Raw genomic sequence first — 43,235 nt, forward strand, 5'->3', positions numbered from 1 at the left:
CAGGTGCTCTTGGGAATGTCTATCGCCTCCGCCAGCTCCGTCAGCGACAGCGGCCGCTGGTTTGCCTGGAAGGCTTCAAGGATATCGATCACCCGCTCGATGGCGGTCACCGTGACGCCGGACATAGTCCCCTCCTTTCGCTTGCACCTGGCTGGAAGAAATTCGGCCGGCTGAACAAACGCCGGCGGCGTGGCCGTATTCCGCTGCATTGTACTCATTTGTTCGAGATACGGAACTAGCGTTCTTGTGCCGGAATAAGCCCCCGCCTAGCATCGATTCAAACCAGTCGGGAGGCAGAACAGCGTGTACGCAGCTAAGGACATCACCGTGGAGGAGCGCGCCGGCGGCGCGCTATGGATCACGATCGACCGGGCGCAGAAACACAATGCGCTGGCCCGCCACGTGCTGGCGGGATTGGCGCAGGTGGTGAGCGCCGCGGCGGCGCAGCCCGGGGTGCGCTGCATCGTGCTGACCGGCGCCGGCCAGCGCTTCTTTGCGGCAGGCGGCGATCTGGTCGAGCTGTCCGGCGTGCGCGACCGGGAGGCTACGCTGGCCATGAGCGAGCAGGCGCGCGGTGCCCTGGATGCGGTGCGCGACTGCCCGCTGCCGGTGCTGGCCTACCTGAACGGCGATGCCATCGGCGGCGGCGCCGAGCTGGCATTGGCCTGCGACATGCGGCTGCAGTCGGCGAGCGCGCGCATCGGCTTTATCCAGGCGCGGCTGGCCATCACCTCGGCCTGGGGCGGCGGCCCCGACCTGTGCCGGATCGTCGGCGCGGCGCGGGCCATGCGCATGATGAGCCGTTGCGAGCTTGTCGATGCGCAGCAGGCGCTGCAGTGGGGCTTGGCCGATGCGGTGGTCACGGACGGACCCGCCGGCAAGGACATCCACGCCTTCCTGCAACCGCTGCTGGGCTGCGCCCCGCAGGTGCTGCGCGGCATCAAGGCGCAGACCGCGGCCAGCCGGCGCGGCGAGTCGCATGACGCTGCCCGCACCATCGAGCAGCAGCAACTGTTGCATACCTGGCTCCATGCGGACCATTGGAACGCTGCCGAGGGCATCCTCTCCAGGAGGGCCCAATGAGCAACGCTGAGCTGTCCATGACGGATGCGGGCGCCGAGCCGGCCTTGCGGCCGGTCAGCCAGAGCGGCATCGAGGTTCCGGCGAGCGTGGATGCGGCGGCGGTCCATCCGGACAGGATCGGGGACCCCGGCAGCTACCCGTTCACGCGCGGCATCTTTCCCGATGGCTACCAGGGCCGGCTGTGGACCATCCGCCAGTACTCGGGATTCGGCACCGCGGAGGAGTCCAACGAGCGCTACAAGTTCCTGCTGGCGCAGGGCCAGACCGGCCTTTCAGTGGCGCTGGACCTGCCGACCCAATGCGGCTTCGATCCGACCCACCCGATGGCCCGGCCGGAAATCGGCAAGGTCGGCGTGTCGCTGTCGAACCTGAGCGAGGCCGAGATCCTGTTCGACGGCCTGGACCTGTCAAGGATCTCGACCTCGTTCACCATCAACGGCACGGCCGCGATCGTCTATGCCATGTACCTGGCCGTCGCAGACAAGCAGAACGTGCCGCGCAGCAAGCTGACCGGCACGATCCAGAACGACATCCTGAAGGAGTACGTCGCGCGCGGCACCTGGATCTTCCCGGTGCGGCCGTCGATGCGGCTGATCGCCGATTCGATCCTCTATTCGAACGAGGTCTCGCCACGCTTCAACCCCATCAGCATCGCCGGCGCCCATGTGCGCGACGCGGGGGCCACCGCGGCCGAGGAAATGGCGTACACCCTGGCCAACGGACTGGCCTATGTGGACGAGCTGCGTGCCCGGGGCGGCGACGTGGAGAAGTTTGCCAAGCGCCTGTCCTTCTTCTTCTACGTGCACATGGACTTCTTCGACGAGATCGCCAAGTTCCGGGCGGGCCGCCGGCTCTGGGCGCGCCTGATGAAGGAGCGCTATGGCGCCAGGGATGCGAAGGCCCAGCATTTCCGCTTCGGGGTCGTCTGCGGGGGATCGTCGCTGGTGGCGCCCCAGCCTTACAACAACGTGGTGCGGGTGGCGGTGGAGACCATGGCCGCGGTGCTGGGCGGGGCCCAGTCGATCTTCACCTGTGCCTTCGACGAGGCCTTCCAGATCCCGACCGAGTTCTCCGCCGAGCTGGCCGTGCGCACGCAGCAGATCATCGCCTATGAAAGCGGCATCGGCCGGACCGTCGATCCGCTGGGCGGCAGCTACTTCCTGGAGCAGCACACCGACCGGATGGAGGCGCAGATCGTCCACGTGATGGACGAGATCGAGGCGTACGGCGGCGTGATCCCTGCCATCGAGGATGGCTGGATCCAGATGCGGCTGGCCGAGCGGGGCCTGCAGCGCAAGCTGGACACCGATTCCGGCCAGACCGTCATCGTCGGCCAGAACCACTTCAGGAAGGAGGGGGAGGAGATCCGGGTCGGCGAGGTGTTCACGCTGGATCCGACCGTCGCGCAGCGGGCCCTGGAGAAGTTCCAGCGCGTGCTGGATACGCGCCAGCAGTCAGCCGTGGACGCATCGCTGGCCCGGCTGACGGCCGCGGCCGCCAGGGACAGCGAGAACGTCATGCCCTATCTGGTGGATTGCTGCCATGCCTATGCCACGGTCGGAGAGATGGTGGCTTGCCTGAAGCAGCAATGGGGCGAATTCAAGGAGCCGGTGAACCTATGAACACCTTGCAAGCCGCCGGCGCGTTGTCCGGCAAGCGGATACTGATTGGCAAGCCCGGCCTGGACGGCCACGATATCGGCGCGAAGATCATCGCGCTGACGTTGCGCAATGCCGGTGCCGAAGTCATCTACACCGGCCTGCGCCGCAGCCCATTGCAGATCGCGCAGGTCGCTGTCGACGAGGGCGTTGACGCAGTCGGCCTGAGCATCCTGTCTGGCAGCCACAAGGAGCTGGTGGGGGAGGTCATCGCCCAGCTGCGCGAACTCAATGCGCATGACATCAAGGTCTTTGTCGGCGGCACCATTCCCGCCGAGGACCAGCCCTTCCTGCGGACGCTGGGGGTCACCGCTGTGTTTACCGCCGACATGCCGCTGGAGACGGTGGTCAGCAATCTGGGCAGGAGCCTGGCGTGAGCGCGCCCCTTGCCGGCATCCGCATCATCGAAGTCGGCCACATGCTTGCCGGGCCCTACTGCGGGCTGATGATGACCGACCTGGGCGCCGAGGTGATCAAGATCGAGACCCCGGAAGGTGATATCGGCCGCACCATCAGCCCCCATTTCATCGGCCCGCACAATGCCTACTTTGCCAGCCTGAACCGCAACAAGAAAAGCGTGGTGCTCGACCTCGCCAGCGAGGCAGGGACGCTGGCACTCGGGCGGCTGTTGCGGCAATCCCATGCGCTGGTGACCAACCTGCGTCCGGCGGCGGTGCGCAAGCTCGGGCTCACCTACGAGGTGCTGCGCCAGTGGAATGAGCAGCTGGTCTGCGTGGCCGTCACCGGCTACGGCCTTGACGGCCCCTATTCGGACAGCCCGGCATACGACTATGTGATCCAGGCCATGACCGGGGTCATGGCCTTGACGGGAGATCCGGCGGCACCGCCCACCAAGGCCGGCTACTCGGCGGTGGACAACTCGGCTGGCCTGGTTGCCGCAGTGGGCTTGCTTGCGAAGATCGTGCAGGGGCGGGGTGGGCAGGTGGACGTGGCCATGTACGACGTGATGCTGTCACAGCTCAACTACCTTGCCGGGGCCGCCCTGAACGCGGGGGAGACCATCGAGCGGCTGGCCGACTCGTCGCATCCCTACCTGGTGCCCGCACAGATCTTCCCGACCGCCAAGGGCTGGCTGACGCTTTTCATCACCCATGACCGCTTCTGGAAGACCTTCTGCGAGGAGGTGGACCGGCCGGCGTGGACCACGGATCCGCGCTTTGCCACCATGGCGGGCCGCCGCGCGCACCGTGCCGAGGTGATACCCGAGATTGCCGAGGTGCTGCGCTCCGCCCCGGCGGCGCAATGGGTGCGGCGCCTGGGGCCACAGGGCGTGGTGGTGTCGGAGGTGGGCACATTGAATGAGGCGTTGGGCAGCGACATCACCGCTGCGCGCTCGCTGATCGTGGCGCTGGGGCAGGGCGAGTTGCCGCTGCGCGCGGTGGCAAGCCCGATCCGCTTCTCGGATTACGAGCCGAGCTATGGCCTGCCGCCGTTGCTTGACGAGCATCGCGATGAAGTCCTGGGCAAGGTGGCGCCATGAACCCGTCCTCGCTCGACCGGGGCGCGCTGGGCCGGACGCTGACCCGCATCGCCAACGCCACGCCCGCGGAGCTGGTGCAGCGAGCGCAGCGGGATACCCCGCTGCATCCGGCCAGGCGCATCGGCATGACCGGTGCGCCCGGCGCGGGCAAGAGCACCCTGTTGGGCCACCTCGCCATGGCGCGCGCGTCTAAGGGGCGCCTCGGCGTGCTCGCGGTGGATCCCAGCAGTCCCAGGAGCGGCGGCGCCATCCTCGGGGACCGGATCCGCATGGATGAGCTTGGCACCAGCCCGGAACTCTACATCCGCTCGCTGGGCTCGCGCGGCACCTCGGATGGCCTGGCTGACAACCTCCCGGAGATGCTGGATGCGATGGATGACTTCGGCTTTGCCGAGGTGCTGCTGGAAACGGTCGGTGTCGGCCAGACGGAATACGCGGCGCGCGCGCAGGTCGATACGCTGGTGCTGCTGTTGTTGCCGGACAGTGGGGACATGGTGCAGGCGATGAAGGCGGGAATCATGGAAATGGCCGATATCTTCGTCGTCAACAAGGCAGACCTGCCGGGCGCCCAGCGCATGGCCACGGATATCCGGCGCATCGGCGCCATCACGCGGCATGCGCAGGGCGCGTGGGTTCCGCCGGTGCTGCTGACCGCGGCATCGCGTCCCGCCTCGGTCAGTGCCCTGTCCGATGCCATCGACCGGCACCAGGCGTGGCTGGCTGCCGCCGGGCGGCAGGCGGCCTTGCGCAGGCAGCGGGCCCGCTACCGGCTGAAGCGCCTGCTCGAGGTCCAGGTCGCCGAGGTGGTCGCCAATCAGGACGATGAATTCCTGGCCCTGCCACTGCGGCAGCAGCTGTCCCAGGCCTGGACCCAGCTGGGCAAAGCCATTGGCGCGTAGCGCTGCCAGTCCGAACAACGCCGGAGCCGCAAGCACCATGTCGCGCGAAAGAATCAAGGCACTCAAGAAAACCATCCGCACCGCCGGCCGCGCCGAAACCCCGGCGCACCAGGTGCCAGATGTGCGGGCGGCCGCGCTGGCGCTGCTGCGGCACAGCGTCAGGATGCGGCACGAGCGGCTGGCGGTAATCCGCCTGCTGGACGCGATCAGGCTGCGTGCCGACATAGACGGGGAACTGTGGCGCTATTTCGAAACGGTGGAAAGCGTGCGGGCAAATCCGGGGCAGTTGCGCAGGCTCAGGAAAGCGCACCTGTCCGCATTGGCCAGCCCGGCCGGGGCAGAGGCAGCGCCACCAGGCGGGATGCGGGCGTGAACGGATGCAGTGCAATCTGTCGACAGGAGGGGAGATGCGGATAAATAGAAAACGAGTGCCTGAAGGCCGGGCAAGGCGGATCAGGTGGCCGGCTGCGTTGCTGGGCATGGCCGGCCTGGCCCTGGCCGGACCGGCTGCGGCCCAGTTCAGCGACGAGTCGGTGAAGATCGGCGTGCTGGCGGACATGTCAGGGCTTTACTCTGACATGGGCGGCAACGGCCTGGTCGAGGCAGTGCGGATGGCGATTGCGGATGCCGGCGGCGAGATCAACGGCAAGCGCATCGAGCTGGTCCACGCCAACCATGCCGGCAAGCCCGATACCGCGGCCACGCAGGCCCGCGAGTGGTTCGACCGGCAAGGGGTGGACATGATCATCAGCGGGCCCAGTTCCGGCACCAGCCTGGCGGTGGCCAAGGTCGCAGCGGAAAAGCAGCGCCCGGTCATGGTGACCGGCGGCGTGGCGGCGCAGCTGACCAATGAGGAGTGCTCGCCCTATACCATCCACTATCTCTATGACACCGTGGCCCTGGCCAGGGGCACCGGTGCCGCCATGACCAGGCAGGGCGGACGGTCGTGGTACTTCCTGACGGTGGACTATGCCTTTGGCGCCTCGCTGGAGAAGGAGACCGCGGCGGTGGTCACCGCCGGCGGCGGCAAGGTCCTGGGCAGCGTCCGGCATCCTTTGTCCGCCTCCGATTTTTCCTCCTTCCTGCTGCAGGCCAAGGCATCGCGGGCCCAGGTCCTGGGGCTGGCCAACGGCGGCGGCGACACCATCAATGCGATCAAGGCGGCCAACGAATTCGGCATCTCCAGGTCGATGAAGATCGCGGGGCTGATGCTGTTCATCACGGATGTGCACGCCCTCGGCCTGGGACTGACCCAGGGCATCACCCTGACCGAAGCCTGGTACTGGGACCAGAGCGATGACTCAAGGAAGTGGGCAGGGCGGTTCCAGGACAAGATGAAGAAGAAGCCCACCAGCATGCAGGCGGCCAGCTACTCGGCGACACAGCACTATCTGCGCGCGGTGAAGGCTGCCGGCACGGACGCCGCCGCGAAGGTGATCGCCGGCATGAAGGCCACCCGCATCAACGATATGTACGCCCAGAACGGCTATATCCGCGGAGACGGACGCATGGTGCACGATCTGCGCCTGATGGAAGTGAAGAGCCCGGCTGAATCACGCCAGCCGTGGGACTACTACAAGGAGGTGCAGCGGATTCCCGGGGAGCAGGCCTTTGCTTCCAGGGCGGAATCCCGATGCGCGTTCTGGAAGTGAGATGTGTGCAGTGGAAGTTTGATCAAGCCGATCCACCGTATCGGCGGGCAAGGCAGCACGTTCCCCGTATCAGTCAAACCATAGGAGACACCGATCATGACAGCAATGCCATCCCGGGCTGCGGCCCAGCCGTTGCAGGCCGCTCCCTCAGAGCAGGTGCGCGCAGCCATAGCGCGCGGGACCGACCTGCCCATTCTCGACCTGGGCCCCTACCTGGCTGGCGTGCCCGGCGCGCTTGAGCAACTGGCCGCCGACGTCAAGCTGATCCAGGAGGAGCTGGGGTTCTTCTCGGTGATCAATCACGGCATCCCGCACGCCCTGATCGACGAGTCGTTCCGCCAGACCGCCAAGCTCTTCGAGATCCCGATGGAAGAGAAGCTCAGGCACCGGGTCGGCTATCACCACCAGGGCTACCTGCCGCCGAAGGCATCCATCCTGAAGTCCGAGGCGATCCGGACCAAGATTGCGGAGAACACCAAGAAGGATACCAATTCGGCCTGGCTTTTCATGCGCAACCGCACCGAGGACGACCCCAAGGTGCGGGCCAATGTGCGTCATCGTGGCCTGAACCAGTGGCCGGAGAGCCTGCCGGAGTTCCGCCAGACGCTGTACGACTACCAGTTGTCGATGGAGCGCCTGGCGCTGAAGTTCCTGCCCATCTACGCCAGGGCGCTGGAGCTGCGCGCGGACTATTTCGACAGCATGTTCAAGGCGCCGGAATACTACCAGCGCTGCGCCTACTACCATCCTGAGGAACACCTCGACGAGGGCCAGTACGCGCTGGCGCCGCATTCCGACGGCAGCTTCCTGACCTTGCTGCCGATGACCCCGGTGCCCGGCCTGCAGGTCATGACCCCGTCGCGCGAGTGGCTGAGTGTCAGCTACGTCAAGGACGCGCTGATCGTCAACACCGGCCAGATCCTGAACCGCCTGTCCAACGACCGCTTCATCGCCACGCCGCACCGCGTGGTCAATCCGCCGATGAAGCGCTATGCGCTGACCTTCTTCTTCTACCCGGACGATGACGCCAATGTCGGGCCGATTCCGGAATGCGTCAGGCCCGGGGACGAGATCAGGTATGACTCGCGCTCGTTCTATGACTTCTTCGTGCCCTACCTGGACGATCTCTATCACTACAACGACGCGGAGTTCATGAAGGAGTCGGAGTCGCCGGGCTCGCTTGCGCGGAGCCAGTAGGGGAGCAGACCGATTTCCATGGGCTGAGGCGGTACCGCTGGCCTGCGCGAGGCGCACAGGCCGGGAGTGGCCGCGGTGACGATTGATGTGCTGTTCAGGAGCGGCGGGTGAAGACGTTACTCATCGGAGGGAAATGGCTCGGCGCCATCGATGGCGAGACCATCGACGTGATCGATCCCAGTGACGGCATGGCGTTTGCGAAGATCAGCCGCGGCCGCGCCGCGGATGTGCAGCAGGCGGTGAGCGCGGCGCAGGATGCCTTGCAGGGCGAGTGGGGCAGCAAGACCGCGACCGAACGCGGGCGCATCCTGCAGCGGCTGGGACAAGGCATTCTCGATCACGCGGAAGAGCTGGCGGCAATCGAGGCGCAGGACACCGGCAAGCCGATCTCGGCCGCGCGCGCCGATGCCAGGGCGGTGGCCAGGTACTTCGAGTTCTACGGTGGCGCCGCCGACAAGGTCCACGGTCAGACGATTCCGTACCTGGACGGATACAACGTGAGCGTGGTGCGCGTCCCGCATGGCGTGACCGCCCACATCATTCCCTGGAACTACCCGGCGCAGATGATGGGGCGCACGCTGGCGCCGGCACTGGCGATGGGCAATGCGGCGGTGCTGAAGCCATCGGAGGATGCGTGCCTGAGCGTGATCCGGATTGCCGAGCTTGCCATGGAAGCCGGGCTGCCGCCCGGAGCCCTCAACCTGGTGACCGGGTATGGCGCGGAGGCAGGCGCCGCGCTGACATCGAACCCCGGCATCCATTTCGCCACCTTTACCGGCTCGCCCGAGGCCGGCGCCCTGGTGCAGCAGGCAACCGCGGCCAACCACGTCCCCTGCGTGCTTGAGCTGGGCGGCAAGTCGCCGCAGATCGTCTTCGACGACGCGGACCTGGACAAGGCGGTGCCGGCCGTGGTCAAGGCCATTGTCCAGAACGCCGGGCAGACCTGCTCGGCGGGCAGCCGGCTGCTGGTGCAGCAAGGCATCTACGATCGCTTCGTCGGCATGGTGGCGCAGGCCTTCCGTGCCCTGCAGGCGGGCGTGCCGGCCGCCGATCTGGATTGCGGGCCGATCGTCAGCGAGCGGCAGTACCGGCGTGTGATGGGGCTGGTGGAGGCCGCGCGGGACAGCGGCGTGCCGGTTATCGCCGAAGGCGGGTTTGCGGCGGATTTGCCCCGGGGTGGGTACTTCGTCAGGCCGGTCCTGTTCGGTCCGGTGCCGCGCGACCACGCGCTGGCGAATATCGAGGTATTCGGGCCAGTGCTGTCGGTGATGCCGTTCACGGACGAAGAGGATGCCATCCGGCTGGCCAATGCCACCGACTACGGCCTGGTCGCCGGCGTGTGGACCGAGAACGGCAGCCGGCAGATGCGGGTCAGCCAGCGGCTGCAGAGCGGGCAGGTCTTTATCAATTGCTACGGTGCCGGCGGTGGGGTCGAACTGCCCTTCGGCGGCGTCAAGAAGAGCGGGTACGGCCGGGAAAAGGGCTTCCTTGCGCTGGAAGAGATGAGCACCACCAAGACCATCGTGCAGCACTACCAATAGGGAGACGACATGTCGGAGCTATCAGACCAGGTTGCCATTGTCACGGGCGCAGGCAGTGGCTTTGGCGCCGCGATTGCGCGGGCCTTTATCCAGGCGGGAGCGAAGGTCGTGCTGGCCGATATCGATCGCGATGCCGTGCAGAGACTGGCGGACGAGTTGGGGCCGAATGCCAGTGCGGCCGCGTGCGACGTCACCAGCCCGGCGCAGATCAACGCCGCGGTGCAGCACTGCTGCGACCATTTCGGCGAGCCGGACGTGGTCGTCAACAATGCCGGCACCACGCATCGGAATCAGTCGATGCTGGAAGTCGACGAAGCGGTCTTCGACCGCGTCTTCGCCGTCAACGTCAAGTCGATCTACCACATGGCACGCGCGGTCGTGCCGCTGATGAAGCAGCGCGGCAAAGGCGTGATCCTCAATATCGGCTCGGTCGGCAGCCACCGGCCGCGCCCGGGGCTGACCTGGTACAACAGCTCGAAGGGCGCGGTGAGCGTGATGTCGAAATCGATGGCTGTTGAACTGGCCGCGCACGGGATCCGGGTCAACCTGATCTCGCCCGTGATGGCGGCGACCGGGCTGCTGCAGGACTTCATGGGGGTTGCCGACACCGCCGAGAACCGCGCCCGCTTTGTTGCCACCATACCGCTGGGGCGAATGTGCGAGCCGGCCGACGTGGCCAATGCCGCGGTCTTCCTGGCAAGCCCGGGTGCCCGCTTCCTTACCGGCATCGACATGCCCGTTGACGGAGGCCGGGCCATCTGAGCGAAGCCGGCGGCGTTTCCGGCATCGCTCATGCCGTCTGGAAACTCATCCGCTTTGCCTGCGAGATCGACATGGCCGCCACTTGCACATGCGGGGCCAGCTTGGCCTGGGCGGTTTCCAGCGTCCAGCGCGTGGACGGGACTGAGATATTGATGGCCCCGACCGGCAGCCCGCGGTGGTCGGTGATTGCGGCTGCGACGGAGATGTCGCCGACCACGGTCTGGTTCATGGCCACGGCATAGCCGCGTTCACCGGCCTCGCGGATCGCCGTCATCAGCTTGTCGGGGTCGGTTTCAGTGAACGGCGTGATGGGGTTCAGTGCGGTCGCCCGCACCACCTCCAGGCGCTGCGCTTCGGGCAGCTTCGACAGGATCGCAATCCCGGACGCGGTGTACACGGCCGGGAGCCGGTACCCGACCCCGAAATCGACGTTGATCAGGTGCTGCCCGGGGAAGCGGGCCAGGAACACGATTTCGTGCCCGTCGAGTTCCTGCAGGTTGGCGGTTTCTCCCAGCGTGCGGCTGATATCGAGCAGGTAGGGCGATGCGCGCTCGACCAGGTCGTTGGAGCGCAGGTAGTTGTACGACAGGCCCAGTGCCTTCGGCGCAAGCCCATACATCGCCGAATCGGGCAGGCGCCGGATGTAGCCCAGCTGTTCCAGTGTGTGCACCAGCCGCTGGGTGGCGCTGCGGTCGAGATCGGCCGCCCGGGCGATTTCCGCCATCGACATCAGGCGGCGGTCCGGGCCGTGGAAGGCTTCCAGCACCTGGAAGGCCTTTTCCACCGAACCGACGAACAGGGACGAACGCTCGCGCCTTGTGCGCAGCCCGTTGCCTTCATTACCTGAATCCACACAACCTCCTGCTCGTCCTTGTCATTGTTTTCATGGCTTACAGTGCGGCCAGCCGCGCGGCATGGTCGTCCGAGAGCGCGGCAGCGTCCAGCCTGGCTGCCTGCGGAACGCCGAGCAGCCGCAGCGTGGTCTCGAATTCTCCACGCAGGATGGCCAGGACTTCCGCCACGCCGCGGGGACCGCGCGCCGCCAGCCCGTACAGCGGTGCGCGCCCCACCAGCACGCCGCGGGCGCCCATTGCCAGCGCCTTGGCGATGTCGGCGCCGCGGCGCACGCCGCCATCGACGAATACGTGCATCCCGCCCGCCGCCGCGACGATGGCGGGCAGCATCTCGACCGCGCTGGGCGCGCCTTCCAGCTGGCGGCCGCCGTGGTTGCTGACCACGATGCCATCCAGGCCCTGGCGGGCGGCGATTTCCGCGTCGGCCGGCGTAAGGATACCCTTGATGATGACGGGCCCGTGCCAGTGCCGGCGCAGCCAGGCGATGTCGTCCCAGCACAGCGACATGTCCATCTGCCGGCTCAATCCCGCCGCCTGCGCCTTCAGGTCGTTGGCCATCCCGCTGCTGCGGGCCAGGTTGACCAGCTGCGGCGAGCCGCCCTGGCGCAGCATGCGCAGGCACCACCGCGAATGTGCCGCGAGGTCGGCCAGCAGCCGCGGCGTCCACGGCACCGGCATGCGAAAGCCGTTGCGGATGTCATGGTCGCGCTTGCCGTGCACCATGGTGTCGACGGTCAGCATCAGCGTGCTGAAGCCGGCGGCGCGTGCGCGCGCCATCATGCTCTCGGCGATGGCGCGGTCGCGCTGCACGTAGAGCTGCAGCCACAGGTCGCCGTCGCTGGCTGCGCGCACGTCTTCGATCAGCGAGGTCGATGCAGTCGACATCACGAAGGGCAGTCCTTCAGCGTGTGCGGCCCGTGCCAGCGCCTCTTCTGCCTTCGGCCAGTACAGTCCGTTCAGCCCCGTGGGGCCCACCAGCAACGGCAGGCGGTACTTGCGGCCGAAGATCTCCATGCCGGGATCGATCTCCGTGACGTCGCGCAGCACGCGCGGCCGGAACAGCAGTGCCTGATATGCGGCCAGGTTGCGTGCCAGCGTGCGCCCGTCCTCCGCGCCTCCCTCCAGATAGTCGAAGGCGAAGCGCGACAGCCGGCGCCGCGCCAGGTCCCGATAGTCCTTGATGGCCGGCAGCATGATCGTCGGCGCCTCAGGCGAGGGCGGCCTCGGCTTGCAGCCGCTGCGTCAGTTCGGCACGCAGCTGTGCTTGCAGCCCGGGTGCCGGCGCTACCAGCGGTGCCAGTACCTTAGGCGCGGTCACGCCCACCAGGTCGAGCACGGATTTCAGCGGCCCAGGATTGGTTTCGGAGAAGGCCAGGTCCAGCAACGGAATCAGCTGGCGGTGCAGGCGTACCGCTTGCGCGGTATTGCCGGCCACGCCGAGCTCATAGATGGCGCGCCAGGTGCGCGGCAGCACGGAGGCGGTCACGACCACGCCACCCCTGGCACCCGCCGCCATGTGCAGCGGGAACAGGCTGTCCTCGCCGCTGAACACGCTGAAGCTGTCGTCGACACCCGCCACCACCTTGAGGAAGTGGTACATGTCGGTGTTGCAGGCTTTCATGCCGATGATGTTTTCGTGGCGCGACAGCTCGTGCAGCACCTCGGGCGCGATCGCGATCCGCGTGCGGTAGGGGATCTCGTAGATCATGACCGGCACCGGAGAGGCGTCGGCATAGCGCAGGAAGTAGTCGCGGATGCCTTGCTGGGTCGGCGAGGTGTAATAGGGCGTCAGCACCATCAGGGCAGAGGCGCCGACGCCGGCAAAGGCCTTGCCCGCATCCAGCGCATCGTGGAACCCCGGGTCGAGCACGCCGGGAATGACGGGAACCTGGCCAGCCGCTGCTTCGACACAAAGGGCTGCCATGCGGACGCGCTCCTCGCGCGACAGGGCACCGTATTCGCCGGTGCCGCCCAGCGGCACCACGCCGGCAACGCCGTTGGCCAGCAGGTAGGCCATCAGCTTGCGCGTGGCGTCCTGGTCGATCCTGTCGTCGGCCGTCACGGGCGTCGGGATGGCGGGGAAGATGCCGCGCAGGTCGGCGGCGGTAAGCTTGTTGTTCATGGATAAGGTTCTCAGCGCCCGGCGCTCTTGCGGCGCAAGCGCTCGGCGCAGGTGATCAGGAGGGTAACGAAGACGAACAGGCAGGTAGACACCGCAGCAATCACCGGTGAAAGCTGCAGCGTCACCTCGTCCCAGAACTGCTTGGGCAGGGTGGCGCTCAGTCCGCCAGAGGCAAACAGGGCGATCGTCAGCTCATCGAACGAGGTGGCGAAGGCGAACAGGAAGGACGAGAACAGGCCGGCGGCGAGGATCGGCAGCGTCACGTAGCGCAGCGTCTGCCAGGGCCTGGCGCCCAGGCTTTGCGCCGCCAGGTCGAGCCGCGTGTCGTAGTTGCGCAGCACCGCCATCATCGTCATGACGACGTAGGGCACGGCAATGACGGTGTGGCCGATCATCAGGCCGAGCGAGGTGCCGACCAGCCCGACCCTGGCGAAGAAGTAGAACATCCCCACCGCGATGATCATGCGCGGGATGATGATCGGCGACAGCACGAACGCCAGCAGCAGCGACTTGCCCCGCATCTGCGAGCGCGCCAGCAGGAACGCCACCGGCGTGCCGACCAGCAGCGCCAGCACCGCGGCGCCAAGGCCGACCAGCAGCGAGCGCAGCCCGGCCTGCATCCACAGCGGCGAGGCGAGCATGTCCTGGTAGTGCTGCAGCGTGAAGCCGCGCGGCGGCCAGTTCAGCCCCGACTTGTCGGCGAACGACAGCGGGATCATCAGCAGCGCCGGCACGCTCAGGAACAGCAGCACCATCAGCACGATCGTGCGCAGCGGCAGCGAGTCGCCCGGCTGCGGCTCGCGCCGGCCGCGCGGCACCAGTGCCAGCAGCTTGTCGCTGACCGCTCCCAGTGCGCCCAGCACGCTGTCACCGAGCCGATGCAGCACGCCATCGTGCGCGGCCGCGGAGCGGGTGCGTTGCTCCGCTCCGCCTGCCATCGACGAGAGCCCGAGCACCTTGTCATACAGGGCGAACACCGCCAGCACGACCAGCAGCAGCAACACCGAGATCGAGCCGGCGAAACCCCAGTTCATGGTCTGCTGCACCTGGTCGATGATCAGCTGGGCGACCATGATCTCTTTGCGTCCGCCCAGCAGCGCGGGCACGATAAAGAAGCCGACGGCGGTGACGAACACCATGATGGCGCCGGCCGCCACGCCCGGCATCGAGAGCGGGAAGTAGACGCGCCAGAACGCCGTGCCAGGCCGTGCCCCAAGCGTAAGCGCCGCGCGCGGGAGGTTGCGGTCGATGTTCTCCATCACCGACAGCATGGTCAGCACCGCCAGCGGCATCAGCGCGTGCACCATCGCCACCAGCACGGCACCGAGGCTGTACAGCAGGTTGGAAGGCGCATCCTGGATGCCGGCGGCGCTCAGCAACTGGTTGACCACGCCGTTGCGGCCCAGCATCACGATCCAGGCAAAGGCGCGCACCAGGAAGCTGGTCCAGAACGACAGCAGTACCCAGAACAGCCACTTTGCCTTCCTGTCCTTTGACAGCGAGGAGATCAGGTAGGCCACCGGATAACCGGCGACCACGGAGAGCAGCGTGGTCCAGAGCGAGATCTTCAGCGTGATCAGCATCACGTCGACGTAGACCGACGACGCAAACAGCTGGCGGTACTTGGCCAGCGTGAAGGCACCGTCGCTGTAGACGCTCAGCAGCAGCAGCTGGCCGACCGGGTAGACCAGCAGCACCACGAACAGGAGCACCAGCGGCGCGGCCAGCAAGGCGGGCCGCAGCCAGGGTAGGGGTCGGCGTTGCAGGGCGACGGCGGTCATAGCGAATCCGGGACGGCGACAGCGTCGCTGCGCTGCCAGGTAAGCGTGACTTGCTGCCCGACCGCATGCCGGGAAGCGCCCATCGAGGTGGGGTAGGACAGCACCACCGGGGCCTGGCCGGCGGCATCGGATTCCACGTACAGCTTGGTCAGGCTTCCGGTGATCATGCTGTCAAGCACTTTGCCGCTGACCGCATTGGCGGCGGTGACGCCGTTGGCCATGGCGATGTTCTGCGGCCGCACCATGACCCGCACCTTGCCCCCGGCGGCCACCGGCGCATTGGTGACCGCGTGGGCGACGGCGCCGCCCTGTGCCAGCGCCACCTCCACGTGGTCGCCGCGCACTTCCGTGACGGTGCCCTCGAACAGGTTCGATTCGCCCAGGAAGTCGGCCACGAACAGCGTGCGCGGGCGGAAGTACAGGTCCGACGGCGTGCCAAGCTGCTCGATCTTGCCGCCGTTCATCAGGCAGATGCGGTCAGACATCGTCATCGCCTCTTCCTGGTCGTGGGTGACATAGACGATGGTGGTGCCCAGCTCGCGGTGGATGCGCTTGATCTCCAGCTGCATGTGGTCGCGCAGCTTCTTGTCCAGGGCGCCCAGCGGTTCATCCATCAGGATGATCGATGGCTTGTAGACCAGGCAGCGGGCCAGCGCGATGCGCTGCTGCTGGCCGCCCGAGAGTTCCTTCGGGAAGCGCGCCGCGACGTGGGGCAGGCGGACCATTTCCAGTGCTTCCAGTGCCTGGCGCCTGGCCGTGGCCGCGTCGACCCGGCGCATCTTCAGCGGGAAGGCGATGTTCTCCGCGATCGTCATGTGCGGGAACAGCGCGTAGTTCTGGAACACCATGCCGATATCGCGCTCGTAGGGGGCGCCAAAGGTCACGTCCTTGCCATTGATCAGCAGCTGGCCGCCGTCCGGCACGGCCAGCCCGGCGATCAGGCTGAGCAGCGTGGTCTTGCCCGAGCCCGAAGGGCCCAGGAGGGTAAGGAATTCCCCCTCGGCCACTTCAAGGTCGGTCGGGGCCAGCGCGACGAAGTCGCCATAACGCTTGGTCAGCCCGGAAATCTTGAGTTTGAAATTCGGCATCGTGTCGTTGCTTGTGGTGTCTGGTGAAGAGGTTCAGATCACTTGAGGATCCAGCCGTTGAACTTCTCCATTACCGCGGCCTGGTTGTCGAGCCAGTACTTGGCGTTGATCTGCACGCCCGACTTGATGTTGTCGGGGTGGGTCGGGCAGTTCTTCGCAACCTCGGGCTTGATGTACTTGAAGGCATCCGGCTGGGTCACGCCTGCCGGGAAGTACTCCACCAGCGAGGCCATGCGCTTGGGGTCGGACGCGAACTTGATGAATTCGCGGCAGGCTTGCGCATTCGGCGTGCCGGCCAGGATGGACCAGTTGTCCACGCCCCACAGGTTCTGGTTCCAGACGATGCCGACCTGGGCACCGGAGGCGGCCGCGCTCTGTGCGCGCGACACCCAGGTGGCCACCATGTCGACCTCGCCGGACTTGAGCATCTGCTCTACCTGGGCGCCGGAGTTCCACCACACGTCAACGTTGGCCTTGATCTTCTCCAGGTTGGCGATGGCCTGGTCGACATTGAGCGGATAGAGCGCGGAGGTCGCCGTGCCGGCGGCCATCAGCGACTCTTCCAGCGTGTCGAACGGGTGCTTGCGCAGGGCGCGGCGGCCGGGGAAGTCCTTGACGTTCCAGAAGTCGGCCCACGACGACGGTGCCTTGCGGCCCTTGAAGGCGTCGGTGCGATAGGCCAGGACCGTGCTGTAGACGTTGGTGCCCACGCCGTAGGGCGACATGAAATGCGCCGGAATGGTCTTGATGGTGGCGTCGCCCTCCAGGCCGTGCTTCTCCAGGTAGACCTTGCCGCCCTGCGTCAGCAGCAGGATGGCCGGCTGGCTGATCTTGGCCATGTCCCAGGTGTAGTTCCTGGTCTCGACCATGCTGCGGATCTGCGCCACCGGTTCGGCGTTGGCCTGCACGCCCACGACCTCGATGCCGGTCTTCTCGGTGAACGGCTTGTAGTACACCGCGCTGTAGGCCTTGGTGTAGATGCCGCCGTCGTCGCGCACCACGATGCGCTTGGACTGCGCGCGCGCATATTGCAGCACTGCGGGCGCGGCAAGCGTGCCAAGGCCGGCAGCGGCGACCTTGAGGGCACGCCGGCGAGAAGAGTTGATGGGGCTGTGGTCGTTCATGCGAGCTCCTTGATTGCCGTTATTGCTGGGAAGGTGGGGACGGCAGCAGCCGGCCGGGGTTGAACAGGTCGCGCGGGTCGAGCATGCGCTTGATGCCGTGCATCATGGCGATCTCGACCGCCGGCTTGAACTGCGCCATTTCCTCGGTCAGGACCTGGCCGATGCCATGTTCCGCGCTGAAGGTGCCGCCCAGTTCGTAGGCCACCTGGTCGATGGCGTGCTTGATGCGGGCGGCCACGGCATCGCGCTCTGGCAGCGCTTGCCACTGCGGGAAAGGCACCAGCGGGATGAAGTGGACGTTGCCATCGCCCAGGTGGGCCACGACGATGATCGGCAAGTCCGGCAGGACCGCATGCGCCGCCGCGGTGGCGCGCTCAATGAACTGCGGCACCGCCGAGACCGGCACGGCGCAATCGGTGTTCAGGCCCAGGCCCGCCTTCTTGTTGCCTTCGGAGACGCTATGCCGCACCTGCCACATGGCTTCGCGCTGCGCGCCGCTGGCGGCCACCACGGCATCGTCGACCAGGCCTTCGGCTACGCCTTGCTCCAGCACTTCCTGCAGCACCTCGTCGAGCAGCTCGCGCCGGCCGGTGTCGGCAAGTTCCACCAGCACGTGCCAGGGATGGCTGGCAGGCAACGGCGCACGGCGGCCGGGCACGTGATCGAGCACGATCTGCAACTGCACGTCATTGAGCATTTCAAACGCGGACAGGGTGGCGCCACAGCGCTGCTGGAAGCGTCCCAGCATCTCCAGCGCCGCCTGCGGCGTGCTCACCGCCAGCCACGCCATGGCGTGCGCGGTGGGCAGCGGGTGCAGCTTGAGCGTGGCGGCGGTGATCACGCCCAGCGTGCCTTCGGAGCCGATAAACAGGTGCTTGAGATCGAGGCCGGTGTTGTTCTTGCGCAAGCGGTACAGGCCGTTCCAGACCTGGCCGTCGGGCAGGACCACTTCAAGGCCGAGCACGTTGTCGCGGGTGTTGCCATAGCGCAGCACGCCGGTGCCGCCCGCATTGGTGGCGATATTGCCGCCGATCTGGCAGGAGCCTTCGGCGCCCAGGCTCACGGGATAGAGGCGCCCCTGTTCCGCCGCCGCCTGCTGGATCGCGGCCAGCACGCAGCCTGCCTCGACTTCCATCGAGTTGTTGGCCGCATCGATGGCGCGGATGCGCCGCATGCGTGCCAGGCTGATGACGATGGGCGGCGTGCCGTCCGGGGCCGGCACCGCGCCGCCGCACAGGCTGGTATTGCCGCCTTGCGGCAGCACGGGCACGCTGGCCTGGACCGCGGCCTGCACCACCGCGGCGACTTGCGCGGTGGAGGCCGGCAGCACCACGCACAGCGCCGGGCCCTTATAACGGCCGCGCCAGTCCTCGATGTAGGCGGCTACGTCCGCGGGTTCGGTGAGAACCGCATCGGGTCCCAACAGGTCTTTCAGCTTCAATACAAGTGACATCGCTTTGTGCCCTCGTGCTCGATTGAAGCCATACTAGTCGATTGTCATGAGCATAGGTATAGGTGAAATCCACATACTAGTAATCGCAATGCGATTACTTTGTCGATCGACAGGCAATGGGCTGCAGACCAGATGTCGGGGTTCCTTGTGCGAACGGCCTTCCGTGACAGCGGCCCGGCGGCGTGCCGCCCTACAATCTGATCCTGTCCTGACAACGAGGCTCACCATGTTCACCGCCTGTCCCACAGAAAGAAGCCGTGTCATTGCCGATCGCGTCGAGCGCTTTGTCCGCGACGTCGTGGTGCCCTATGAGCGCGACGTGCGCTGCGAAGCCCATGGCCCGACGGCCGGGCTGGTCGCCGAGCTTCGCGACCTGGCGCGCGCGGCCGGCGTCATGACGCCACATATCCTGCCCGACGGCTCTCACCTGACCCAGCTCGAAACCGCGGCCGTGCTCAAGCGCTCGGGCTTGTCGCCCCTCGGGCCGGTCGCGGTCAACACCATGGCCCCGGACGAGGGGAATATGTTCCTGCTGGGCAAGGTCGCCACGGAGGCACAGCAGCAGCGCTTCCTTGCACCGCTGGTCAGCGGCGAGGCCCGCTCCGCATTCTTCATGACCGAACCGGCGGAAGAAGGCGGGGCCGGTTCCGATCCGTCGATGCTCCAGACCACCGCGGTCAGGGACGGCGACGAATGGGTGATCCGCGGCCGCAAGAAGTTCATCACCGGAGCCGAAGGGGCCAGCGCCGGCATCCTGATGGCGCGCACCGGCGATGGTGAGCGCGCGCAGGCCACCATGTTCCTGGTCGACCTGCCGCATCCGGCGATCCGCATCGAACGCCTGCTCGACACCATCGACAGTTCCATGCCGGGCGGACATGCGCAGGTCCTGATCGACGGCCTGCGCGTGCCGCAGGACCAGGTGCTGGGCGAGGTGGACGAGGGCTTCCGTTATGCGCAGGTTCGCTTGTCGCCGGCGCGGCTGTCGCATTGCATGCGCTGGTTCGGGGGTGTGGCGCGTGCCGACGAGATCGCGCGCGCCTACGCCACCACGCGCAAGGCTTTCGGCAAGCTGCTGATCGACCACGAGGGCGTGGGCTTCATGCTCGCCGAGAACCTGATCGACCTGCAGCAGGCCGCACTGATGATCGACTGGTGCGCCGGGGTGCTCGACGGCGGTTCCCTGGGTACCGCCGAGAGTTCGATGGCCAAGGTGGCCGTGTCCGATGCCTTGTTCCGCGTGGCCGACCGCTGCGTGCAGATCCTCGGCGGCATGGGCGTGTCGCGCGACACCATTGTCGAACAGGTCTTCCGTGAAGTGCGTGCGTTTCGCATCTACGACGGCCCGACCGAAGTCCACAAGTGGTCGCTGGCAAAGAAGATCAAGCGCGATACCCTGGCAGCATCGCATCATGGCTGAGCGCCGCCCTGGCGCCGGGCCTGCCTGAGGGGGCCCGGCAGGTGCCATCGCGCCCATCCCCGATCCAGCGCGCCCTGGCCGTGCTGCGCGCGCTGTCCGATCCGGAAGTGCGCCGCATGAGCGACGTGGCGCGCGCCACCGGGCTCGATCCGGCCACGGCTTCGCGCATGCTCGACCTGCTGGTGCAGGAGGGGTTCGCCACGCGCGACCAGGCGCGCCGCTACGGCATCGGGCCCGAGATCTTCCAGCTGGCAGACGTGGCGCAGCGGCGCGTGGACTTGCGCAAGCTGGCGCGTCCGGCGCTGGAGCGGCTGGTGGAGGCGTTCGAGGATACCGCCGTGCTGACCGAGGCCAGCCGTGGCGAGGCGGTGTGCACCGACCTGGAACCCGGCACGTATGCGATACGGGCGAACTACGTGACGGTCGGCACGCGCCGGCCGCTCGGCGTGGGCGCCGGCAGCCTGGCGGTGCTGGCATGGCTGCCCGCGCCCGAGCGCGCGCGCCGGCTGCAGCAGACCACGCGCAAGCTTGGCAAGCACCCGCGGCTCGATGCCGCGTGCATCGCCGCGGAAATCGAGGCAGCCCGCGCGCGCGGGCATGTGCTGTTTCTCGATTGGGTGGTCGACGGCATGGGCGGCATTGCGGTGCCGATTCTCGACTATGAGGGCCGGCCGATCGGTGCCTTGAGCGTGGCGGCGACGAGCGCGCGTATCCGCTCGCGCGAGGCCGCGCTGGCACGCAAGCTCAAGCAAGAGGCGCGACGCATCACCAGCGCCTGGACGCGCACCGTGATACCGCCGCGGGCCGACGCATGCACCGACGGCCGGCGTGCCAGGGGGCGCCAGTCCGGCGGTGGCTGACGCCTACCCCGGCGAGCCTATGACGCCGGCCCGCGCAGCAGGCCGGCCAGCGCGTCAGGTATCTCGACTTCGAAACGCAGCACGGCACTGGCCAGCGCCTTGCCGTAGTTGTCGATCGCGAGGCTGCGCGACACACCGCCGCCGAGCGCGCCCTCCGCGACGAAGTTGAGCACCTGCAGTCCATCCACTTCATGGCGCGTGACCGCGCCTGTGATCAGCGTGCCGTACAGCGCCTTGAACGCGGGTGCCGTCAGCTGTGCCTTGATATGCGGGTAGAACTCCGGCGCGTAGGCGATGACCGCCGTGTTCGAAGTATTGCCCTTGTCGCCGGAGCGGCTGTGTGCGAGACGTCGCAGTGGTACACGCATGGCGAATCCTCAGAGATAGTGGACCTGGGAGGTGATCAACGCGCGCGGCACCAGTGCCGACCAGACGCCGATGATCTCGCGCGTGCGCTCCTGGTGCGGCACGCGCTTGCCGGTGGAGGCCAGGCCGCAGACCGCCATGCCGTCGATCTCGCGGCCAACCTTGGCGGCTTCGTCGCGCGTGCGGGTGCGCGCGGCGACGCGGACCGCGATTTCGTTGGGCTCGCAGACAGGTTCGGGCGAGGCCGCGCCGTGCACGGCGTTGACGCCGAGGAAGTCGATGCGCACCTCATCCGCCTGCAACCTTGCCATGGCAAAGCGCGCTTCGAGGATGCGTTTGGCCAGCCTGGCCTTTTCCAGGCAACCCGGCCCCGCGTAGAAGAACATGTCTTCACCGATATGCCCTTCGGTGCAGCCCAGCGACACCTTGAGCGTATCGGTGCGCGGCTGCCCGCTCACACCGCTGATGCGCACGCGGTCCGGCCCTACCTGTTCGAGCACCGCGGTCGAGAAGTCGACCACCACGTCCGGCGTGATGTAGCGGCGCGGGTCGTGGACCTCATAGAACATCTGCTCCTTGACGGTCTGCTGGTCGATGCGTCCGCCGCTGCCATCCACCTTGCCGATCACGGCGCTGCCGTCGGCCTCCACCTCGGCGATCGGGAAGGCCAGGTTCCATGGTTCCGGCACATCCTTGTAGCCGGGGTCGCCGAAATATCCCCCCGTCACCTGCGCGCCGCACTCGAGCAGATGGCCGATGGCGCTGCCGCGCGCAAGCCGAGTCACGTCGTCCGGCGACCAGCCGAAATGATGGATCATCGGCGCGAGGAACAGCGACGGGTCGGCCACGCGCCCGGTGATCACGATCTGCGCGCCCGCGCGCAATGCGGCGACGATCGGTTCGGCGCCTTCGTATGGTTCGGCGCTGATCAGGGTTTCACGCAGCGAGGAAACCGGTGCGCCGCTTTCCAGCAGGGTGAGATCCAGCTCGCAGATGCTTCCGGTCAGGTCCGTAGTGGTGACCGCGGCGATTCTGACGCCGGGCAGGCCCAGTTCCTCGCAGAGCTCGGCCACGCGCCGGGCCGCGCCGAGCGGATGAATCCAGCCCTGGTTGCTGATGATGCGCGTGCCATTGGCGATGCACGGGGGCAGCACTGCGCGCATGCGTTCGTCGAGATAGGTGTCGTAGCCGGCGAAGGCCGGGTCGCGCCGCTTGCGCACCTGCGCGGCGGATACCGTGGCCTCGGCCATGGTCTCGAAGCACAGGTAGTCGAGCTTGCCCAGGCGCGCCGAACGCTCGGCCGGCTCGACGCGGTCGCCCCACCAGCCCGATCCCGAGCCGATGCGAAGGGTGTTGGTCTTGGTCATGATTGTCCTGTGTCAGGGGTTGGCGCTGCCCAGCCGCGTCATTGCGGCTTGATGCCGGCGGTCTGGATCACGCGCGACCATTTTTCCGTATCGCTCCTGATCTGCGCCGCGAACGCGGCGGAGCCTTCGCCGCCCGGCTCGGCGCCAAGCTGTTCGATGCGCTTGCGCACGTCGGGCGTGGCCAGCACCTTGTCCACCGCCTGCTGGAGCCGGCGCACGCGCTCGGGCGGCGTGCCGGCCGGCGCGAGCAGCCCGAACCAGGAATTGACTTCATAGCCCGGCAGCCCCGACTCGCGCACGGTCGGCACGGAAGGCAGCACCGAGGCCCGCCTGGCACTGGTGACCGCCAGCGCCGTCACCTTGCCAGCCTGGATCTGTGCGAGCGCGGACGGCAGGTTGTCGAACATCAGGTTGACCTGGCCCGCGAGCAGGTCCGTCATGGCGGGGGCGGCCCCTTTGTACGGCACGTGCTGCATGCTGACGCCCGCCATCATGTTCAGCAACTCGCCTGACAGGTGGGGCGACCCGCCGGTGCTGGTCGAGGCATAGTTGATCTTGCCCGGCTCGCGCCTGGCCAGCGTCACCAGTTCGCCCACCGACCTTGCGTTCAGCGTGCTGTTGACAAGCAGCACGTTGGGGGAATTGGCGACCAGCGTCACGGGCACGAAGTCCCGGGTGCTGTCGTACGGCATGCGCGGGTAAATGAACTGGTTGGTCACCTGCGTGCCCAACGTGCCCATCAGCAGCGTATAGCCGTCAGCTGCACTGCGCGCCACGGCCTCAGCGCCGATGTTGCCGCCCGCGCCCGGACGGTTGTCGACCACGATCTGCTGGCCCAGCGCCTCGCCGGCCTTCTGCGCAACCAGGCGCGCCAGGATGTCAGTGGTGCCGCCGGGCGTGAAGGGCACCACCAGCCGGATCGGACGCGAAGGAAATGCCTCTGCCGCGCAGGCCGGTGCGGACCAGGCGCACAAGGCAGGCAGGGTGGCGAGCGCCGCAACTATGGCACGCCGCGGGCGGGAATGACGCTGCATCGGGTTGTCTCCTGGGCGCGAGGCGGTGCGCGCGCATCTGGTTTCGTTGAGGGAAACTCTGTGCGGGAGATCTTAGGGAGGGGAGCGAACGAGCGTCAAACGAATGCCATATATTTTCATTGGTTGAAAATTTCAGGCGATTTCAAGCGGACCAGTGCCGTGGGCGCGTGGCGATGGAGAGCTGAACATGAAGCCTCGACCTGCGCCGGAAGATGCACCATGGTGGCGGGCGGATGCCGCCATCTGCAAGAGTGACCAGCGCAGCAAGCTTGTGTCGTCCCTCGCCATGCTGGCCCGGGAGACCTGCGACTTCGGGCAGAAGTTCCCGACCGGGTGGTCGGCTGGCGTGCGTTCGGCCTGGCCGTATGGCCCGTTCGATAAATCCGGATTGTCCTCCGGTGCCGCTATCCCGCACTCTAGCGCTGTTTGATAAACCGACCGGCGCGACACAGTCAGCGTGCCGGCGACATGGAGACGGTGATATGTGCGTTCAAGCGGGCAAGGCCACGCTGGCCGGTATGAAGTGGATCACGTGCGGAGCGCTTGGACTGGCGTTTTCCGCGGGGGCGCTGGCAGCGGATGCCTATCCGTCCAAGCCCATCACGCTGGTGGTGCCGTTCTCGGCCGGCGGCCCGACCGATGTGGTGTCGCGGGCCCTTGGCCAGGCCATGTCGAAGGATCTGGGACAGAGCGTTGTCGTGGAGAACAAGCTCGGCGCCGGCGGCACGGTGGCGGCCGCATTCGTGGCGCAGGCGCAGCCCGACGGCTACACCATCCTGATCCACCACAATGGCATGGCGACGGCGCCGGCGCTGTACAAGAAGCTCTCCTACAGCCCGATGAAGGACTTCGAGTACATCGGGCAGGTGGCGGATGTGCCGATGACGCTGCTGGGCCGCAAGGACCTGCCGCCGGCCAACGCGGCGGAGCTGATCAAGTATGTCTCGCAGAACAAGGAGAAGGTCTCGCTGGCCAATGCCGGCCTTGGCGCGGTTTCGCAGCTATGCGGCCTGCTGTTCGAGGAGGCAGTCAAGGTCAAGATGACTTCCATTCCCTACCAGGGCACCGGCCCCGCGCTGACGGCATTGCTGGGCGGGCAGGTGGACCTGCTGTGCGACCAGACCACCTCGACGCTGCCGCATATCAATGCCAACCGGGTCAAGCTGTATGGCGTGACGACGCCTAGCCGCATCAAGGCGCTGCCCAATGCGCCGACGCTGCAGGAAGGCGGCCTGAAGGGCTTCTCGATGAAGGTCTGGCACGGGATCTATGCGCCCAAGGGCACGCCGCCCGAGGTCACTGCCAGGCTGACCAGGGCGCTGCAGCAGGCACTGAAGGATCCCGCCGTGGCCAAGCGGCTTGACGACCTGGGTGCGGAGGTTGTGCCGGTAGACAAGCAGACGCCGGAAGGGCTGCGCACCTGGCTCAAGGCGGAAAGCGACAAGTGGCAGCCGCTGCTGAAGACGATGAAGGTGGAGGCCGACTGACATCCTGCAGGCGGCAAGCGCGCCAGCGCTTGCGTTCCGTTGCACCCTGAATGTACGCCGCGCGACGATGGCTGCGCGGCGTACTTGCGCTTACGCGGCGCCCGCGGAGCAAGCTTCGGGTTAACACCGCAGTAGAAGCCCCAGGCATGCCGCCCCTTGATAGCAGCAGCGGAATTTTCTATTTCACCGTCGCCACGGTTGCTCGCTACCATCGTTTCAAAGGGTGTCGACGCGCAATGCGCCACCCAACCAAAACTATCTTCGTGGAAGAGACATGAAACGCTTGCTTGCTCAAGTAGGGATCGGTGCGCTCATTTCGTTCAGCGCGCACGCCTAGGCTGCTTATCCTGACCATCCCGTCCGCCTGGTCGTACGCTTCGCCGCCGGCGGCAGCACCGACGTGGTGGCGCGCATCGTGTCGAACAAGCTCGGCGCCTTGCTCGGGCAGCCAGTCGTAGCCTGGAGATTCCGGCGGAGAACCTGATCGGCGAGGAAGGCAAGGGCTTCAAGTACATCCTGGATGGCCTCAACGCCGAGCGCACCCTGATCGCCGCCGAGTGCATCGGCGACGGTTACTGGTTTATCGACAAGGTGACCAAGTACGTCAATGAGCGCATCGTCTTCGGCCGGACGATCGGCCAGAACCAGGGCGTGCAGTTCCCTATCGCCAGGGTCTTCGTCAACGTGGAAGCGGCCAACCTGATGCGGTTCAAGGCGGCCAAGCTGTTCGATGCGCACCAGCCCTGCGGCGCCGAAGCCAATATGGCGAAGCTGCTGGCCGCGGACGCATCGTGGGAAGCGACCAATGCCTGCCTGCAGTATCACGGCGGCTTTGGCTTCGCGGCGGAGTACGACGTCGAGCGCAAGTTCCGCGAGACCCGCCTCTACCAGGTGGCGCCGATCTCGACCAACCTGATTCTTTCCTACGTCGGCGAGCCCATCCTGGGGATGCCGCGGTCGTTCTGAGGCTTTGCTTCAGTGGTCTCTGCCCCTCGTGCCCCCCCACAGAGTCCGCGTTACCGATTGTGTGCTCGCTCTCCCGCTTGCGGGATAGGGTCGGGGTGAGGGCCAGGGAGGTCAACGAAGTCAACCCCCCAGCGTTTGCAGCAAAGCTCAGTTCTCCTGCCACGGCATCTCTTTCCACAGCTGACGGAAGCCCGTCTCCCCGCGCTCCAGCTCCGCGCTGTAGGCGGCCGGCGCCAGATAGTGCAACGGCGCATACATCGCTTCGGCCTGCTGGCGGAACTGCGGATCCGCGACCACGCGCGCCATCGCCTCCACCAGTTTCTTCCTGACCGGCTCAGGCAGGCCCTTGGGCGCCGCCAGGCCGCGCAGCGAAGCCAGCTCAATGTCGAAGCCCTGTTCGCGGAAGGTGGGCACGTTCGGGGCCAGCGTTGCCCGTGTTGCGCCCATTTGGCCAAGGAACTTGATCGGCGAGCCGCCTTTCTGGTACTGCAGCGCTTCGCCCACGTTAATGGCCCCGATGGTGAGCTGCTGCCCGACCAGCGCCGCACGCACGTCGCCTGCGCCCTTGTAGCCGACATGGGTGAGCTTGACGCCCGCGGCCCTCTCGAACAGCAGCATGGCGAGGTGGTCGTCCGAGCCGACGCCGGTGGTGCCGACTGACACCTCCCCCGGATGCGCCTTGGCATGGCGGATCAGCGCGGCCAGCGAGTCGATGCCGTTGCTGTTGTGCACTGTGAAGCCGCCCGGATCGTCGACCAGGTTGCCGATCAGGTCGAAGCTGCGCCAGGTGAAGGTGGTCTTGCGCTCGATGGGAATGGTCAGCAGGTTCGGCGTATTGATAAAGCCGATGGTGTAGCCGTCCGGCGCGGACCGTGCCAGTTCGGCGAAGCCGATGGCGCCGCCCGCGCCGGGCTTGTTCTGCACCACCACCGTGGCGCCGCCGAGTTGCTTCTCGAGGTGGCGGGCCAGCAACCGTGCCACCAGGTCCGTCCCGCCCCCGGGACCGTAGGCCACGATCATCTGGATAGGGCGGTTGGGATAGGGCGCCTCTGCCTGTGCGCCGGTCGCGGCGGCGAGGCCGCAGGCCAGCGCGAGCGCGCCGGCCAGGCGAAGGGGAAAGCGCCGGCGCCATTGGTCTTGGGTCGGGTGCATGGTTGGTGTCTCCTCGCCGGTCTGGTATGCCAGCGTGTTATGTGTAAAGAATAGTCTGCGGAATCGCGGGCTAAGGTGTGACCGATGACAGGGCGGCAGCCTGCATCACCGCCGCAATGCGCAGGCGCGCTCGCGGCCAGACTTCGGGATTGACCAGCCGCTCGGGCCGCTCGCCACTGGTCAGCAGCGTGACGATTTGAGTGGCGGCCAGTTCGGCGTTCCTGCGCCGTGCCTCGTGAGTAACGCCAGCGGTGTGGAAGGTGGCGACGACGTTGTCCAGCGCGAGCAAGGGGTGGGCGCGTGGTGGCGGCTCCTGGTCCCACACGTCCAGACCGGCGCCGGCAAGATGGCCGCTGGCCAGCGCCGCATGCAGCGCGCCCTCATCGTGGATGCCGCCGCGCGCGGTGCTGACGAAGATGCTGCCCGGCCGCATCGCGGCAAAGGCGGCGCCATCCATCATGCGCAGCGTGGTGGCATCGCGCGGGCAATGCAGCGAGACGATGTCGGCACTGCGCAGCAATTCCTCGAAGGACACGGCCTGTGCGCCGCGTGCGGACAGCTCCGCCGCATCCAGCGCCGGGTCGCACCCGATCACGCGCATGCCCAAGGCGCGGCCGAGTGCGGCGACGCGGCGGCCCGCGTGGCCCACGCCGACCAGGCCGAGCGTGCGGCCGCGCAGTTCGTGGCCCATCAGGTCCTCACGGCTCTCGCAGTTGTGCGCGCGCAGGCTGCGGTCGGATTCGGCGATGCGGCGCAGTACCGCGAGCATCAGGCCCAGCGTCATCTCCGCCACCGAGTCGGCGTTGCCGCCGGCCTGGTTGAGCACCGCGACGCCGGCCTCGGTGCAGGCATCGATGTCGATGGTGTCGCAGCCGGAGCCGCTGGACGACACCGCCAGCAGGTTCGGGCAGCGCGCCAGCAGCGCGGCGTCGGCGAACCAGCGGCGCGGGATCTCGTCCTTGGCGGCCGAGATCTGGTAGACATGGGCGCCGGACAGCCGGTCCCAGGCGGCCGCGTCGGCGCCTTCGCGGGCGCAGGTGTGCAGCGTCAGGCCTGGCGTGGCCGTAATGATGCGGTCAAAGGCTGCGTCCAGCCAGTGGTCGAAACGGACCACCGTGCCGGCGGCAGGCATCAGCAGGACGGGCGCGTTCATACGACCACCCCCTTTTCGCGCAGCGTGCGCTCGACCCAGCTCCGATCGGCGCGGCCTTGCGCGATCGACTCGAGCACCGCTGCTTCGGTGCGTTGTACGTTCTCCACGCGCGCGGCGATTTCCTCGGCATCCTCGGCCGCAACGACCAGCAGGCCGTCGCCATCGCCCAGCACCAGGTCGCCGGGGCGCACCACCATGCCGTCGATGCAGACGGGCACATGCAATTCGCCGGGACCGTCCTTGTAAGGACCGCGGTGCGAGACCCCGCGCGCATACACGGGCAACGTCTCCTTGCCGATCGTATCGCTGTCGCGGATCAGGCCGTCGATGACGAAGCCCGCTGCGCCGCGCGCGATCGCCAGCGCCAGCATGATCTCGCCGATGATGGCATTGGGACCGGCGCCGCCGGCATCGACGACGATCACATCGCCGGGTCCGCAGAGGTCGAGGGCCTTGTGCACCATCAGGTTGTCGCCCGGGCGCGTGCGCACGGTGAGGGCGCGGCCGGCCATGACGCCATCGCGCCGGTGATAGGGCCGCAGCCGCGTGGTGCCGACGGTGCGGCACATTGCGTCGCTGACATTGGCCACCGGGAAGCTGCGGTAGCGTTCCAGCAGCGCGTTGCTGACAGTCGGCGCCGGCTTGGGGTGGATGCGAAAGCCGTGAAGCGTGCTCATCGATAAGTCTCCGGGTGAGGGGGCATGTGGGGTAGTGAAGCGGCAGGCCGGATGCAGGCAGGGCCGATGTCTGCCAGCCGGGTCAGGCCGAGCATTGCCATATCGCGCGAGATCTCGGCCTGCAACAAGTCGATGGCGTGCGCCACGCCGGGGGTGGACCCGACCGTCGCCGCATAGGCGAACGGCCGGCCGACAAAGACGCAACGCGCGCCGAGCGCGAGCGCCTTGATTACGTCGGTGCCGCGGCATACGCCGCTGTCAAGCATCACCGGCAGGTCGGGCACGGCGTGCACGATCTCAGGCAGGACGCGCAGCGGCGCGATGGCGCCGTCGAGTTGCCGGCCGCCGTGGTTCGAAACGATGATCCCGTCCACACCGTGCCGACGCGCCAGCAAGGCGTCTTCCGCGGTCAGGATGCCCTTGACCACCAGCGTGCCTTGCCAGCGCCGGCGGATGGCTTCAAGGTGCGTCCAGGTGAAATGCGCGCGGTCGGAGAAGTCGCGCAGCACGCGCGATGACAGGATAGGCGCGCCGCGGTGCGCATAGGCGTTCTCGAAGTGCGGCATGCCGTGCCGCAGCAGCGTGCGCGCAAAAGTGCCGAGCAGCCAGCGCGGATGCGTGATGCCTTGCCATGCCAAGCGCAGGCTTGGCCGCAGCGGTGTCGAGAAGCCGGCGCGCACGTTGTTCTCGCGATTGCCCGCAACGGGCGTATCGACGGTGATCACCAGCGTCGACACGCCTGCCGCCTCGACGCGCGACAACAGCCCGTCGATCTGCGCCACGTCGCCGGGGAGGTAGGCCTGGAACCAGGTGCCGGGCGCGGCTGCCATCACTTCTTCCAGCCGGATCAGCGATGAACCGCTCATGATCGCCGGCACCGCGGCCTGCTGCGCGGCCTGCGCGAGCACGATATCGCCGCGGTAAGCGAACAACGCGGCGATGCCCATGGGCGCAACGCCGAAGGGGGCGGCATAGCGCCTGCCGAACAGCTCGAAGTCCAGTTCGCGCGTGGCCACGCCGGCAAGCACGCGTGGCCGCAACGCGATCTCGGTGAAGGCGCGGCGATTCTCCGCCAGCGAGACGCTGTCCTCCACCGCACCGCTGACGTAGGCGTACAGCGGCCGGGGCAGGCGGCGGCGGGCGAGCGGTTCAAGGTCGTTCAGCGAAAGCACTTGGCGGCGCAAGGTACCTGCGCCGCTTGCGCTTGCAGTCGTCACGCGCGGCGCGGAAGCGGTGCCGACGGCATCTGTGGCGCGGTCAGCGGCGTTTTCTGCAGCAGGGGCATGAAGAGCTGACATGATCGATAGGGGGCCAAGGCGACGACGAGGCTTCAATCTAGCAACCGCAAGGAATCGATAAAAGCGAAAAATAACGAAGCTATAATTTCGCTTTTAGGAAACTAATAATCGCCGCCCGCGGCGCGGATCCCATGACCCTCAAGCAACTGGAAGCCTTCTACTGGGCCGCGACCTGCCTCAACTTCTCGGTAGCCGCCGACCGCTGCCATCTGTCCGTGTCTTCGCTGTCCAAGCGGGTGGCCGAGCTTGAAACCTCCCTCGGCGTGCAGCTGTTCGACCGAAGCGGCCGCCGCGCCGAACTGACGGCGCAGGGCGAGCAGATGCTGCCGCGCATCCGCGAATTGCTGCGGGTCGCGGCCGAGTTGCAGCAGTCAGCGGGGCAGAGCCGTGGCCTGCAAGGCCGTTGCCGCGTGGGCCTGGGCGAACTGAGCGGCCTGACCTGGCTGCCCCGGCTGGTACGGCAGACGGCCATCCGGCACCCCGAGCTTCAGCTCGAGCCCTACGTCGATATCGGTCAGGTGCTGGAGCAGCGCCTGGAAGATGGCGAACTCGACCTCGCGGTGATCGCCGGGCCGTCATCGCGCAGCAGCCTCGCGTCGGAGCGGATCGCGCAGGTCGACTTTGTCTGGGTCGCGAGCGAGTCTTTTATCGACCAGACCGGCACCGACGATCCCCGGCGGCTGATGGCGGAGCAATTGCTGCTGTCCCTGCCGGTCGGCGCGGGCGGCACCCGGGTGCTCGACCAGTGGCTGGCCACCCGTGGCATGGCGGTCAACCGTCGCCTGGTGTGCAACAGCTGGGGCGCTGTGGTCGGCATGGTGGCGGAGGGGCTGGGTTTCGCCTTCATGCCAAGGCAGTGGGCCGAAGCGCTGGAAGCGCGCGGGGTGTTGCAGATCCTGACGAAGGGCGGCGCGCTGGAACCGCTGCACTATGTCGTGCAATGGCGTCGCGACGACGCGCGCCTGCTGATCACGGAGATGCGCGATGTCATCAAGGACGTGATCGAATTCCAGGCGCCGCGTTGCCTGGTGTAGACCGCGTCTCGCAGGGTAGATTTGGCCCAAGGTGTGCAGATTTCGCACGCGGCAGTACAACCGTCGCCTCTATGAGTGGCAGTGGCGCGCCAGTTGCACGCCTGGAACGACATTTGCGAGGGATTTTTTTAACCCGCCGGCAGATGGCGGGCCCTGAACAGCGCCGCGGACATTGCATCTGCCATGGCCCGTGCCGGATGACCGCGGCCGTCATGGAGACGACCATGCCAAGGGCATCGAGCATAGCCCAAGCCAGGGCAGACAAGAGAGCAGGCAAGTCGCCGACCACCCAGGCCGGCCATTTCGTTCACGACGAGATCGAAGCCGTGCGAAAGGGTAAGCACGGCGTGCGCTCGGCCAAGCAGGCCATAGCGATCGGTTTGTCGGAGGCACGCCGCGCTGGCGTCGATGTGCCGCCAAAGAAGGGCGCGACCAAGGCGGAAACCAAGGCTGCTGCCGCCAAGGCTGCACCGCGACGGGCGAGTTCAGAAAGCACGGCCAAGCGGTCCCAGGCCGCGCTCAAGGCACTCAAGCGCGAGAGCACCGCCGGTGCTTCTCCCAAGGCGCTGTCTGCCCAGGCCAAGAGCGCGGCAAGCAAGCGCACGGCGACCGATCGCTCGGCTGCCGCGAAGAAGGCCGCCAGCACCAAGGGAGCTGCCGGTCGCTCCGAAGCGGCCCGCAAGGCCGCTAGAACGCGTGCGGCAAGGAAGGAGTCAGCCCGTTAGCGAACCAGCGTACCGCTGTCGGCAAGCTGCGCGCCTGGCACGCCGCGTTCTCCGGCGTTCACCGCACTGAACCGACACGGAGGTAAGCCACCCACTCTCTCGCCGGCTTCGACTGTGCGGTCGAGCAGCGAGTAGGTCTCTTCGGCCAGGGGGCTGGCGTAGAATCTGTCGGTGCGCCCTCGGAGCCCGGAACGCCGGGGACACCGGCTTCGATCATGGCGCGTTTGGCGCTGACCTTGTCGCCCATGCGCCGGATCGAAGCCGCGGTAGGCCCGATGCCCAACCCGTCCCTTCCAACGGCTTCGGCAAAATCCGCGCTCTCGGACAAGAACCCATATCCGGGATGCGATGGTCTTTCACGTCGTGTGTCCGAGGCTTCCCCCAACGGAAGCAACTTCTCCGACCCCCCTGAATTGAGAGCCATAGATGCGATCGCCCCGCAAGCTGTTTCACATGGCCGCCCTGCTGGCCTCACTTGCCGTCGTCGGCCAGGCGCCCGCGGCGCCCTACCCGGATCATCCTGTCGAACTCGTGGTGCCAAGCACGGCGGGCGGTGGTACCGACACGGTTGCGCGGGCCTTCAGCGAAGCCATGCGAAAGTACCTGCCGCAGCCGCTGACCGTGGTGAACAAGCCAGGTGCCAGCGGCGCCATCGGCATGACGGAAGTGGCCCGCGCCAGGCCCGATGGCTACAAGCTCGGCATCATCATCGCGGAAGCCGTGATCGTCCCGCATCTCGGGCCGACCACCCTCGACGCCGCCGAGCTGGTGCCGATCGCGCGCCTGAATGCCGATCCGTCGGCGATCACGGTCAAGGCCGACTCGCGCTGGAACACCATCGAGGCGTTCCTGGCATTCGCCGCGGCGCACCCGGGGGAGGTGCAGGTCGGGAATTCCGGCCCGGGCTCGATCTGGCACCTGGCGGCGACGGCGCTGGAGGACAAGGCGCACGTCAAATTCAATCATGTGCCGTTCTCCGGTGCGGCGCCGGCCCTGGTGGCGTTGATGGGCGGGCATATCGACGCGGTGGCCGTCAGTCCGGCCGAAGTATCGGCCTATGTGGCCGCAGGCAAGGTGAAGACGCTCGCGGTGATGGCCGGGCAGCGTGTCAGGGGCTTCGAGAACGTTCCGACGCTGCGTGAGCGCGGTATCGACCTCTCGATCGGCACATGGCGCGGACTGGCCGCGCCCAGGGGCACGCCACCTGAAGTGCTCGAAACCCTCGCGGCCGCCAGCCGCAAGGCGGTGGCGGACCCTGTCTTCGTGGCGGCGCTGGGCCGGCAGAACCTTGGGATTGCCTATGCCGACGCGGCGACCTTCAAGGCGATGATCGCGGCAGACAACGCGGTGATGAAGGTACTGGTGGCCAGGACCAACCTGCGGAAGTGAGGCAGCGTGTCCGTATCAGGCGGCTGCCCGGGCGGCAAAGGCCGCGAGGTCGAAGCGCGCGGCGGGCTGCCGCCCGGCGAGCGCGTCCAGCAGGTTGCGCGTGGCGAGTTCGGCCATGGCGCGCCGGGTCTCATGCGTGGCCGAGCCGATATGGGGCAGGGCTGTCACCCTGGGATGGCTGCGCAGCGGTGAATCCTGCGGCAGTGGCTCGGTGGCGAAGACGTCCAGCCCGGCCGCGCGCAGGTGGCCGCTGTCGAGCGCCGCGAGCAGCGCGTCTTCCTGCACGATCTGGCCGCGGGCGCCGTTGACGAAGATGGCGCCCGGCTTCATCAGCGCGAACTCGCGCAGGCCCATCAGGCCACGCGTGCTGTCGGTCAGGGGCAGCGTGACGGCGACGATATCGGCTCGCTGCAAGGCATCGTCGAGATCCGTCCGGGTGGCGCGTCCCACCAGGTCACGCGGTTCCGCCGCGGTCTCGTTGACGTAGAGCACCTCCATGCCGAAGCCGAGCGCCGCGCGTCGCGCCACGGCCTGGCCGATGCGTCCGAAGCCCAGGATCGCCAGGGTCTTGCCGTGCACGTCCCAGCCGAACAGGCCCTCGCCGATGTTGGCGGCCCAGCGGCCTTCGCGCACATGCGCCGCAAGCTCGACCAGGCGGCGGCTCGTGGCCATGATGAGCGCGAAGACAGTGTCGGCGGTGGTCTCGGTGAGTACGCCGGGCGTGTGGCACAGGGTGATGCCGCGCCGGTGCAGGCAGGGAAGGTCGTAGTTGTCGACTCCGACCGAAATACTCGAGATCACCTCCAACTGGCCCGCTTCGGCCAGTTCCGCTGCGCCCAGCTTCACGCTGGAGCCGATCAGGCCATGGGCGTTTGCCAGCGCGGCGCGGAAGGCAGGCAGTTGTGCCGGCTGGCGCGGGTCGGCCACGATCACATCGTGCTCCGATTCGATCCTGGCGAGCAGGTCATCAGGAATCGGGCGGAACACCAGGACATTCTTGCGCATGGGTAATCCTTGCAGTGGCTTCACAAACTGGCGGCCGCCAGCTGGGCATGGGTCGGCAGGCCTTCGGTATCGCCGCGCACCTGCACCGCGCGGGCGCCGATCCAGGCGCCGCGCCGGACGGCGTCGCGCACTGGCCGGCCCTCCAGCAGCGCGCTGATCACGCCGACGGCAAAGCCATCGCCGGCGCCAACGGTATCGACAACATGCTCGACGCTGAATGCCTCGACATGGCCGGTGCCGGCCTCGCCATCGAAGTAGGCGCCGTCGGCGCCCAGCTTCACCACCACCAGCCTGGCGCCGCGGGCACGGTAGAAGGCGGCAATGCGTTCCGGCTCGGCGTGGCCGGTGAGGAAGCGGCCCTCTTCGATGCCGGGCAGCACCCAGTCGCACTGCTGCGCCAGGTCGTTCAGCGTCTCCCGCATCAACTCGGGCGAGGCCCACAGCGTGGGCCGCAGGTTGGGATCGAATGAGATCGTGCGGCCGGCGGCCTGCATGGTGGCGATGGCCTGGCGCGTGGCGGCCTGCGTGCCTGCGGCCAGCGCGGGGAACACGCCGGTGACGTGCAGATGCCGCGAGCGCCGCAGCCACCTGCCGTCCAGGTGCTCCGGGTTCATGCGGCTCGCCGCCGAGCCGCGGCGGTGGTATTCGACGGGCGGATCGCTGCCGTCGTCGACCCGGCCCTTGAACTGGAAACCGGTGCGCTCACCGGGCTCGCACACCACCTGGCTGCAATCCACGCCTTCGCGCTGCATTTCGCCGAGCAGGTAGCGCGCCATCGAGTCGTCGCCCAGCCGGCTGGCCCAGCCAACCTTCAGGCCCAGGCGCGACAGGCCGATGGCCACGTTGGTCTCGGCACCGGCGGTGCGCTTGTGGAAGGTCTGCGCGCCTTCGAGCGGCCCGGCTTCGCCGGCGACCAGCATCAGCATCGCCTCGCCCAGCGTGACCACGTCAAGATCGGTGCTCATGCGGGAACCTCCACCGAACGCAGCAGTTCGACATGACCGCGCGTGACCTGCACCAGGTCTTCGCCTTGCAGCGGGAATTCGATCGCACGCGCAACGTGCGCTGGCAGGCGACGCAAGACGCTGCGCCAGGGTGCCGCCGACTGGTCCAGCGGCACCGCGATCCATTTGGCAGGCGTGCGCTGCACGCCTTTGCAGTGCACGTAGCCGACGCCGGCGCCGAAGACCTGCGCGGCGTCGAGCGGGTCTTCGCCGGTCCAGTGCCAGTTGCCCATGTCGAAGGTCATCGGCACGTTCTCGCCGAGCGCCGTGATACGCGCGAAGAAATCGCGCAACGGCGGCACGGTGCCGGCCTGGGCGGTCTGGTCGTTTTCCACGACGAGTTCGATGCCATCGTGCCGCAGCCAGGGAAGCAGTGCTTCCAGTGCCGTGCCTTCCCGATAGCCGCCAAGCGACATCTTGACCCGGGTCGCACCGAGCGCCAGCGCGGTCGTGAAGGCACGGTCGAGCGCGGCGGCATCGAGGCTGCCGGCTTCGCTCCAGAGGCCTTCCGGGCTGGACCAGACCACGCTCAGCCCATGCTGCCGGGCGACCTCGCGCTGTTCAATGACTTCATCCTTGTGTCCGCGCTGGAGTTCGCCGCGGAATTCCACGCCGTCCGCGCCGGCTGCCGCGGCAATCCGCGCGAGTGCGGCCTGTCCGTCGCGCAGGGCGAAGTCGGCGCCATAGGCTGTCAACGAGATCAGCACCGGCGGGCGCGAAGCACCATCTGCTTGCCAATGGCTCATTTCAGTGCTCCCGCGCCGAGGAATTGCTGCAGTTCCGGTGTCCGCGGCTGCGCGAACAGCGCCTTCGATGGCCCCGCCTCGTGGACCTTGCCCTGGTGCATGAAGATGGTGGTATGCGCCATGCGGCGCGCGAACTCCATTTCATGCGTGACCAGCACCATGGTCATGCCGGAGGCAGCGAGGTTCTCCATGACCCGAAGCACTTCCGCTGTCAGCTCGGGGTCGAGCGCGGAGGTGACCTCGTCGAACAGCATCACCTTGGGCTCCATCGCCAGCGAACGGGCGATGGCCACGCGCTGTTGCTGGCCACCCGAGAGCTGCTCGGGGTAGCAGTCCTTCTTGTCGAGCAGGCCGACCTGGGTCAGCACCTGGTCGACGATGGCGTCGATCTTGCTGGCTGCCATCTTCTTCACGATGGACGGCGCCAGCGCGATGTTCTCGCCCACGGTCAGGTGCGGAAACAGGTTGTAGCTCTGGAACACCATGCCCACGTCGCGGCGCAGGTCGAGCAAGCGCTTGCGGTCGTGATCCAGCTTGTGCCCGGCGACGGTGATGTCGCCGGCGTTGATCGTCTCCAGGCCATTCAGGCAACGCAGCATGGTGCTCTTGCCGGAGCCGCTGCGGCCGATGATGGCGACCACCTGGCCCGGCTCGATCGCAAACGAAACGCCCTTCAGGACTTCGACAGCGCCATATGACTTGTGCACGCCTTGTGCTTCAACGATTGACATGGAGCCTCCTTTCCATGCGTCGCGCCGCCGCCGACAGCGGGAAGCAGAGCGCGAAGTAGATAAGTGCGACGACGACGAAGACCGCGAAGGGCTGGAAGGTCGCGTTGTTGATCAACTGGCCGGCGCGGGTCAGTTCGATGACGCCGATGATGGAAGTGATCGAGGTGTTCTTGACCAGCTGGACCGAGAATCCCACCGTGGGCGGCAAGGCCAGCCGCACGGCCTGCGGCAGCACCACGTAGCGCAGCTGCTGCCAGCGGGTGAGGGCGAGCGCTTCGCTGGCTTCCCACTGTCCTTGCGGCACGGCCTCGATGCAGCCGCGCCAGATTTCGCCAAGATAGGCGCTGGCGTAGATCGACATCGCCAGCATGGCCGCGACCATCGGCGACAGCTTGAGCCCGAGCACGGAGAGTCCGTAGTAGCTCAGGAACAGCACGATCAGCACCGGCGTGCCTTGCACGACCTGGATATAGGCCGTGCTGGCGAGGCGCAGCATCGGGCTTCTGGAGGTACGTGCCAGCGCCACCAGGAAGCCGGCCAGCGTGCCGCCGACGAAGGCGAGCAAGGTCACCCACAGCGTCCAGCGCGCTGCCAGCAGCAGGATTTCAAGATGATTCCAGGAGAACTCGGTGATCATTGCGCGCTCCCTGCAGCCGCTGCCGTCAGTTCCGCCTGCGCCATTGGCGCGATGCGGGCTGTGCGGGCCAGCTTTCGTGCGCGCGCCACCACGCGGCGCCGCTTGAACACGAGGTTGCCGATCAGGCCGAATATGGCGCGCAGCATCAGTGCCAGGCCGATATAGACGAACATGACCAGGATGTAGCTCTCGAAGGTGCGGAAGGTCTGCGAATCGACCTGGCTGGCGACCGCTGTCAACTCTTCCACCGAGATCGTCGACACCACGCTCGACGTCAGCATCATCAGCGTGAACTGGCTGGTCAGGGCCGGATAGACCTTCTCGAAAGCCGGCACCAGCGCGACGTGGCGGATCAGCTGCCAGCGTGTCATGCCCAGCGCGGCGGCGGCCTCGAGTTGCGAGCGGTGAACTGCCTGCAGGCCGGCCCGGATGATTTCCGTCGAGTAGGCGCCGAGGTTGACGGTCATGGCAATCACCGCGGCGGTGACGGCATCGATCTGCAGGCCCACGGTTGGCAAGCCGAAGAAGATGATGAAGAGCTGGATCAGGAAGGGCGTGTTGCGGATGGCTTCGACATATGCCCTGGTGGCACGCTGCAGCCAGGGGCCGCCAAAAGCGGCGGCAATCGCGCCGGCGCTGCCGACCACGGTGCCAAGCAGGATCGAGCCGAAGCTGAGCGCCAGCGTCATCGCCGCGCCTTCCGCGAAGCGGTCCAGCTGCGACAGCACCGGGTTCCATTCGAATTGGTAGTTCATGCGGGTCTCCTGGCACGCCGGCTGGCGCCGGCGCGCAACTTCAGACGGCCTGGTTCAGAACGCTTGCAGCGCAGGCAGCGCCTTGCCGGTCCACTTCTGCGCGATGGCGTCGAGTTCGCCGTTCAGCTTGATGTAGGAGATGGTGGTGTTGAGCCACTGGCGCAGCTCGAAGGCGTCGCGGCGCACGGCCATCGAATTGGGCTGCACCGAGAACGCGAACTTGGCGTCGAACTTGCCGGCACCGCGCGCCTTCATGATCTCGTTGCCGGTGGTATTGGGCAGGGCAATGGCTTCGACCTGGTTGCTGATCAGCGCCTGCGCGCAGGTGGCATCGTCCTCGAAGCGGACGATGTTCATGCCGGGCACGGCCAGCCGGGTCAGCGCGGTGTCCTGCGTGGTGCCGCGCGTCACGCCCACCTTCTTCTTCCCGAGTTCCGTCAGCCTGGCGTACTTGGCAGCGACGGGCGCGAAGATGGTCAGCTCGAACGCGCTGTAGGGTGCACTGAACATGATGGCCCGCGCCCGCTCGGGCGTCGGCGCCAGCGTGGCGACCAGGAAATCGACCTTGCCGGCCTCCAGCGCCGGAATCCGGCTGGGCGAGGTGAGCGGAACGATATCGACCGGCACGCCCAGGTACTTGCCGAGCAGGTTGGCCACGTCGACGTCATAGCCGGCGGGCTTGCCGGTGGCGTCCGTGGTGCCGAAGGGCGGGGCGCCGGTCACCACGCCGATGGTGACCCTGCCCTTCTTGACGATCTCGGCGACGGTCTGCGCCTGGGCGGTGAAAGCGGCGCTGGTCAGGACCAGCAGAGTCAGCACGGGCGCGGCTGCGCGGCGCAACAAGCGTTGGACGTTCATCATGTCTCCTGCACGTTTATGGAATGTGTCGCTGGCGTCGCAGCGTTGGGCAAGCACCGTCTTGAAACCGGTTTCAGGATTATAGGAAACCGGTTTCAGAGATCCAGCAGTGGAAACCCTTACGGTCAAAAACTGCGTTTGGCGGATGTGGAAACAGGCACGTCAGGCACCCGCTGGAGGTGCGCAGCGGGTGCAGGCGTGGATCAGGCGGGCACGGCGGGCGCCGGTGGGGAAGGGCTCTGCGATCAGGCGCGGCGGGTCGATCCGCGCGTGACCAGCGTGCCGGGCAACAGCACCCGGCGCGGCGGCAGCTGCGTGCCTTGCAGGCGCTCTATCAGGCAGTTGGTGGCAACGCGCCCGATATCGTCGGTGGGCTGGGAAATGGCGCTGAGGCCGGGACCGACCAGTGCAGCCCATTCCGGATCATCGAAGCCGATCAGGCCCAGGTCGGCGCCAAGCTGCCACCCTAGTCTGGCGGCCGATGCGGCCACGCGCAGCGAGATCACGGCGTTGGCCGCCAGCACGGCAACGGGTGCCTGTCCGGCGCCACGGCGCAGCGCGCGCAGCGCTTCATCCAGGGCATCGTCGTCACCCCGCTGGGCTTCAAAAACGGTCCCTCCAACCGTGTCCACGTGTTCGGCGACAAAGGCCTGGAACGCGCGCGCCCGCTCGTTGCGCGAGCTGATGGCCTTGATCGGCTCGCTGATGAACAGCAGGCGCCGGTAGCCGGCTTCGACCAGGTGGCCGGCGGCTTCCTGGACGGCGGTCTGGTTGTCCAGGGCCACCAGGTCGACTTCGGCATCGCCGACCTTGCGGTCGACCAGGACCACTGGCTTGCCCAACTGCGCCGCATCGGCCAGGGCGCCGGCATCGTGGCCCAGCGTGTGCAGGATAAAGCCCTCAACCCGGTAGGCCGACAGCGAGCGAATGGCTTCGCGCTCCAGTTGCTCGTCATTGCCGAGGTTGAACAGCATCACCATGTAGCCGGCGTCGCGACAGGCCTTCTCAACGCCGCGCAGCACGGCCACCGAGAACGAATTGGAGACATCCGCGACCACCAGGCCGATCAGGCGCGACTTGCCGCGCTTGAGCCCCTGCGCCATCGGGCTGGGGCTATAGCCGAGCGCGCGGATGGCCGCGGCGACGCGCGCCTCCACGTCCGCGGAAAGCTGCTCGCCGCCCCGGTTCAGGTAGCGCGATACGGTTGCCTTGGACACGCCCGCATAGTCGGCAACGTCCTGGATGGTGAGTTTCTCTGCAGGTTTCTGGTCGGACACAGGTCGGATAACAGGGCGCGGCATAGGGTTCGGGTCTCGGTGAAACCAGTTTCACGATTATGCCTCGGGCGTGTCGGGATGTGCCAGCCTCCGGGGCGATTGGGCTCCGATACCTGGTGCGGCAAACCGTCGAAGGGCCAGACCCTTCGACGGTTATCCCGAATGAGCCAGCGCTACCGCATCGGCACCTGCCGGAAACCGAAGCAGCCCGGACCTGTCGTTGGCGGCACGCCAAACCGCTTCGGCCACCTCGGCCTCGGTCGTCACCGCTGCCGGTTGCGAGAGGGAAGCAAAGATGCCCTGCGCGCAAGACGCGTATGCCTCGGGGATCAGGCCCTCCATGCGCGGTCCCCCGTTGCTGGTAAAGCGCGTGGTCGGTCCGTAGCCTGGCTCGACCAGCTTCACGCTCACGTTGAACGCTTCGAGCTCGAACGCGAGCGATGCGGTGAAGCCTTCGATGGCCATCTTGCTCGCGGTGTAGACGGCTACCATCGGCATCGGCGCCAGCGTCGTGCTCGAGGTCACGTTCACCACCACGCCCGACCTGCGCGCACGGAACTGGGGCAGCACCGCCTGGGTCATCGCCATCACGCCGAACGTGTTGGTCTCGAACACCTCGCGCGTCGTGGCCATCGGAGTGGCCTCGAAGGCGCCAAACAGGCCGATGCCCGCGTTGTTGACGAGCACGTCGATGGCTCCGCTCGCTGCAAGCGTGGCGGCGATGCTGTCGGGCTTCGTCACGTCGAGCGCCAGCACGCGGATCCGGTGGGATCGGGGCAAGAGTTCTTCGTTCGGCGTTCGCATGGTGGCGATGACGTTCCAGCCCTGCGCGTGGAAGTGGCGCGCGGTTTCAAGGCCATAGCCAGAGGAGCAGCCGGTAATCAGCACGGTTTTCATGAGGGTTTCGGTGGTGGTTTGGATGCCGGCAACGATAGCGGGGATGCGACGGACTGCCTACAATGAAAAGTCCAGATTTCATTTGCAATCGTCCGGCGATGAGCGATCCCCTGTCAGAAGTCATCTCGCTGCTTCAGCCGCGTGCCGTGTTCTCGAAGTCCATCAGCGGCGCCGGCCGCTGGGGTGTTCGCTACGCTGACTTCGGCCAGCCAAGCTTCTGCGCCGTGCTCGAGGGCAGTTGTCGTCTCGCCGTCGACGGCCAGCATGCCCTCACGCTTGAGACGGGCGACTTCGTGCTCCTGCCGGCAACGCCGGGCTTCACCTTGTCGGGCTTTGAGCCGGTGGCGCCCGAGCGCATCGACCCCAAAGTCACGCCCGCGCCGATGGGCGAAGTTCGTCACGGCAGGCGCGGTGGACGCCCCGATGTGCGACTGCTCGGCGGCTACTTCGTCTTCGACTCGTCCAATGCTGCGTTGCTGGTGTCGCTGCTGCCGGCGCTGGTGCATGTGCGCGGCGCCGAGCGGCTTTCGGCAATCGTGCGGCTCGTCAGCGAGGAATCGGGTGAACGGAGGTCGGGGCGCGAGCTCGTGCTCACGCGCCTGGTGGAGGTGCTGCTGATCGAAGCGCTGCGCTCAACTTCGGGGGAGGACGCGCCCCCGGGGCTGCTGCGTGGCCTGACCGATACGCGACTCGCGTCAGCGATGCGGCAGATGCACGCCGATCCCGCGCGCTCGTGGACGGTGGCCCAACTCGCCAGGAAGGCAGCGCTGTCGCGCTCGACCTTTTTTGAGCGCTTCACGCGCGCCGTGGGAATGCCACCGATGGAATACCTGATCGCCTGGCGCATGGCCGTGGCGAAGGACCTGCTCCGTCGCCATGACATCGGGATCGCCGAAGTGGCTGAACGGGTCGGCTACGGCTCGGCAACTACCTTCAGCACCGCGTTCAGCCGGCACGTCGGCCAACCACCGAGTCTCTACGCGCGCAAACGCTAGAACGTCGTGTTCCACGCAGGGGCGAAGAAACCCTGATAGACGCAGATCGACTCACCGTCGAGCGCATCGCCAGCCTGACGGGCTTCACCGACCCGAACGCATGCGGCGGGCATTCCTGCGAATCTTCGGCGAACCCACCTGCACGAAGACCTCTCGGTTGAAAGGCTCGCAGATTCCGTGCATATGAGCCCACGCCACTTCGGCCGCGAGTTCCGGCTGAACACCGGTCAATCACCCGCACGTGCAGTCGAGCAGCTGCGCGTTGAAACGGCGCGCATCCTGGCAGCCAGGAAGATAAAGATTGCACTGCCAGAGAACGTGGCCATCGACGCCGAAGTCGACCTCGGCATGGCGGGCGATGCGTATTGCCTGCAGGCGCGCCTCAACGTGCACGTCCCAGGCGTGGAGCGCGAGACCGCGGAGGCCCTGGCGCACGAGGCGCATCAGACCTGTCCGTATTCCAAGGCCACGCGGGGCAACATCGACGTCACGATCAACGTGGTCTGAGGGGCGCGCGCGTGAAAGCGATAGGCGATCCCGCGCCGGCTCGGCTGAGCGTTGCCTGCTCGGCGCAGACAAGCCGGCTCAAACTGCGCGCGCCAGTCGCGCCTGCAGCACGTTGCTGATACCGGCGCCGATCGCGCCGAGCACACCGGCAGCGGCCAGCGCCCCTAACAACATCAGCGA

General features: G+C 67.1%; 42 protein-coding genes and 2 pseudogenes (1 of these 44 cut by a window edge). 19 read left to right on the forward strand and 25 right to left on the reverse strand.

From position 1 onward, the window contains the following. On the reverse strand, positions 1-125 hold the beginning of the coding sequence (locus AC1Q6V_RS22495; protein WP_010810321.1) for an IclR family transcriptional regulator. Its footprint begins 634 nt before the window's first position; 125 of the gene's 759 nt are visible here — the first part of the coding sequence; the start codon lies at positions 123-125; the stop codon falls past the left edge of the window. 178 nt (positions 126-303) lie between these two features. On the opposite strand from AC1Q6V_RS22495, the gene AC1Q6V_RS22500 reads away from it, so the two are divergent. The 10 genes from AC1Q6V_RS22500 (at position 304) to AC1Q6V_RS22545 (ending at position 10,293) form a co-directional block, all read left to right on the forward strand. Then, a complete protein-coding gene (locus AC1Q6V_RS22500; RefSeq protein WP_011617503.1) occupies positions 304-1,083 on the forward strand; it encodes an enoyl-CoA hydratase/isomerase family protein in 780 nt (259 codons plus the stop codon). Continuing rightward, a complete protein-coding gene (locus tag AC1Q6V_RS22505; RefSeq protein ID WP_010810319.1) occupies positions 1,080-2,705 on the forward strand; it encodes an acyl-CoA mutase large subunit family protein in 1,626 nt (541 codons plus the stop codon). Before AC1Q6V_RS22500 ends, AC1Q6V_RS22505 begins: the two co-directional genes overlap by 4 nt. Next, positions 2,702-3,118: a cobalamin B12-binding domain-containing protein gene (locus tag AC1Q6V_RS22510; protein ID WP_010810318.1), complete on the forward strand. Its 417-nt coding sequence runs from the start codon at positions 2,702-2,704 to the stop codon at positions 3,116-3,118. Before AC1Q6V_RS22505 ends, AC1Q6V_RS22510 begins: the two co-directional genes overlap by 4 nt. Then, positions 3,115-4,242: a CaiB/BaiF CoA transferase family protein gene (locus AC1Q6V_RS22515; protein WP_010810317.1), complete on the forward strand. Its 1,128-nt coding sequence runs from the start codon at positions 3,115-3,117 to the stop codon at positions 4,240-4,242. The genes AC1Q6V_RS22510 and AC1Q6V_RS22515 overlap by 4 nt, the downstream gene beginning before the upstream one ends. Further along, positions 4,239-5,141, forward strand: coding sequence for a methylmalonyl Co-A mutase-associated GTPase MeaB (gene meaB, locus AC1Q6V_RS22520; RefSeq protein WP_010810316.1), 903 nt, complete (start codon positions 4,239-4,241; stop codon positions 5,139-5,141). The genes AC1Q6V_RS22515 and meaB overlap by 4 nt, the downstream gene beginning before the upstream one ends. Before the next feature lie 37 nt (positions 5,142-5,178). Then, on the forward strand, positions 5,179-5,514 hold the full coding sequence (locus AC1Q6V_RS22525; RefSeq protein ID WP_010810315.1) for a hypothetical protein: 336 nt from the start codon (positions 5,179-5,181) through the stop codon (positions 5,512-5,514). A 106-nt stretch (positions 5,515-5,620) separates the two neighbouring features. Beyond that, complete coding sequence (locus AC1Q6V_RS22530) at positions 5,621-6,793, forward strand: ABC transporter substrate-binding protein (protein WP_037023437.1); 1,173 nt, start codon at positions 5,621-5,623, stop codon at positions 6,791-6,793. 96 nt (positions 6,794-6,889) lie between these two features. Then, entirely contained in the window at positions 6,890-7,990 is a 1,101-nt protein-coding gene (locus AC1Q6V_RS22535) for an isopenicillin N synthase family dioxygenase (protein ID WP_011617500.1), read from the forward strand. 107 nt (positions 7,991-8,097) lie between these two features. Next, on the forward strand, positions 8,098-9,531 hold the full coding sequence (locus AC1Q6V_RS22540) for an aldehyde dehydrogenase family protein (RefSeq protein WP_010810312.1): 1,434 nt from the start codon (positions 8,098-8,100) through the stop codon (positions 9,529-9,531). Positions 9,532-9,540: 9 nt separating this feature from the next. Then, positions 9,541-10,293: an SDR family oxidoreductase gene (locus AC1Q6V_RS22545; RefSeq protein ID WP_010810311.1), complete on the forward strand. Its 753-nt coding sequence runs from the start codon at positions 9,541-9,543 to the stop codon at positions 10,291-10,293. Positions 10,294-10,321: 28 nt separating this feature from the next. Here the strand turns inward: AC1Q6V_RS22545 and AC1Q6V_RS22550 are convergent, their stop codons facing one another. Genes AC1Q6V_RS22550 through AC1Q6V_RS22580 form a run of 7 tightly spaced genes read right to left on the reverse strand, consistent with a single transcriptional unit; the run spans position 10,322 to position 18,715 of the window. Further along, complete coding sequence (locus AC1Q6V_RS22550) at positions 10,322-11,146, reverse strand: IclR family transcriptional regulator (protein ID WP_010810310.1); 825 nt, start codon at positions 11,144-11,146, stop codon at positions 10,322-10,324. 37 nt (positions 11,147-11,183) lie between these two features. Continuing rightward, positions 11,184-12,341, reverse strand: a complete 1,158-nt coding sequence (locus tag AC1Q6V_RS22555) for an alpha-hydroxy acid oxidase (RefSeq protein WP_454749670.1) — start codon at positions 12,339-12,341, stop codon at positions 11,184-11,186. A gap of 13 nt (positions 12,342-12,354) precedes the next feature. After that, positions 12,355-13,269 (reverse strand): 4-hydroxy-tetrahydrodipicolinate synthase, encoded by a 915-nt coding sequence (gene dapA, locus AC1Q6V_RS22560; protein WP_439669232.1) that lies wholly within the window; start codon positions 13,267-13,269, stop codon positions 12,355-12,357. Positions 13,270-13,280: 11 nt separating this feature from the next. Then, positions 13,281-15,050: an ABC transporter permease subunit gene (locus tag AC1Q6V_RS22565; protein WP_011617497.1), complete on the reverse strand. Its 1,770-nt coding sequence runs from the start codon at positions 15,048-15,050 to the stop codon at positions 13,281-13,283. After that, entirely contained in the window at positions 15,047-16,138 is a 1,092-nt protein-coding gene (locus tag AC1Q6V_RS22570; protein WP_010810306.1) for an ABC transporter ATP-binding protein, read from the reverse strand. Before AC1Q6V_RS22570 ends, AC1Q6V_RS22565 begins: the two co-directional genes overlap by 4 nt. Before the next feature lie 38 nt (positions 16,139-16,176). Continuing rightward, entirely contained in the window at positions 16,177-17,262 is a 1,086-nt protein-coding gene (locus AC1Q6V_RS22575; RefSeq protein WP_439669231.1) for an ABC transporter substrate-binding protein, read from the reverse strand. 19 nt (positions 17,263-17,281) lie between these two features. Beyond that, positions 17,282-18,715, reverse strand: coding sequence for an FAD-binding oxidoreductase (locus AC1Q6V_RS22580; RefSeq protein ID WP_058696497.1), 1,434 nt, complete (start codon positions 18,713-18,715; stop codon positions 17,282-17,284). A 226-nt stretch (positions 18,716-18,941) separates the two neighbouring features. Here AC1Q6V_RS22580 and AC1Q6V_RS22585 point away from each other — a divergent pair, with 226 nt between their 5' ends. Together AC1Q6V_RS22585 and AC1Q6V_RS22590 are read left to right on the forward strand one after the other, a co-directional pair. After that, a complete protein-coding gene (locus tag AC1Q6V_RS22585; protein ID WP_010810303.1) occupies positions 18,942-20,135 on the forward strand; it encodes an acyl-CoA dehydrogenase family protein in 1,194 nt (397 codons plus the stop codon). A 41-nt stretch (positions 20,136-20,176) separates the two neighbouring features. Continuing rightward, positions 20,177-20,995, forward strand: coding sequence for an IclR family transcriptional regulator (locus AC1Q6V_RS22590; RefSeq protein WP_010810302.1), 819 nt, complete (start codon positions 20,177-20,179; stop codon positions 20,993-20,995). A gap of 17 nt (positions 20,996-21,012) precedes the next feature. On the opposite strand, the gene AC1Q6V_RS22595 is transcribed toward AC1Q6V_RS22590, so the two are convergent. From AC1Q6V_RS22595 to AC1Q6V_RS22605, 3 genes are read right to left on the reverse strand one after another with little or no spacing between them, the layout of a single operon-like run. Beyond that, on the reverse strand, positions 21,013-21,363 hold the full coding sequence (locus AC1Q6V_RS22595; protein ID WP_010810301.1) for an AtuA-related protein: 351 nt from the start codon (positions 21,361-21,363) through the stop codon (positions 21,013-21,015). Positions 21,364-21,372: 9 nt separating this feature from the next. Next, positions 21,373-22,728, reverse strand: coding sequence for an acyclic terpene utilization AtuA family protein (locus AC1Q6V_RS22600; RefSeq protein ID WP_010810300.1), 1,356 nt, complete (start codon positions 22,726-22,728; stop codon positions 21,373-21,375). 38 nt (positions 22,729-22,766) lie between these two features. Next, the gene (locus tag AC1Q6V_RS22605; protein WP_454749669.1) at positions 22,767-23,762 is read right to left on the reverse strand and encodes a Bug family tripartite tricarboxylate transporter substrate binding protein; all 996 of its coding nucleotides are present in this window, start codon (positions 23,760-23,762) and stop codon (positions 22,767-22,769) included. Positions 23,763-24,244: 482 nt separating this feature from the next. Between AC1Q6V_RS22605 and AC1Q6V_RS22610 the strand changes: the two genes are divergently transcribed. Next, positions 24,245-25,249, forward strand: coding sequence for a tripartite tricarboxylate transporter substrate-binding protein (locus AC1Q6V_RS22610; RefSeq protein WP_454749668.1), 1,005 nt, complete (start codon positions 24,245-24,247; stop codon positions 25,247-25,249). A 456-nt stretch (positions 25,250-25,705) separates the two neighbouring features. After that, a pseudogene (locus tag AC1Q6V_RS22615) lies at positions 25,706-26,215 on the forward strand (acyl-CoA dehydrogenase family protein); the annotation flags it as partial. Positions 26,216-26,362: 147 nt separating this feature from the next. On the opposite strand, the gene AC1Q6V_RS22620 reads toward AC1Q6V_RS22615, so the two are convergent. The 4 genes from AC1Q6V_RS22620 to AC1Q6V_RS22635 form a co-directional block, all read right to left on the reverse strand. Further along, positions 26,363-27,367, reverse strand: coding sequence for a tripartite tricarboxylate transporter substrate binding protein (locus AC1Q6V_RS22620; protein WP_010810296.1), 1,005 nt, complete (start codon positions 27,365-27,367; stop codon positions 26,363-26,365). 70 nt (positions 27,368-27,437) lie between these two features. After that, positions 27,438-28,520, reverse strand: coding sequence for a hydroxyacid dehydrogenase (locus tag AC1Q6V_RS22625; RefSeq protein ID WP_011617491.1), 1,083 nt, complete (start codon positions 28,518-28,520; stop codon positions 27,438-27,440). After that, entirely contained in the window at positions 28,517-29,197 is a 681-nt protein-coding gene (locus AC1Q6V_RS22630; RefSeq protein WP_058696494.1) for an RraA family protein, read from the reverse strand. The genes AC1Q6V_RS22625 and AC1Q6V_RS22630 overlap by 4 nt, the downstream gene beginning before the upstream one ends. Beyond that, positions 29,194-30,369 carry an alpha-hydroxy acid oxidase gene (locus AC1Q6V_RS22635; RefSeq protein ID WP_143010637.1) on the reverse strand — a complete coding sequence of 392 codons (1,176 nt, stop codon included), beginning with the start codon at positions 30,367-30,369 and terminating at the stop codon, positions 29,194-29,196. Before AC1Q6V_RS22635 ends, AC1Q6V_RS22630 begins: the two co-directional genes overlap by 4 nt. A 257-nt stretch (positions 30,370-30,626) precedes the next feature. On the opposite strand from AC1Q6V_RS22635, the gene AC1Q6V_RS22640 reads away from it, so the two are divergent. After that, complete coding sequence (locus tag AC1Q6V_RS22640) at positions 30,627-31,529, forward strand: LysR family transcriptional regulator (RefSeq protein WP_454749667.1); 903 nt, start codon at positions 30,627-30,629, stop codon at positions 31,527-31,529. A 224-nt stretch (positions 31,530-31,753) separates the two neighbouring features. Continuing rightward, positions 31,754-32,254, forward strand: coding sequence for a DUF6496 domain-containing protein (locus AC1Q6V_RS22645; RefSeq protein WP_013953401.1), 501 nt, complete (start codon positions 31,754-31,756; stop codon positions 32,252-32,254). A 163-nt stretch (positions 32,255-32,417) separates the two neighbouring features. On the opposite strand, the pseudogene AC1Q6V_RS22650 reads toward AC1Q6V_RS22645, so the two are convergent. Next, a pseudogene (locus tag AC1Q6V_RS22650) lies at positions 32,418-32,603 on the reverse strand (biotin carboxylase N-terminal domain-containing protein); the annotation flags it as partial. A 77-nt stretch (positions 32,604-32,680) separates the two neighbouring features. On the opposite strand from AC1Q6V_RS22650, the gene AC1Q6V_RS22655 reads away from it, so the two are divergent. Next, positions 32,681-33,643, forward strand: a complete 963-nt coding sequence (locus AC1Q6V_RS22655; protein WP_011617487.1) for a Bug family tripartite tricarboxylate transporter substrate binding protein — start codon at positions 32,681-32,683, stop codon at positions 33,641-33,643. 15 nt (positions 33,644-33,658) lie between these two features. On the opposite strand, the gene AC1Q6V_RS22660 is transcribed toward AC1Q6V_RS22655, so the two are convergent. From AC1Q6V_RS22660 to AC1Q6V_RS22700, 9 genes are all read right to left on the reverse strand, one after another. Then, on the reverse strand, positions 33,659-34,648 hold the full coding sequence (locus AC1Q6V_RS22660) for a 2-hydroxyacid dehydrogenase (protein WP_011617486.1): 990 nt from the start codon (positions 34,646-34,648) through the stop codon (positions 33,659-33,661). A gap of 20 nt (positions 34,649-34,668) precedes the next feature. Beyond that, entirely contained in the window at positions 34,669-35,613 is a 945-nt protein-coding gene (locus AC1Q6V_RS22665) for a sugar kinase (protein WP_010810288.1), read from the reverse strand. Beyond that, positions 35,610-36,398, reverse strand: a complete 789-nt coding sequence (locus tag AC1Q6V_RS22670; RefSeq protein WP_439671975.1) for a sugar phosphate isomerase/epimerase family protein — start codon at positions 36,396-36,398, stop codon at positions 35,610-35,612. The genes AC1Q6V_RS22665 and AC1Q6V_RS22670 overlap by 4 nt, the downstream gene beginning before the upstream one ends. Further along, on the reverse strand, positions 36,395-37,129 hold the full coding sequence (locus tag AC1Q6V_RS22675; protein WP_454749666.1) for an amino acid ABC transporter ATP-binding protein: 735 nt from the start codon (positions 37,127-37,129) through the stop codon (positions 36,395-36,397). The genes AC1Q6V_RS22670 and AC1Q6V_RS22675 overlap by 4 nt, the downstream gene beginning before the upstream one ends. Continuing rightward, a complete protein-coding gene (locus AC1Q6V_RS22680; RefSeq protein WP_010810285.1) occupies positions 37,116-37,766 on the reverse strand; it encodes an amino acid ABC transporter permease in 651 nt (216 codons plus the stop codon). The genes AC1Q6V_RS22675 and AC1Q6V_RS22680 overlap by 14 nt, the downstream gene beginning before the upstream one ends. Beyond that, the gene (locus AC1Q6V_RS22685; protein ID WP_439671974.1) at positions 37,763-38,521 is read right to left on the reverse strand and encodes an amino acid ABC transporter permease; all 759 of its coding nucleotides are present in this window, start codon (positions 38,519-38,521) and stop codon (positions 37,763-37,765) included. Before AC1Q6V_RS22685 ends, AC1Q6V_RS22680 begins: the two co-directional genes overlap by 4 nt. A 54-nt stretch (positions 38,522-38,575) precedes the next feature. Next, entirely contained in the window at positions 38,576-39,379 is an 804-nt protein-coding gene (locus tag AC1Q6V_RS22690) for a transporter substrate-binding domain-containing protein (protein ID WP_439670025.1), read from the reverse strand. 245 nt (positions 39,380-39,624) lie between these two features. After that, complete coding sequence (locus AC1Q6V_RS22695) at positions 39,625-40,680, reverse strand: LacI family DNA-binding transcriptional regulator (RefSeq protein ID WP_011617484.1); 1,056 nt, start codon at positions 40,678-40,680, stop codon at positions 39,625-39,627. A 129-nt stretch (positions 40,681-40,809) separates the two neighbouring features. After that, complete coding sequence (locus tag AC1Q6V_RS22700) at positions 40,810-41,553, reverse strand: SDR family oxidoreductase (protein WP_010810281.1); 744 nt, start codon at positions 41,551-41,553, stop codon at positions 40,810-40,812. 98 nt (positions 41,554-41,651) lie between these two features. On the opposite strand from AC1Q6V_RS22700, the gene AC1Q6V_RS22705 reads away from it, so the two are divergent. Then, positions 41,652-42,548: an AraC family transcriptional regulator gene (locus tag AC1Q6V_RS22705; RefSeq protein WP_174549449.1), complete on the forward strand. Its 897-nt coding sequence runs from the start codon at positions 41,652-41,654 to the stop codon at positions 42,546-42,548. A gap of 138 nt (positions 42,549-42,686) precedes the next feature. Next, positions 42,687-43,055 (forward strand): AraC family transcriptional regulator, encoded by a 369-nt coding sequence (locus AC1Q6V_RS22710; RefSeq protein WP_255266277.1) that lies wholly within the window; start codon positions 42,687-42,689, stop codon positions 43,053-43,055. Positions 43,056-43,235: the final 180 nt, after the last annotated feature.

This window comes from Cupriavidus sp. GW823-FHT07B10 (genome assembly GCF_058794355.1).

Coding starts and splice junctions, on each gene's coding strand:
- AC1Q6V_RS22505 (WP_010810319.1), top strand. CDS start 1,080: ATGAGCAACGCTGAGCTGTCCATGACGGATGCGGGCGCCGAGCCGGCC.
- AC1Q6V_RS22510 (WP_010810318.1), top strand. CDS start 2,702: ATGAACACCTTGCAAGCCGCCGGCGCGTTGTCCGGCAAGCGGATACTG.
- meaB (WP_010810316.1), top strand. CDS start 4,239: ATGAACCCGTCCTCGCTCGACCGGGGCGCGCTGGGCCGGACGCTGACC.
- AC1Q6V_RS22525 (WP_010810315.1), top strand. CDS start 5,179: ATGTCGCGCGAAAGAATCAAGGCACTCAAGAAAACCATCCGCACCGCC.
- AC1Q6V_RS22530 (WP_037023437.1), top strand. CDS start 5,621: ATGGCCGGCCTGGCCCTGGCCGGACCGGCTGCGGCCCAGTTCAGCGAC.
- AC1Q6V_RS22535 (WP_011617500.1), top strand. CDS start 6,890: ATGACAGCAATGCCATCCCGGGCTGCGGCCCAGCCGTTGCAGGCCGCT.
- AC1Q6V_RS22545 (WP_010810311.1), top strand. CDS start 9,541: ATGTCGGAGCTATCAGACCAGGTTGCCATTGTCACGGGCGCAGGCAGT.
- AC1Q6V_RS22555 (WP_454749670.1), bottom strand. CDS start 12,341: ATGCTGCCGGCCATCAAGGACTATCGGGACCTGGCGCGGCGCCGGCTG.
- dapA (WP_439669232.1), bottom strand. CDS start 13,269: ATGAACAACAAGCTTACCGCCGCCGACCTGCGCGGCATCTTCCCCGCC.
- AC1Q6V_RS22565 (WP_011617497.1), bottom strand. CDS start 15,050: ATGACCGCCGTCGCCCTGCAACGCCGACCCCTACCCTGGCTGCGGCCC.
- AC1Q6V_RS22570 (WP_010810306.1), bottom strand. CDS start 16,138: ATGCCGAATTTCAAACTCAAGATTTCCGGGCTGACCAAGCGTTATGGC.
- AC1Q6V_RS22575 (WP_439669231.1), bottom strand. CDS start 17,262: ATGAACGACCACAGCCCCATCAACTCTTCTCGCCGGCGTGCCCTCAAG.
- AC1Q6V_RS22580 (WP_058696497.1), bottom strand. CDS start 18,715: ATGTCACTTGTATTGAAGCTGAAAGACCTGTTGGGACCCGATGCGGTT.
- AC1Q6V_RS22585 (WP_010810303.1), top strand. CDS start 18,942: ATGTTCACCGCCTGTCCCACAGAAAGAAGCCGTGTCATTGCCGATCGC.
- AC1Q6V_RS22595 (WP_010810301.1), bottom strand. CDS start 21,363: ATGCGTGTACCACTGCGACGTCTCGCACACAGCCGCTCCGGCGACAAG.
- AC1Q6V_RS22600 (WP_010810300.1), bottom strand. CDS start 22,728: ATGACCAAGACCAACACCCTTCGCATCGGCTCGGGATCGGGCTGGTGG.
- AC1Q6V_RS22605 (WP_454749669.1), bottom strand. CDS start 23,762: ATGCAGCGTCATTCCCGCCCGCGGCGTGCCATAGTTGCGGCGCTCGCC.
- AC1Q6V_RS22610 (WP_454749668.1), top strand. CDS start 24,245: ATGTGCGTTCAAGCGGGCAAGGCCACGCTGGCCGGTATGAAGTGGATC.
- AC1Q6V_RS22620 (WP_010810296.1), bottom strand. CDS start 27,367: ATGCACCCGACCCAAGACCAATGGCGCCGGCGCTTTCCCCTTCGCCTG.
- AC1Q6V_RS22625 (WP_011617491.1), bottom strand. CDS start 28,520: ATGAACGCGCCCGTCCTGCTGATGCCTGCCGCCGGCACGGTGGTCCGT.
- AC1Q6V_RS22630 (WP_058696494.1), bottom strand. CDS start 29,197: ATGAGCACGCTTCACGGCTTTCGCATCCACCCCAAGCCGGCGCCGACT.
- AC1Q6V_RS22640 (WP_454749667.1), top strand. CDS start 30,627: ATGACCCTCAAGCAACTGGAAGCCTTCTACTGGGCCGCGACCTGCCTC.
- AC1Q6V_RS22645 (WP_013953401.1), top strand. CDS start 31,754: ATGCCAAGGGCATCGAGCATAGCCCAAGCCAGGGCAGACAAGAGAGCA.
- AC1Q6V_RS22655 (WP_011617487.1), top strand. CDS start 32,681: ATGCGATCGCCCCGCAAGCTGTTTCACATGGCCGCCCTGCTGGCCTCA.
- AC1Q6V_RS22660 (WP_011617486.1), bottom strand. CDS start 34,648: ATGCGCAAGAATGTCCTGGTGTTCCGCCCGATTCCTGATGACCTGCTC.
- AC1Q6V_RS22665 (WP_010810288.1), bottom strand. CDS start 35,613: ATGAGCACCGATCTTGACGTGGTCACGCTGGGCGAGGCGATGCTGATG.
- AC1Q6V_RS22670 (WP_439671975.1), bottom strand. CDS start 36,398: ATGAGCCATTGGCAAGCAGATGGTGCTTCGCGCCCGCCGGTGCTGATC.
- AC1Q6V_RS22675 (WP_454749666.1), bottom strand. CDS start 37,129: ATGTCAATCGTTGAAGCACAAGGCGTGCACAAGTCATATGGCGCTGTC.
- AC1Q6V_RS22680 (WP_010810285.1), bottom strand. CDS start 37,766: ATGATCACCGAGTTCTCCTGGAATCATCTTGAAATCCTGCTGCTGGCA.
- AC1Q6V_RS22685 (WP_439671974.1), bottom strand. CDS start 38,521: ATGAACTACCAATTCGAATGGAACCCGGTGCTGTCGCAGCTGGACCGC.
- AC1Q6V_RS22690 (WP_439670025.1), bottom strand. CDS start 39,379: ATGAACGTCCAACGCTTGTTGCGCCGCGCAGCCGCGCCCGTGCTGACT.
- AC1Q6V_RS22695 (WP_011617484.1), bottom strand. CDS start 40,680: ATGCCGCGCCCTGTTATCCGACCTGTGTCCGACCAGAAACCTGCAGAG.
- AC1Q6V_RS22700 (WP_010810281.1), bottom strand. CDS start 41,553: ATGAAAACCGTGCTGATTACCGGCTGCTCCTCTGGCTATGGCCTTGAA.
- AC1Q6V_RS22705 (WP_174549449.1), top strand. CDS start 41,652: ATGAGCGATCCCCTGTCAGAAGTCATCTCGCTGCTTCAGCCGCGTGCC.